Below are 57671 nucleotides of genomic sequence, written 5' to 3'. Positions count from 1 at the left end.
TTCGTCTTCAGGGACGGAACTTTGCAAGTCGGCGACCCGCAGATTACATGACAATTCGCAGAACACTTGAACAAAGGGCTTATGAGCAGTTTGTTGCCAAAGGTGGGAAGCCGGTACAATCATATCCCCATTATCTGACGCTCGGTGCATGCGAGTGGCTGTTGTCCTGGTATTCAGAACCCGATCATGTAATCATTCCGTGGGTTGACCTTCCAGTTGAAGTTGTGAGTTTTACCTGCGGGGACTTGTTTCCAACAATGAGGTTTGACGATGCTAAACCTTATCGTAAGCAGATCTATACCAAGGATGAAATCATGGAAGTTATTCAGTTCTATGGTTGGCCTCAGGACTGGAACCGTAAAGGTGATAAGGGGCCGGAACGATATATTGAGGTACAAGTCTGGGACGAACGTATTATCCAACCGTGCACACGTGACTGAGCCCATTATGAAGAAATTTGATTTTATCATCGATCCCAAGAAGTGATCATGCGGAGATATCAGTGTACGATATCGAGGGTGGGATATTTGAGTAAAACATACAGGATTAACCATGATACATATCGAATACAAATAGAGAAATTAGAAAACTTATACTCCAACACAAAGGGTGTGTCACATGACGAATCTATTCGAACATTGTTCAGGTCAAACATTATCTGCCAACCTGGGATGGCTGAACGAGCCAACAGATTGGTCCATTGAAGACGGCAAAGTAACGATAACCGTTTCGCCAATCAGTGACTTTTTCATTGATCCGGGAGGTGAGCCGGTGAAAGCTTCAGCTCCATTTTTACATACGATAGTCAAGGGAGATTTCAGCATCGTCACTCAAGTACAGGTGGACATGAAAGAACAGTATGACTCCGGCTGCCTGATGGTGAGGGTGGATGATACGAATTGGGCTAAAGTCTGCTTTGAGTATTTTGAAGAACAGCCGTCCATTCTTAGTGTTGTTACTCGTGGTAACTCGGATGATTGTGTATCAGCACCTGTAGACGTTAATAAGCCTTATTTACGTGTAGCCCGGGCAGGCAACAGCTTTGCTTTCCATTATTCTCAAGATGGAGAGAAGTGGAAGCTCGTTCGTTATTTCGGACTCGACTGCCCGGAAGAGATCAAAGTTGGCATTGTTGCCCAATCCCCCATTGGGCAGGGGACGACGGTTACTTTTACCAATGTACAGCTTCAACATGGAGTGACCGGAAGTGTTCGCCGGGTAAAATAATCGGACAAACGAGAGCACAACAGGACAGGTTATGGCGTTGTTTTTCAGTTATATTAGACATCAAGGAGTGATTATTACATGAACTGGATCAACGCATTACAGGTCGCTATTCAATATATGGAAGACCACTTACTCGAAAATATGACGATGGAGCAGATTGCAGCGCAGGCCCATATCTCTCCTTTTCATTTTCAGCGTACCTTTGCCTTATTAACAGATGTTACTGTGGGCGAATACATAAAACGCAGACGGTTGACACTGGCGGCACATGAGCTGCTTCAAAGTGATCACAAAATCATTGATCTGGCGTTTAAATACGGTTACGACACACCAGAATCCTTCTCCAAAGCATTTCGTAGACAACATGGGATCGCACCTAGTGAGGCTCGTAAGAATGGTAACGCTATCCAATCGTATAATCGTCTGGTGATTCAAGTGAGTCTAAAAGGAGCAGAACCGATGAAATATAAAATCGTTGAACATCCCGAATTTACGTTGGTCGGAGTAGAGCAGACTTTCTCATATGCAGATGGAGAACATCTGCAAGGCATCGGGAAGATGTGGCAGGAAGCGTGGACGAGCGGTACAGAGGATCGTTTATTTGAACTGAACAACGGGGATATTCCAGGTTTACTCGGTGTCGTTGTGGATCAGAGTGAAATTCAGGAGAAACAGATGCAATACTGGATTGCTACGACTTACGATGGTGAAGTACCGGAAGGATTATCAAGCTTCACCATGCCTGCTTCCAAATGGAGTGTATTTGAAGTAGAAGGCCCGATGCCTGAAAGTATGCAGCTTCTGTGGAAACGGATTATTTCGGAATGGTTTCCATCCAACCCGTATGAGCACGCATATATGCCGGAGCTGGAAGTATACCCGGGCCCCAATCAACCGCCACAAATCTGGATACCGATTAAATAAATTTTAACCGTTACGAACTCGATCATTGTAGCCCATAAACATTCGGATAACCGAAGCTGTTTATGGGTTATTTGGTTGTGATTAATCAGAGATTCGAAGTTGTACAGAGGATGTTCAAGCGTTGTTCATTTTATTGCAGATAGGTAAACATGATATATTGGAACGAAGGTTAACAGCAATAAGAGGACAACGAGGTATACCGCAGGAGGCAGATATGTTATATGAGAACCCATTCATTCAGACGATCATCCAACACGAGCAATTAATGCATGACCTGCGGAGAGTTCGTAGTCTCCATTTGCCTCAAAGTTACATAGGTGCAGGATATATTCGTAATTATATCTGGGATGTTCTGCATGGATATGATCTTCGTGAACTTCACAGCGATATTGATGTTGTCTATTATGATGCGCAAGACTTGCGTGAGGAGCGAGACATACAGCTCGAACAACAGCTTCGTGAGGAGACGGGCAATTCAAAGTGGTCGGTCAAAAAGCGCTGGCAGGAACAATGGCCGCAACTAACGATAATAACAGCTTGAATAATAAGTGATTTGCGGAATAGCGGGTACAAGAAGGAGTGTCTACGGATTTGATAAAAAAGTTCTTACAAAAAAATGGACTGATCATTGATCTTGTCCTGTTGGCATGTTTTGTGGCATTTCTGGCCTTCTGGGGCCAAAGATTCCCAGTCATGTTTTTCGGAATGATCACGGTGGCTTTTATCGTGCTAAGACGGATCGACTATCAGAAGCATGTTATTCTGAAACGGATTATCCTTACCGGATTTGGCGTGGTTGCCGTCTCTTTTGTCATTATTGAAGCCCTTGTATTCACACAGCTTGGTGCGAATGATCCGGAAGAAGCGGACTATGTTATCATTCTGGGTTCGGGTATCCGTGGAACGGAATTGTCATTGACCCTGAAACAAAGGTTGGATGCCAGTCTGGACTACATTCGCAGCCATCCTCAGACACCGGTCATTGTATCGGGTGGGCAGGGACCTGGAGAATCCATTCCTGAAGCGCTTGCCATGAAAAACTATTTGATTGAACAGGGGATTAACCCCGCCCAAGTCATTATGGAAGATCGCTCCACAAGTACACAGGAGAATTTGGCCTTTTCCAAAAAAATCATTCTTGAATCCGGGTTAGAGCACCCCGAGATCATGATTGTCACCAGTGACTATCATATGTTTCGATCCAAGTATATCGCTGCCAAGAACGGTTATGCGGCAGAATACGGCATATCTGCCCCGTCACCGGGTTATCTGAAACCCGTCAACATGATCCGTGAATATTTTGCTACGATCAAAACATTTATCTAATGCACATGACAGAAAAACGGAAACAGGACGAAGCGGAGATCTATGATCTATGCTTCGTCCTGTTTGCATATAAGGATGGCTATTGCTTCTTAACGATAGGTTATTTTTCTGAAGGAGCAGGTACAGTTACTGAAACCTTATCCCCAGGGAGAGCTACCATTTCAGGAGATTCACCGGTAAAAGGAACAGTGGCTGATGCTACAACTTTAGCCTCAGAAGGTTCAGTAGTAGAAGGAACAGTAGCAGCCGGAACTGTCACAGCTTCGGAAACTTCATCCTCAGGGAGAGCCACGATCTCAGGAGTTTCGGAAGTAGAAGGAGCAGTTACAGCTTCGGAAATTCCGACCTTGTTGGGAGAAGCTACGATTTTAGGAGAGCCATCCGTAGAAGGAACAGGCACAGCTTCAGTAGCATGGGCCTCTACTTTAACCGTATGGTTTGATGCCCATACGGCGGTGGACGTACTTACTCCTGTAATAAGCAGGAGGGCTCCCATACTTATCATCCAATGTTTCTTTTTCAGTTTCTTTACATTAAACATAATCATCAATCTCCTTTTTAATTGTTTGCCTTCACCCGATAGGGACGAACAAAATTGAGCAGGCATTTGCTTGGTTCCCGCCATCACATTTAAAATTGTCTCACCATATCGTCTTCGCTCTTCATGGGACATCTCTTTCACCACATCTTCATCACAGGCCAACTCGCTCCAGGTATGAATGTCCCGGCGAATCATATGAATCAGGGGATTGAACCAGTGCAGGGCACTAACCCCCAAGGTCAAAGCCTTGACCCACAGATCTTTATGTTTTAGATGTAACAACTCATGATGAATTACCATGCTGATGTCCATTTTCACCGTATTTTCGGGTGGCAGATATATCGTGGGTTTAAACAAGCCAACCAGTATAGGGCTTCGTACTAGCGTGCTGTGAGCAAGCGTGATATTGCGTTTGAGACCCAAAGCCTCTTTGATTAATGGTAGCTGTATAGCTGCTTCACTATGACAGAGGACCGGGGTACGTGTACGAGATAAATCATTCAAAAATCTTCTATAACAGTACACCTGCCATGCAGAAAAACTGATGACTCCAATACCCCAGACGCATAACAAGAACCAGGCTGTGGTTACCGAGATGGTTTGTTCCGGGATAAACGTTTCTGCAAGTACACCCGAAGCTGCTGCATTCTCCGTACCTGGTATAGTTGATGTCGTTTGGAATGCAATATCCAAAAGCCATGAAAGTCCAAGAGATACCGGGAAGAGATAAAACAAGATAGCCAGTTTACCGAGTCTGTAGAGCCACTTGGTCGGAAAAACAGATACGGGTATAAGTCGTAGTGCCAAAATACAAACAGAAACGATACTTCCCGCCACGGTCAGGTTGCACAGAATTTCAAAAAAGATATTCATCATCTGCACCTACTTTTCCGAAAGCCATTTTTTCAGTTCTGAAATGTCATCGTCTGAAAGCTTGTCACCGTCATACATGGCCGAAACCAAATTCTTGACTGAACCTTGATAGAGTCCATCAAGAACATGCTGCGTTTCCTGTAGTTTGTAATCTTCGGGCTTTAGAAGAGGCTCATAATCATTGGTCCGTCCGCGTCTCGTAACGGTAAGAGCGCCTTTATCCACCAACCGCGACAGAAAGGTAGACATGGTCTGCGCTTTCCACGCTTTCCCCTTCTCAGCGAATATGTCTAATAGTTCTGTGGAGGTGACCGGTGGGGCGCATGACCATATAACAACCATTAACTCCATTTCAGTTTCGGATAATTTTTGAATCTGGTTCACAGTGAACACTCCTTAACATCGTTATGCGTCCATAACGATTGTATTACTACACTACGTAGTACGTATAAACTACTACAACTTGTAGTGGATAGTCAAGTTATCCTGATAGATGATTGCCAAACCATGTTATAATATAGGTCATTAATAGAAGAACGATGTAGGAGTGAATGATTATTACAGCATATCAATTACCTGCTCTTTATGAGCAGAAGCGAGTTTCAATGCAAGCGATGGAAGAGATTGTACGCCTGTTGGCGCAGGCACCACTATTATATGATGATGGACAGGGCATCCAGGTTCAGGATTACATGGGAGGCTTGGAGGTCGAACTTGAACATGAGGTACGCCGTGCAGTGACCGAGTTGTACGAACTAGCTGTTCAGGCCTGCCGGGTCTTCGCCGATCCATTGGCGTACGAGCAACTTCAGGATGCGCTTGGGTTACAGGCTGAGTTATGGCAGGAGGAAGTGCTTACTCTTGCAAAGTGGATGGACTGGCTGAAGCAGATCAGTGAAGGAAAGAGAACACTGCCGGAGTACAACTTTACAGCCATGCTTGGCAATCTGCCAGATGGATTCATGATCCATGATTTTTATGATGAACTCCGATATCAGCTGGAACAAAACCCTGCAAACGCATGGGCTATCGAAGAGCGGGATCGCATGTACGCAGCCTTGGGTGCGAATTAAATCAAACCAACGGGTCACCGGCGGTGTTAATCTAATATCTGCATTTTGCATGCATAGAAACATTCCAATCTATATCTTGCGAATTCTTTACCCAGTATGGGAAATGAGGGGATACCGTGAAGAAGGTTGTATTAGCTGGTGGAACGGGATTTGTCGGACAGGATTTTGCCCAAAGGTTCAGAAAGCTGGGGTATGAGGTGTTAATTATCTCGCGTCAGCCCGGTCATATTGCCTGGGAGGATCGTGCAGGAATTATAGGGGCACTGGAAGAAGCAGAAATGTTGATTAACCTGGCAGGTAAATCGGTGAACTGCCGTTATACGGATGAGAATCGCAAAGTCATTCTGGAATCCAGAACCCGTACAACGCGCATTCTCGGGGAAGCCGTCCTGGCTTGTAATCATCCTCCCGAACTATGGATTAATTCGAGTACAGCGACCATATACAGACATGCTGAAGATCGTCCCATGACGGAAAAAGAGGGCGAGATTGGCTCTGGATTCTCGGTCGACGTTGCCAAGGCATGGGAACAGGCTTTCTTTGAATTCAGTCTGCCGTCTACGCGTCAGATTGCACTGCGGATCGCGATTGTGCTGGGTGAGGGCGGCGTGATGGTGCCCATGACGAACCTCGTCCGTTTTGGACTGGGAGGATCTCAAGGCGCAGGAACACAGCAGTTCAGCTGGATTCATATCGAGGATCTCTTCCGCATGGTGATCTATCTGCAAGAGCAACCACACTTAAATGGTGTGTTCAATGCGTCCTCTCCGCATCCCGTGACGAATCGGGAGCTAATGGCGCGTCTGAGAGAACAGATGGGTGTTCGGATCGGACTACCTTCTCCTCGATGGATGCTTGAAGTGGGCGCACGTTTTATTCAGACCGAGACGGAACTGGTTCTCAAAAGTCGTTGGGTAATTCCTGAGCGATTGGAGAGGGAAGGATTCACTTTCACATACGGTACGCTAGATGCCGCACTTGCCGAGATTTTGAATAAGAAGAAATGACACTTCATACAAAAGAAAACACAACAGGAAGGGCAGAGGCATCTGCCCTTTTGTTATATATGTTCAACTAAACATTTACACGATAACGGAGAGGACAGAAATAACTTGAAGAAGCGAAGCGTTCGCCTTTATCCCCGGATTTTCCCTTTTTAAGAAGGGAATCAAAAAAATCTGGGGATAACAGCGATCGGAAAGTTGTTCTGTCATCGCAGTGTCTGTGTAAATACAATTAACTTATATATATCAGTCAGATGAACAGAAAGAGGTTGGGGAAATGCAACTTAGAAGAGTAAGGATCGCGGGAACAGGGAAGTACCTGCCTGAACAGGAAGTCACCGATGAGGAACTGGATCGCCGCTTGGACGTGCCTACGGGCTGGGTTAGCAAAGCTACAGGCGTAGGTGTACGTCATTATGCTTCGGGTGAAGAAACCTCCTCTTTCATGGGCGCACGGGCTGCGGAAGCTGCACTGGCGGATGCAGGATTACAATTTAGTGATATCGACTGTCTGGTGTGTACCAGTGGCACGAAGGAACAACCGTTGCCAAGTACGGCGGTATTTATCCAGCAGGCCATGGGGCAGCAAGATTCGGGCGTACCTGCCTTTGATATGGATGCAACCTGCCTAAGTTTCCTGAACGGACTGGATGTGATTTCCTATATGGTAGATGCCGGACGTTACCGGCGAGTACTGCTCGTAGCCACCGAGATTGCCTCAGCCGGACTGAATTGGTCGGATAAAGAAAGTGCGGCCCTGTTCGGAGATGGAGCGGCCGCTGTTATTATTGAGCGTTCGCCTGAAGGGTCATCCTCTCAGATTGTACATGCTTCCCTTCAAACCTACAGCCGAGGTGCTCGCTTCTCGGAGATTGCAGGTGGAGGTACACGGCTGCATGCTTCGAATTATAAGGCGGATCAGCCTGAACCCTACCTTTTTCATATGGATGGACAGGCGATCTTCCGCATGGCTTCCAGACTTTTGCCTGGATTCATTGGTGATATGCTGCAGGCGACCGGGAATCGAATGGAGGATTTCCAATTGGTCATTCCCCATCAGGGAAGTGCCATGGCGATGAGACTGATCCGTAAGAAGCTTGGCATTGCTGAAGATCGGTTTATGGACATCACACGAAATCACGGCAATACGATTGCGGCATCGATCCCAATGGGTCTGCATGAAGCGATTAGACAACAGCGTATTCAGCGTGGTGATCGGGTGTTGATGATTGGCACGGCTGCCGGATTATCATTGGGAGGACTCATTTTTGACTACTAGATCTGGGGAAACCAGACATCGTACAGCTGCTTCTCTCCGTGTGTTGCTTACAGGAGGAAGGGCTCCCGTAACGCTCGATCTGGCACGCATGCTTCATCGGGCAGGCCATCGGGTCTATGTTGCGGAGAGTGCCTTACGGCATCTGACCAGATTATCTCGTGCAGTGGAACAGTGCGCTGTGGTCCCATCGCCGCGTCATAACACACGTGCTTATCTGGCAGAGCTGGAACGGTTGGCACAGGATTGGCAGATCGACCTGTTGATTCCGATGTGTGAAGAAGTCTTTTATGTTGCCCAAGGGGCAGACAGATTGCGTGCATATTGCCGTGTTCTGGTTACAACTCTGGAGCAGCTACATGAGTTGCACCATAAATATGATTTTATCCAGCTTGCAGGGTCACTCGGTCTTTCGGTTCCGGATACACACCTGATCCACAGTCGGCAGGAATGGATGGAAGCTCAGTCTGTTCTGGGAAAAGTAGGAGATTGGGTATGGAAACCGGTGTATTCCCGCTTCGCAGCCAAAGTTCGCATGCCAACACTCATGAACGATGAGGCTAGGGCAGGGACGGATCAGGAAGGAAACGTAAGTGAAAAGAAACGTCGACATTTCCGTAACGACCCTCCGGACGAGGTAGCACTATCATCTATTTCACCTTGGGTTGCACAGGCCTACATTCCTGGTCAGATGTTATGTACATACAGCATAGCGCATGAAGGGCAACTGGTTGCACATGCCACTTACGACAGTCGCTATCGTACAGGAAGCGTGGGAGCCAGTGTTTTTTTTGAACATGTGGAACATGAGGGTGCCCTTGCGTGGGTGAGACAATTTGTTGAGGCAACGGGTTTTAGTGGACAGATTGGGTTTGATTTTATAGAAGGTCCGGATGGGCAAGTATACGCGATTGAGTGTAATCCGAGAGCAACGAGTGGGATTCATCTGTTTCACCCCGGAGATGACTTGGTGCGTGCACTGACTGAACCGGAGACGTTGGTCAAGGAAGGAAAAATGATCACGCCAGCACGGGGCAGCAAAGCCATGCTCATGCTCCCCATGCTGGGAAGCGGGGTACAGCAGATCTTTGGCAAAGGGAAGCTCCGTGCATGGACAGCTGCATGGCGTGGAACCAGGGATGTGGTCTATGTAGGGCAGGATATCCAGCCTGTATTTGAACAATTCGGAGTGGTGCTGGCCGCATGGCGTCTGGCAAGATCGCAGAAGTGCTCGCTGACTGAAGCTTTGACTCATGACATAGAATGGAACGGTGAACAACAATGAATAGAGCATTGGTTACAGGAGCTACGGGATGTCTGGGCAGGCATCTCGCGATACGACTTGCCAAAGAGGGATGGGAAGTCACCGGTATGGGCCGACAGCCTAAGATTGGTGCAGAACTTGAATCGGCAGGAGTCCGATTCCTCGATGGAGATATAAGGGATATAGCGGCAGTAAACGAAGCATGTACGAGACAGAATGTGGTGTTTCACTGCGCAGCTTTATCCTCGCCATGGGGCCGATATCGTGACTTTTATAGCAGTAATGTGGAAGGGACGCAGAATCTTGTAGATGTCTGCCTGCATAATGAGGTACAGCGATTCATACATGTCTCAACTCCGAGTATATATTTTAACTACAACACGCGATATAACGTACATGAGAATGATCCGTTGCCATCCAAACCAGCCAATCATTATGCAGCCACGAAGCTTCTCGCTGAGCAGGTTGTAATGGAGGGGCATGCGAAGGGGCTTCCGTCGATCATGATTCGACCGCGAGCCATTTTTGGTCCGTATGATCAGACGTTATTTCCCAGAATTGTCGCAGCAAATGAAAAATCAGGCGTGCCGATGATCGGTGGTGGACAGGCTTTAATCGATCTGACATGTGTGGATAATGTAGTGGATGCCCTATTATTGTGCCGAGATGCCTCTGACGAAGCGCTCGGAAGAGCTTACAATATCTCCAATGGCGATCCAAGGGCGTTCAGTGAGTTGGTGAGCAGCCTGTTTGGCATGCTGGATATGCCCTTGCGTCGTCGAAACATTCCTTATCGGATGGCATATGGTGTGGCAGCGTTGCTGGAGCGTGTTCATGGCTTTATTCCTGCGTTGGGTGAACCTCCATTAACACGGTATACAGTCGGCTCCTTATCCATCCCACAGACGTTGGATATTACCGATGCACGGGGGCAATTGGGGTACGTCCCTCGGGTGTCCATTGAAGAGGGATTGCAACAATTTGCAGACTGGTGGAGGGCTGAATCATGCTGACGACAACTCCGGTAGAACTATATCTGGGTGCGGCGGGTTACTGCACACATCCAGAGTTTCTGACGCTGCGTGGTGGTCGGTTGAGCCCGGTGCCTTTCCCGGCAGGATTTGCCTGCATCATTCATCCCGTACATGGACCGATCCTGCTGGATACGGGATATAGTTCCCGCTTTTTCGAGGAAACGGCTCATTTGCCTAACGCACTGTATCGTCATATTACACCTGTGGTCTATCGTGAAGAGGATAGTGCCGTTCATTTTCTGGCTGGGCTTGAACTGAAAGCTTCTGATATTCGGTATATCATCCTCTCCCATTTTCACGGCGATCATATCGCGGGTGTACGAGATTTCCCGGAGGCACAATTCATCTATCTGCCAAGGGCCTATGATGCTGTGCGCTCACTTGGTCCGATTGCGGCTGTAAAGGCAGGTTTTCTTGCCGGGCTGTTGCCCGAGGATTTTATGGCCAAATCATTGCCTGTTACGTGTCAGCCTGAGCGGTGGACGAGAATAGGGGGAGGATTCCCTTTTGATGAGGTCTACGATATCTTTGGTGATGGCAGTCTGCTGGGGGTGGATGTATCCGGTCATGCGGAAGGCATGATGGGGCTCCTGCTGCGTACAGAAGAACATGACTATTTTCTCTGCGCGGACGCGGTGTGGTCGAGTCGGGCTTTTCGTGAACAGCGCAGACCTCATGCGCTCGCGGGTATTATTATGTCTGATCGACAGGAATACCACCGTAACTTTGACAGGCTAGTTCAGCTGCATCAGCAGTTTTCACACATTCGGATTGTGCCGAGTCATTGTCGAGATGTACTAGACACTTGGGGTGCAGGAGGCCGAAACGATGAGTAATACCTTTCGTATTGTGGTTTATTATGCACTCGCACGTGGGCTGCGAACATGGAAAACGCGAGAACAACTGGAGCGCTGGCAAGAGCACCGGATTATTCGGCATGTTCATCAGATCCGTGCCCGATCTCCATTTTACGAGAAGTGGTGGGGGAGCTTGAACGCATCCGACTGGAGAAGATTTCCCTTGATTGACAAATCGATTATGATGGAGCACTTCGATACACTGAACACGGTGGGCATTACCAAGGACGAAGCGCTGGCTCTTGCAGGTGAAAGTGAAGAAACGCGTGATTTCAAACCTTCCATTCAAGGTGTGACGGTTGGACTGTCTTCAGGCACGTCAGGGAACCGGGGGATATTTCTGGTGAGTGATCGGGAGCAGGATGCGTGGACGGGTACGGTGCTGGCCAAGTTGCTGCCTGGTGGACTGTGGAAACCTGCGAAGATTGCGTTTTTCCTGCGGACCAACAGTAATCTGTATGAATCGGTGCAACGTGGCAAATTGCAGTTTCAGTACTTTGATCTGCTAGAGCGTGTGGAGACCTTGGTGAATCGGCTGGAAACCTACCAACCTACCGTATGGGTAGCTCCTCCATCCATGCTGCGTCTGTTGGCGGACGCCTATGTGGTAGGCCATTTGACCGCTGTACCGGATAAAATCATCTCTGTTGCCGAGGTGCTGGACCCCCTGGATCGCAAGGTGTTGGAGCAGGTTTTTGGACAGACCGTTCATCAAGTCTATCAGTGTACAGAAGGGTTCCTGGGTGCTACTTGTCGTTATGGCACACTGCATTTGAACGAAGACATTGTGCATATTGAAAAAGAGTTCATTGATCCCGCCACCCGACGGTTCGTGCCCATTATTACGGACTTCTCCAGAACATCACAGCCGATTATCCGATATCGGCTGAATGATATTCTGACCGAGGCGGCGCTGCCATGTGCCTGTGGTTCCCCATTTACCGCCATTGAGCGGATCGAAGGCCGCTGTGATGACACGCTTTATTTTACACACATACATACGGGTGAGACGATACCGGTCTTTCCGGATTTCGTCACTCGTTCAGTCATTGCGGCTTCGGCGGATATTGAACATTATCGTGTGGTGCAGCAAGGAGACGGAACAATGGAAGTATCCCTTCGGCTTGGCGGGAGTGCAGTGATGGAGCAGGTCGAGACGGATGTACGGGGTGAACTGATGAAGCTGGGAGAGCGGCTTGAATGCACCTTACCTGAGATCAGATTTGTTCCGTATACGTTTGAACCGGGAATTACAAAGCTACGCAGAGTTGAGAGACGGCATAACGGAGTGACGGATTAAGCAGGAGTCTTACGGTCTAGGTAGGAAGTAAGCAATTTACCGAGGAAAGAAGGTCACGCCGTGACAGTAGAGGAACACTTAACAGAAGCCGAGCAGGGGCAGATTAACACAGGTTCTGATGTAGTGAAGAAGACAAAGGAGAGAGCGAACGCTCCGGTGGCCTTAATTACAGGTACATCCAGTGGTTTCGGTATGCTTACCGCAATCACCCTTGCCAAGCAGGGGTATCTTGTTGTTGCTACAATGCGTGATCTGAGTCGAAGAGAAGAATTGGTGAAGCTGGCTGAACAGGCGGGGATATCCGAACGTTTGCAATATGTGCAACTGGACGTGACCGATGCTGAATCGGTGCAAAAAGCTGTGGGGACCGTACTTCACAATAATGGCCGAATCGACATGCTGGTGAACAATGCGGGATTTGCGGTGGGCGGGTTCATTGAGGAAGTATCGATGGAGGATTGGCGGCGCCAGATGGAAACGAATTTGTTTGGATTAATCGCTGTGACACGTGCGGTCTTGCCTGTGATGCGTGAACAAGAGCAGGGGTTAATTATTAACTTGTCCAGCGTCAGTGGGTTGTCCGGTTTTCCAGGGTATGCTCCCTATGCTGCCTCCAAATTCGCTGTGGAAGGATTCACGGAAAGTCTGCGTCATGAGATGTCTTCGTTCGGTGTCCGGGTGGTATTGGTTGAGCCTGGCTCTTATCGCACACCGATCTGGAATAAGGGTCTGGGCGAGATCCATCGGAGCGAGGACTCTCCGTATAAGCATAAGCTGGACGCGGTTCTTCGTTATTCCAAACATGCGAGCGAGACTGCACCTGACCCACAGGAAGTGGCAGATCTGATCGGCCGAATTGCGCGGATACGTGCACCAAGGCTTCGATATGCGCTCGGAAAAGGTTCGCATGTGCTCATCATAGGTAAAGCACTGCTACCGTGGAAGTGGCTGGAGCGGATCATCGCCCGTGGATTAAAATAGAGATAAGGTACGAGTCACGATTGCGTAATTTCCTAATGGGAGGGGTTCGCCATATTCGAATTCATCGTCATTATTTTACTTCTTGCGATTGTGGGTCTGCTCTTTCATATCAATAGCAAGCTGCCAGCGCGTGACCGGGTGAAGGAAGCGATGGAACGGGATCGGAATCAGAAACATAATCAGGATGCTCCAAATTAAAACGCGGAGGTTACCAATGAAAATGGCATTCGTTTTGTTTGATGGACTGACTTTCCTTGATTTTGCAGGATTTTATGATGTGATCAATCGGTTGAATTTCTTTGAACCTACCAAAGGAACGACGTGGGAAACCTGTGCAATGACAGATCAGGTCACGGATGAGTCTGGTCTAACGTTGAAGGTGGATCGAGTGAAGCCTGACCTGTCGGAATATGATCTCGTGTTTATCCCCGGAGGCATGGGAACGCGCAAGCTTCGATATGACGAGGCCTTTGTAGGTTGGCTGAAACAGGCTGAGTCTGTGCCTTTGAAGGTTTCAGTGTGCACAGGCTCTCTGCTGCTGGGTGCGGCTGGTTTTTTATCCGGTAAAAAAGCAACAACACATCCCCGTGCATATAATTTGCTTGAGCCGTATGTCACCGAGGTGATTCAGAAGCGGATTGTAAAAGATGGAAATGTAATTACTGCCGGTGGAGTAGCGACGTCCATTGACCTGGGGATTTATGTTGTTGGGTTGCTTGCAGGACAGGAAGCGGCAGCGAATGTAAAACTTCAGATCGATTATCCTTATGAGATGCAGGGAGTGGTCGAAGAATGAATGAAGGCCGAAAGCAAGAGACCTATACCATTCGTAATATTCAGCGGGATGAAGCAGACATCTACTGGCCTTTGCGACTGGAAGCACTGAAAACACATCCTGAAGCCTTCGGGGCTTCGTTTGAATTGTCCATTCAGATCCCCATGAATGAAGTGCAGGAGCGCATACATAATGAGCCCGATGATTATATTCTAGGGGCATACACAGAAGAAGGAACCTTGGTGGGAATGATGGGTTTCAAAAGGGAGTACGGCCTGAAACTCAGGCACAAAGGCATGATCTGGGGCGTCTATGTAGCTCCGCCATATCGGGGAAGTGGGCTGGCTTCGCGCTTGCTTCGCGAGGTGTTGGATCGGGGAAGACATCTGGAGGGTATCAAGCAGATTAATCTGAGTGTAGTTACAACGAATGAATCAGCCAGACGTCTATACGAGCGATATGGATTTGAAGTCTACGGTATTGAGCGTAACGCATTGGAAGTCCATGGCCAAGGATATGATGAGGCGAACATGAATTACTTTTATACAGAGCATTCAACATTGGATGATGATATCAGCACAGGAGGAGTCCGATGACAGATCATGTTGAACTTGAGATCGATGGTGTTTCCTTTGTCTTAAAAGAGTCTCATTCTTTCGATTGGTTACAGCCCTTGGGTACGGTGTTTCGTGTATTCGATCAGCAGGATTCAGGGAATCTCTCCTTCGGCATTGTGCAAAGGGATGGAAAGAGATTGTTTGTAAAGTATGCGGGAGCACATACAATTCATGCGAATCATACGGGAAGTCCCCCGGAAGCCATTGGTAATCTGAAATCATCTGTTTCCGTCTACGAGGATTTGGCTCATGACACGTTGATTCGACTAACACATCATTTTGCAACGGATGAGGGCTATGCCTGTGTCTTCGATTGGGTGGATGGCGAGTGTCTGCACTCCCATTGGTATTTTCCGCCTCCGGCTAAGTATGAAGATCCGCGTTCGCCATACTATCGGTTCAGACAGCTTTCGGTGAAGACACGCATTCGAGCGATGGAACAGATTCTGAATTTTCATATCGAGGTGGAACGAAGAGGTTATGTGGCTGTAGATCTGTATGATGGCAGTCTGATCTATGATTTTGACAGAAACTTTATGAAAATTTGTGATATCGACTTGTATCGGAAGGGCTCTTTTACCAATACCATGGGGCGCATGTGGGGATCTTCCCGCTTTATGTCCCCTGAGGAATTTGAGTTGGGTGCACCCATAGATGCGGTTACCAATGTATTCAACATGGGGGCAATGGCGTTTGGGTTGCTTGGTGGGGAGAAAGATCGTTCCTATGACAGATGGGATGCCGGAGAAGCATTGTATCAGGTTGTGATACGTGCAGTGAGCGATGATCGGTCCCAGCGGTACGCATCGATTGCGGAACTTGGTGAGGCCTGGGAACAAGCTGCCATGCAAGGTCAATGAGTGGAGCGGCGTAATTTTCGCAAATATGCAAAATCCATTCGTATGCGTGTGCGGAATCCCGTATAATGGAAATTATTAAGGGGGGCAGACGATGTGCAGATATGCCATGTCAGGACCATATAAAGACATCTATGCATGTTTCATTTGTTTGGAGCAGAAGGAAGCTGGTAAAGCCAGTGAAGGCAAACGATTATTGCAAAGGTTAACTTCTTAGTTATGGTTCCAAAATCGAACCTGTCGTCTATGGAAATGTTGAAAATACAAGCAAATATTTTATATACGATCAACGAGCAGCAACGTCTTCTTAGTATTAACGAACCGGGTGGTGGGAAAGCTCCAGCCATTTTTATCGGCATGACTTCTGCTGGTTCACTGATCTATTACCATGAGCAGTTACCGCCGGATCTAATGAATGAGTTGGGTAAGGAAGGCGAGCTTCCATTGGATATTCCGAAACTGATTCGAAAGGTGGAAACCTTTGAGCCAGTTAACCGTGTGTGGATGGGACCCGCCTATGCTTTTCCTGAGTTATCTCACGAGTGGAATCAGAAGGTTCAGTTGATTGGTCAGGAGCAGCGTTATTTGCTGGCACAGCATTTCCCTGAAATAACAGATCACTTGCATGAAAAATGGCCTGTTGCCGCTTATGTTATTGGTGATTCTGCTGTGGCAGTGTGCTGCTCCGCAAGGCTCTCCGATCATGGGGCGGAAGCGAGCCTGTATACGGCACCCGGTTACAGAGGACATGGATATGCAGTGGAGACGGTAAAGTGCTGGCAGTATTATGTCAAGGAGCATGGACGCATGCCAATCTACAGTACATCTTGGGATAATCTCGCTTCACAGCAAGTTGCCCGTAAACTCGGATTAATTCAGTTCGGTGTGGATTTTAGTATCACAACTGTGGATTTGAGGAAGGACTGTGGTGTCTGATGATCCGCACTTTCGTACAAAAGGATCTGCAGTATGTCATTGAAGCGCATATTCGAATCTATCGAAACGAGTATAATTATGATTATAGCTTTGCTGAATTTATCACCAACGCGGTGAATTCGTTTGGACTTAAAGGCAATCACGCGAGGGAGATGTTATGGCTTGTTGAGCTAGATCAAGCAGCTTTTGTCAGGTCAGGAGCTTACCGAAGAACAATGGGAACTTGCTCTGTAGTTGGCCGGGGGCTTGAGTATGAAAGCCAAATCTGTTGCGTTAACTCATTGTTGAAAGGAGTGGTACAGTGAATCGCAGAAGACTGATTCTGGGTTTGTTATCCGTATGCACAGCATTGACGGTAGTAGCATGTTCGACTCGGACAGAAGACCAAGCATTATCAGCAACCATTGAAAGCAAGGTGCAGCAGATGGTTAGCGACCCTGTCCTCCTGACCAGCAGCAATCCGAATGATTATATTGCTGGTAACCGGGAGGCTTACGAGGACATCCTGCATACGGGTGAGGCCGGACTGCTTCACTTGCTACAGCAGCTCGAATCCAGTCCGGATAATGGTCTCAAGGAATGGATCATGGCTCAGGCAAGTACTGAACTGCTTGGAGAGCTTAACCCTGTAGAGGCATGGCATAGTGGCAAGGACTGGCTCAGACAGTATAAAATGAACATAGAATAACAAACCTCACCTCCAGTCAGCATGAGCAGCATTGAGAGGTTCTTGGAACCCGAAAGAATACATTATAGAGGTGAAATCCTTGAATAAGAAAATTGCTTTTTTTGATTCAGGCATCGGTGGTTTAACCGTTTTGCATAAGGCATTACAACAGTTTCCGGAAGAAAAATTTCTGTATTACGCCGATACCCTGCATGTCCCGTATGGAACCAAGTCTGCGGATGAGGTTAGAGGACATATTTTTGATTGTGTGGAAGCCATCGTTCAGGAGGATGTCCAAGCAATCGTGATTGCTTGTAATACAGCAACAAGTCTGGCTGTGAAGGATCTGCGCGCCAAGTACGATATCCCGATCATTGGCATGGAGCCTGCGGTGAAACCAGCCGTGGAGATGAATCGCGACAGTGGGAAGAGAGTGCTTGTATTTGCCACGGCCCTCACCTTGAGTCAAACCAAGTATAACGAACTGGTATCGCGTGTTGATGATCACCACAGTGTGGATTCCATTGCGCTGCCGGAACTTGTGGAATGGTGTGAACAGCTGGATTTTGATCCGGGTAAAATCGCTGATTATTTCCGGTTCAAGCTGGCAGATCTCGATCTTCATGGGTATGGCACAGTGGTGCTTGGTTGCACGCATTATCCATTCTATACATCCATTCTGCGCACGGTTCTGCCAGATCATATACAGATCATTGATGGCAGTACAGGCACAGTGAACCATCTGAAGCAGCGGCTTGGACTGGTGGCTCAGCAGGGAGACAGAACAGGGGGACAGGTCACTTTCCTCAGTTCATCAGGCCGACCGGAAGAGCGGGAGAAGATGTACAGTGCACTTCAATATCTTGAGATGAACTCCAAGTAAGTTACACCATAGGAGGTGACAGCTATGCAGTCCATTTATCTTATCCGTCACGCTAAGGCCACAGGGCAGGAACCCCATGCAGAGCTTACAGATGAAGGGATCAGGCAGGCTGAAAAACTTGCAAATATCTTGGCTCATCACTCCATAACGTATATTGTCTCCAGTCCATGGAAAAGGGCCGTTCAGACGGCTATGCCACTGGGCATAGCAACGCTGCAACATATACATACGGATGAACGTCTCCAGGAGAGGGTACTTAGCTCTCTTGATCTGCCTAACTGGATGGATGTACTGAAACGTACATACGATGATGTGGATTGGGTGGAAGAAGGCGGGGAATCTTCGAGAAACGCGGCTGCAAGGGGGCTGGCGCTACTGGAAGAGTTGTGGAGCAGACCGGAACAGCACGGGGCCGTGGTTACACATGGGAACTTGTTATCATTGCTTATTCGTGAGTATGAACCATCCTTTGGTTATGAAGAGTGGACCAAACTGTCTAACCCGGATGTGTATGTGCTGGAGAGACTACAACCAGATGCAGGGTTGTCCACCATTCGAAGAATTTGGACTGATTGAACAGCAAAAAGAGTGCTCCAGCGATATGATATCAGCCAGAACACTCTTTTCGTTTATCCACTGGGCATATTTACAATGCGGCAATCATGATCATAACCCATCCAGCCAAAAATGCGACTCCGCCAAGTGGGGTAATGGCTCCCAATTTACGAACGCCCGTTACACTTAAAGTGTACAGGCTGCCAGAGAACAGGATGATTCCGGCGAACATCAGCCACCCGGCAAGCATGACGAGTGAAGAGGATTCAAGACGGTCTGCCAGCAGTCCGATCAGGATGATGCCAAGTCCGTGGATGAGGTGATATTGAACACCGGTTTCATAGATTTTAATCATGTCAGCGGATAGTTTGCGCTTGAGCGCGTGTGCGCCAAAAGCACCCAAAGCAACAGCCAGGAACATCATAATACTCCCGAGAATAATCAGGGTTTGCAATGTGTTTTTCTCTCCTTTTAAGGGTAATTAGATATAACATCAAAGTGTACTGCACGAGTGTTGTCTACAGTTTACGCAATTGAATCTGCCCAATGGAGTGATCGGCTTCCTTTTTCAGAATCAGTCTGGCACGCCCTTTGGTTGGCAAAATGTTTTCATGCAGGTTTTTGGCATTGATATCCTGCCAGATCTGGTTGGCCGTACGCACGGTTTCTTCTTCATCGATATTGGCGAATCGTTGATGGAAAAAGGAATCCGTGTTCTGGAACGCTGTATTGCGAAGCAACTTGAAACGTTCAACGTACCAGTGTCGTATATGCTCTTCTTCCGCATCAATGTAGATGGAAAAATCGAAGAAATCACTAACCAGCAAAGGTGTTTCCTTTTTGATCTGAAGTACATTGATGCCTTCAATAATGAGAATATCGGGTTGACAGATCTGTTTCTCTTCCCCTTGAATGACATCGTAGGCGAGGTGAGAGTATACGGGGGCTTTCACTTCGGGCTTGCCAGATTTCACATCACCCATGAACTGAATCAGGGATTTGATATCATAGCTTTCCGGGAATCCCTTGCGGTTCATGATGCCCTTCTCTTGCAGCACCGCATTGGGGTATAAGAAACCGTCGGTTGTGACAAGGTCAACCTTAGGGCTATTCTTGCCTCTGGCGAGCAGTGCCTGTAGCAAGCGGGCCGCTGTACTTTTGCCCACGGCAACACTACCCCCGATTCCAATGATGTAGGGGGAGGGGAGGGCTTCTTTTTTCATAAAGGAGGCCGTCAGTTGATTCAGCTCTCGTGAAACTCTTGCATACAGGTCAATAAAGTGGGTAAGAGGCAAATATATATCTTCGACTTCTTGAATCGATACCTCTTCATTCAATCCCTTTAACTTTTCTAATTCGGCTTCCGTCAGTGGAAGAGTGGTCTGATGTTGTTTAAGTTCAGCCCATTCCTTGCGGTTAAACTCGATGTAAGGAGAGTATAAATTCATGAGATCCCGCTTTCTGTATGTAATATAATTGTGGACACAAGCTTTAGTGTACCAAATTTCAGGAAACTGACAACACCTTTACATTGTGCCTTTCATAATGCCTTTCGTCAAAATGGAGCGAAAAACAACTTACTAGGAAAGTTTAACCCAATTTATGTTAAAGTCAACGTATACCATGCGGAAGGGTGACAGCAAATGATCGTATATGAGAGAGAGCATGATTTTGTTTTGACCGCACAGCATGAGCATGGATTAGTAGCCGGAGAGATGGCTTCCCACTGGAAAAATGAATTATTATCCGATGCTGCGCATCGGGATGAATTGATTCTAGCGGCCAAGGAACATGACCGTGGTTGGATTGAACTGGATTCATCTCCGTTCTGGAATGATTACAGTCAATCGCCGTATTCGTTTCGTGACTTTCCATTGCGTCCGCGTTTTGTATTCTACCATAAAGGGATTGAAGAAGTTCGTCAGAAAAACCTCTACGCCGGATTATTGTGTAGCTTGATGTATACGGATCTGTTTCAGAAAAATCTGGGGGCCAATGCTCAGGATGATGATGACATCCGAGATTATCTGGAGCAAGAACACGAACGTCAGCTGGATTGGGAGAAACAGCTTGGTGGTGATGCTGAAGCACTGAAACAGAGGCTGCAAAGTGATGTGGAGATCATGCTTTTCTGTGATCAGCTCAGTCTGTTTCTCTGTATGGAGGAACCTGGAACACCTGCTGCGCGTTATGATTTTTTTGCAGAAGGGCTCAGTTGTACGTTTGATGCCTGTTCCAGACAACCGATTCAGGCAGAGTGGTTATCCAATGAAAAAGTAGGCCTGTCTTTTTTCCCGTTTGATGAGGACTTTACGATCGTTTTACCTTATAAATCGGTGCCAAAGGCAAGTATCCGCAAATTTGGTATGCAACAGGCTTATCGCCGGGCTGAATGGAAGGAACGCCGGGTGTTGATTACGGAATTGAACTGAGAACTGGAAACTCCAGGTTTAAGGAAAGAGCAGCATAGAATATCACAGAACAGGCGGGCTTCTGATGTACAGGTGTACAGGGCGTCCGCCTTTCGTATGCATATATATCATCATAGACTATAGTATGAGACCAGTGAAAATACCAATGAATCAGAGTGGAAATAAAGAAGGAAAACACAGGTTATTCCCAGAAATGTTAGTGTACAGCGGAGAAGCGCACGTTAGCAGGAGGACGAATATGGATACTAGAATAGAGATATTAACGATGTGTATGGTATGGGACAAAATGAATGATCAGGTGCTGTTAATGAATCGGCCGGACCGCAAAGGATTTCCGGGATACATCGCTCCTGGGGGGAAGGTAGACTTTCCGGAGAGTATCGTGGATGGTGCCGTGCGGGAGGTTCTGGAGGAGACGGGGCTAGTAGTCAATGAGATTACGTATAAAGGGCTTGATGAGTTCTGTGATCCCGAACAAGGATTGCGGTACATGGTATTTAACTATTTGGCAACTTCATTTGAGGGTCAGTTATTGCAAGATCCGCCCGAAGGCGAACTGTTATGGGTGCCTATGAAGCGGGTTTTTGAGTTGCCTATGCAGGATTGGTTTGCTGAACGTCTCCCGCGTTTTTTCCAAAAAGGTACTTTTGAGCGGAGTGTGATCTGGGAGAAGTCATCCGGACGTACGCTGCAAGAGACATTTATGGTGTATAGCGATTCCGTACTTGAACAGAGTGGGACCAAATAAGTTAAACCGTCAGAAGGAGGAAAAATCATGGGATACCAGCATGCCCTGCAAGGATACATTGCGGCTACGCTTGATGGGGAATGGAAATTAATCCATGAGCATTTAAGCTTGGGCTAGGATAAAAATAATGCCTCATAATGTATCATCCATATCTATATATTTATATCCAAATATTATGATATAATGAAGTTTACTAGTTTTATAGGAGATGACTAGTCTGTGGGTAATAGTGTGTGATTAATAGATTGAGTAAACTAGTTTGTTGAAATGAAGAATGATATATTTGTGGATTTGCCATACATAGGCTTCTGCAAACAGGACGTAAATGAATATTGTACGATGAAAAGGTGGAGATTGGCATGAAATTGTCGTTCCGGATTTTGGACTGGGAAGAAGAAAGACCCTACGAACTTTTATTGATGGCTGATCCTTCAAAAGCAATTGTGGATGAGTACCTGAGTCGGGGTGTTTGTTTTATTGCCGAGTATGAAGGAGAGATGGTTGGGGAGTTCGTATTGTTGAAGACTCGTCCGGAGACTGTGGAGATTGTTAATATTGCCGTACAGGAAGAACTGCAGGGACAAGGTGTAGGCAAACACATGATTAAGGAAGCGATGGAAGCTGCACGTAGATTGGGCTGCCGAATTCTTGAGATTGGGACAGGCAACTCCAGCTTTCATCAATTGAAGTTATACCAACGTTGCGGATTCCGCATTATCGGGGTTGATCATGACTTCTTTGTGAGGCACTATGAGGAAGAGATTATAGAGGATGGTATCCGCTGTGTGGATATGATCCGTATGGCCATAGATCTGGATGCTGTTACAGAGGATGAAAAGAAATAGGAAGTATTTGCTGGGGTGAAATTTGCTGAATCCAATGAAGCTGCTCGGATAGTTCATGTCTGGGCCAGCTTTTTGCTATGGGTCTCCTGAAGAAAACCCCAATTATTTGTTGAATGTTATGTCAAATGGTTAATGTTTAACTTGACGGTTTGTTTTTGAACATAATGGACCACAATTCAATTAAGGAGGTAAAATGGGAGATCGTATGCCTATTTGCTGTAATTAAGCGTTCGTTGTTCTACTCAAATTGCTCGATTTATTCGATTCATCTAATTTATGCATCAATTGAACTAAAAATAGGAAATGCTCCTGAGCGTAAAAGTTTATAGAATAGAGAGTAGAACACGGACTTCACTTGAAAAAGAGGAGAAGGTGTAACCTTCGAACGGATCAGGACAGTATTCGACATCTGTGCGACGGTATATACAATCATTGTTTTACTTTGATTTTGAAAACGCAGACAAACCTTGACGGGAGCGTCGGACTAACGTTACTACCACCAACAGCACGATTATTGGACTTCATGAAAAATTTCGCTTAAAATGTTGAACGAACGCAAATTACGGCTTAGTCAATGATTTCCGTCAAAAACTTATGACTAAATCAAGACGGAGGGAACGTCGATGACGATCGTGGAAGGCAACAAGAAGCCCTGGGAAAGTTACTATGGCCCCAATATGGGATACGTACAGGAACAATATGAATTATTCACTCAAGACCCTGGTTCGGTTACACCGGCCTATCGGGAACTATTTGAACAATGGGGTGCACCGCCGATGTCTGGCAGGGATGCACGCACAACCTTGAATTCAAGCAACGCCCAATCGGCTTCCGGAAACGTAGACATTCAATTATTACAGAAAGCGGTTACAGCAGGTAAACTCGTATGGAACATCCGTACATATGGTCATCTTGCTGCAGATATAGATCCGCTTGGAATCAGTGAAGATACAGACACATCTTTGCTGGAACCTCAGCATTTTGAATTAAACGAAGAAGATCTGAAAGCTTTGCCTGCTTCCCTGATCTGGGAAGGTGCAGATGGGCAGACAGCAACTGGATGGGATGCAATCCAACGTTTGCGTCAGATATACACTGGACCTATGGCCTATGAATTCAGTCATGTGCACGAAGTTCAAGAACGTGAGTGGCTGAATCGTCGTGCGGAATCCCGGACATCACCGGCTCCACTTACGCCGAAAGAACGTAAGGCTTTGCTGGAACGTTTGGTTGAAGTCGAGCAATTTGAAGATTATCTTCACAAAACATTTGTTGGGCAGAAACGTTTCTCCATCGAAGGCAACGATGTGCTTGTTCCGATGCTGGATGAAGCTGTTCGCATCATGGTAGAAGCCGGATCAAGCCACATTCTGATGGGGATGGCCCACCGTGGACGGTTAAATGTACTGGCTCATGTTTTGGGCAAACCGTACAGCAAAATTTTCTCTGAATTTCATCATGCTCCGAACAAAGATTTGGTTCCATCGGAAGGTTCGACTGGAATCAACTACGGTTGGACGGGGGATGTCAAATATCATATGGGTGCCAACCGTTTTGTAAAAGACGGGGAAACTGTACAGGCACGCCTTACTCTGGCCAATAACCCGAGCCATCTGGAATACGTCAATCCGGTTGTACAAGGGTTTGCACGTGCGGCTCAGGATGACCGGCGTGACCCTGGATATCCGAAGCAGGACGTGACGAAGGCAGCTACCATTTTGATGCATGGTGATGCAGCATTCCCTGGAGAAGGGATCGTTGCAGAAACGCTTAACTTCAAAGCTCTGCCAGGATATCAGAATGGCGGAACCATCCATATTATCGTCAACAATCGTCTGGGTTTCACTACAGATAGCAGTGATTCCCGTTCAACGTACTACGCAAGTGACCTTGCTAAAGGGTACGAAATTCCGATTGTACACGTGAATGCGGACAATCCGGAAGCTTGTATTGCAGCCATTCGTATGGCAGCCGAGTATCGCAATCGATTCAAAAAGGATTTCCTGATCGACTTGATCGGTTACCGTCGTTACGGTCATAATGAAACCGATGATCCCGAAACGACTCAACCTATCGTCTATGACAAGGTGAAAAACCATCCAACGGTAAGCCACTTGTATCAGGATCACTTGAAGCAAGAATCGGTTATCGATGATGCGTCTATTGCGAGCATTCGCGATGGAGTAACGAACAAATTAAAAGAAGCTTATGACCAGATGAAGAAAAATGAAGTACATGAATATTACCAACGAAAAATCAGCGAGCCGGAAGCTGTTACGATTACGCCTACTGCAGTACCATTGGAGAATCTGCGCAGCATTAATGCTGATCTGCTGAAATGGCCTGAGAACTTCAATGTGTATCCGAAGTTACAGCGGATTTTGCAACGCCGGAGCACTTCCCTGAACGAAGGGGAAAAAGTCGATTGGAGCCTTGCGGAGACACTCGCATTTGCAACCATTCTGGCAGATGGCAAGCCAATTCGGATTAGTGGACAGGATGCCGAGCGCGCTACATTCGCACATCGGAATCTGGTGTTGCATGATTCGGAGAATGGTGCAAAGTTCTGCCCATTACATCACTTGCCACAGGCAAGAGCATCCTTTGCAATCTATAACAGTCCGTTGTCTGAAGAATCCGTTGTTGGATTCGAATACGGATATAACGTATATTCACCCGATACACTGGTTATCTGGGAAGCCCAATTCGGTGACTTTGCCAACTGTGCACAAGTTATCTTTGACCAGTTTGTATCCGCGGGTCGTGCCAAGTGGTCTCAAAAATCCAGTTTGGTCATGTTGCTTCCACATGCGAATGAGGGTCAGGGACCTGAGCATACAAGTGCTCGTCTTGAACGCTTCCTGCAGCTTTGTGCAGAAGACAATATGACGGTTGCCAACTTGTCGAGTGCATCTCAGTACTTCCACTTGTTGCGTCGTCAAGCTTCGTTGACTGAAACGGAAGATGCTCGTCCACTTGTGATGATGTCACCGAAAAGTCTCATTCGGAATCCGCGTGTTGCATCACCGGCAGTCGAATTCAGTGAAGGCAAGTTTGAGCTTGTGCTGGAGCAAGCCGGACTGGGTACACAGCCCGATCGCGTGGAACGCATTGTTTTGTGCAGTGGCAAGATTGCCATCGACCTGGAAGATGCTATTGAAAAAGATAAAGCAGATCGGTCATGGCTTCACATCATTCGAGTGGAACAGCTATATCCGTTCCCGGCAGAAGAGATCAAACGTGTACTCGCACGTTTCAGCAATGTAACAGAACTGGTATGGGTACAGGAAGAAAACAAAAACATGGGTGCCTGGACATACATGGAGCCTCGTCTTCGTGAAGTTGCCCCGGAAGGTACAACCGTTAGATACGAAGGTCGCCCGGAACACGCAAGTCCTTCCAGCGGTTATCAGCTTGTGCATAGTATGGAACAGCAACAGATTATTACATCTGCGTTGAAGCAAACGACGAAGAATAATATTCCACTGGGGAGGTAACAGCTGTGAGTGAAATTAAAGTACCTGCAATGGGTGAGTCAATAACTGAGGGAACTGTATCCAGATGGATGGTTAAAGAAGGGGATACCGTTAATCAGGGTGATGTGCTTCTTGAACTGGAAACGGACAAAGTAAATATCGAGATCAGCGCAGAAGAAAGTGGCGTGCTGGAGAAGATCATTCGTCAGGAAGGAGAGACGGTAGAGATCGGTGAAACGATCGGTACACTCTCAGCTGGTTCTGGAGGAGGAAGCGGTGCACCCGCTTCCGGACCAGCAGCTGAAGAGAAAAAGGCCGTTACTCCTGCACCTGAAGCTCCAACACCACCACCAGCACCCGTTGCGGCAGCACCGGAGTCATCCGATAGTGCCAAGACGGCTTCACCGTCTGCCCGTAAGCTTGCACGTGAACGTGGCATCGAACTGGATCAGGTTCAGAGCAAAGATCCGATTGGACGAGTATACCAGGACGATGTGAAGAGCCATAGCAATCAGGCGCCAGCTCCTGCTGCTCCACCTGCGAGTAAAGCCCCAGCGGCACCAAGTGCTCCGGCAGCGGGTAGTTCCACTTATACCAAACCAGTGGAGCGTCAACGCATGTCTCGTCGCCGTGCGACCATTGCCAAACGTCTGGTAGAGGCTCAGCAGACAGCAGCCATGTTGACTACGTTTAATGAAGTAGATATGACTGCCATCATGGATGTACGTAAACGCCGTAAGGACAAGTTCAAAGAGAAACATGAGATCAACTTGGGCTTCATGTCCTTCTTCACCAAAGCGGTTGTGGGTGCTCTGAAAAAATTCCCTACAATTAACGCAGAGATCGATGGCGAAGATGTTGTGCTCAAAAAGTATTATGATATCGGCATTGCCGTATCTGCGAAGGAAGGACTGGTTGTACCTGTTGTGCGTGATGCCGATCGTCTGGGCTTTGCCGAGATCGAGAAGAGCATTGCGGACCTGGCATCCAAGGCTCGTTCCAACACGCTGGCGTTGTCTGACCTGCAAGGCGGAACGTTCACTATTACCAATGGTGGAACATTTGGTTCCTTGTTGTCTACACCAATCCTGAATACACCTCAAGTGGGTATTCTGGGTATGCATAAGATTCAGCTTCGTCCCGTGGCAATTGATGCAGAGCGGATGGAGAACCGTCCGATGATGTACATCGCGTTGTCCTATGATCACCGGATTATCGACGGTAGTGAGGCTGTTCGTTTCCTCGTGACCGTGAAAGAACTGCTTGAAGACCCGGAATCCCTGTTAATTGAAGGTTAATCCATAACGTTTGATTATAGCTATTATTCATATCGCTTAACAAGAGAACCCCTGAACTGGAGCGCAGCGTGAGCTGACATCCGATTCAGGGGTTTCTTTTGGCTTTTGGTATGTTGTCTCCGACTCTATTATATAGAGTCAGCCGTCTCGGTAGGGCTCACCGGACTAGGGTGTGTATTCGAGCCAGGGGTATTCCGCTCTAGCCAGCTCACAACGTGCTGGGCTACTTCTGTTCGGTTGATCTCATGCAGCATTTCATGGCGTCCATCCGGATACAGGCGATACTCAATATTCTCCAGGTGAAGTTTCTTATATTGGGAGACCAGATTAAGAACGCCTTTGCCATGAAGTCCGACAGGGTCCTTCTCACCTGAGAACAGATATACGGGTTTATGTTTGGGTATGCGTTCCATATTGTGTGGAAGATGGACTTCGAGCAGCAATTTGAAAAAGTCGCGGAAAAATCCTGCTGTACAGACCACTCCGCACAGGGGATCATCAATGAACCGTTGAACCTCTTGCGTGTCCCTGGACAACCAGTCAAACGGTGTCGTCGCAGGGCGGAAAGAGCGGTTAAATCCGCCAAATACAATCGCATTGAGCAGCATGCTGGGATGAGTAGCCCCCTGAATGCCACATTGCAAGAAGGCGAGCTTCTCTCCAATACGGAGAAGACCGCGTCTGCCATTGGTCCCGGATAAAATAAAGGCATGGTACTGCTCATGACCAGCGTACATGAGATGTTGTACCAAGAATGAGCCCATGCTATGTCCCATTAGAAACAGGGGCACCCCAGGATTCTCCTTGGCGGCTACTTCGCCCAGATTGATCATATCACTCGCCATCCAGCGGAAGGCATCGATACCAGCATTACCAAGCAACTTGGCATTCTCCACAGTTTTGCCATGACCCCGATGGTCATTGGCATAAACCGCATAGCCATTTTGGGTAAGAATGTCTGCAAATTCTGCGTATCGGGCTGCTGTCTCGCCCATGCCATGTGCAATTTGCACTACACCTTTAACGTTGCATTCCGGATCGGGAAGCCAGCGGTACACATGAATACGGGTACCTTCACTAGCGACCAAGGCAAAGGTAGATTCCTGCATCTCGTGTAATTCCTCCTTCACGGGTCACATATAAGCTTGATTTAGGGCAGATAAGAGCGAAGAACAGTGGTATTCCCGTTCAATGTATAAGAACCCAGATTGGCTGGCAAGAGATAACATTGTCCAGCTTTCAATTCAATGCTGTCTGATTCAGCATGTGCCCACTCCAAAGTTCCTTCTCCTTCACAGACAACGAGAATCGTGAAGCTGTCAGGATTGGTGGAGAGTTCCCACTGTTCAGTCACAATCCCTTTTTCCACCACGAAATAAGGGCATTCCGCAAGCTTGAGCCATTCACCGGGAGTCGCGTTATTTGTTCTCATTGTTGAGGCACCTGCGCCCTCATAGGCGGTGACATTTAATGAGTCTTCAACATGCAACTCACGTGGTTTGCCATCCAACCCTGGACGATTGTAATCGTATATCCGGTACGTCGTATCCGAGTTTTGCTGAATCTCAGCGACAACGACACCTGCACAGAGCGCATGCACTGTTCCGGCAGGGATAAAGAACGTATCACCAGCTTCTACAGGTACCTGACGAAGGGTATCCATCACCGTGCCGTTTTCCAATGCTTCTTTTAATGTTGCCCGATCAACGCCTTCATTCAAGCCATAGATGATGTGTGCGCCCGGTTTTGCGTCGAGCACATACCACATTTCTGTTTTGCCAAGCTCGCCAGGAGGAAGTGCCTCATACTCGTCAGTTGGATGAACCTGAACGGACAGGTCATCGTTGCAGTCAAGCAGCTTAATCAGAAGGGGGAAACGTCCGCCTTTTTCAGAGACGCCTTTGGTTCCAAGCCATTCGGTGCCCAGTTGTTCACGAACTTCATCCAGACCCTTGCCAGCAAGTGCTCCATTTAATACCTTGGTTGTACCGTTCGGATGATCCGCAATCATCCAGCCTTCTCCGATATGTCCTTCAGGGGGCGTAAGGCCGAATTGCTCCAGAGCACGACCGCCCCACACACGTTCTTTGAATTCAGGTTGGAATTGTAATGGATATGGCTTAGACATCAGTAATCTCTCCTCTAGTATATGAAATGGTGGATCGCTTTAATCAGTCATGGGCATGTAGTCGCCATGAGCAAACAAGTGAATACGTTTGCATATGTAGATCTAGAACACAGATCGCAGTAAGAAGAAGCCGTTAATAGCTCGCCTTGCGATTGTGTCTAGTTTATTGTATTTGGTGAACAAAGGAAATTATTTTTTCTCGATTCCGATCAGAAAAGGAGAAGTTTCTCGCTGCAACTGGCGATACATCACAACCTGTGCCTGTTCCACCGGCAGGGCAGAGGACCATTCCAATACGGCTGATGCTTCCTGTGCGCCTCCGTCATGACCGGGGTAGAGCACAACCGTAATGATTCCGCGAGGACGTAATAAAGCCAGTGCAGCCTCGAGTGCAGCGATCGTGCTGTCAGTCTCGGTTATGATGGAGAAATCTGCACTTTCTGAAGGTAGGTACCCCAGATTGAACATGACTGCACCAACCGCACCAAGCCATGACTCAGGCACCGCTTCTGCCATTCGATCATGGCTTAGTTGAAGCATGGAGATGGAGCCAAGCTTGGCTTCGTCGTTTTGTTTTCGAATCCGGGCCTGTGCCAGCGTGAGGGCTTCACTTTGAATATCGAATCCAATGACTTGACCACGCCTGCCTACTTGTTGTGCCAAAAATAGTGTGTCTGCTCCTGTACCAACCGTTGCATCTATGGCCAGATCACCTGGCTGCAGACGGGAGGAAATCCATTGATGAGCACAGCTGAGAACTGAAAGAAAGCCCATCTATGCTCGCCTCCAATACTTACCTTGCCATGAATCCCGCTCTCGCAGCTCACGATCAATGGAGTTCAACACTTCCCATTTGTTCATGGACCACATCGGTCCAATCAGCAGATCACGCGGTGCGTCGCCTGTAAGACGGTGTACGATTATTTCCGGTGGAAGCATCTCCAGTGTATCTACGATCAGCTTGATATACTCGTCCTGATCCAGAAAACGTAAAAGACCAGCTTCGTATTGCTTCACCATTGGTGTTTTGCGCATGAGATGTAACAGGTGAATCTTGATTCCCTGTACATCCATATTGGCAACTGCCCGTCCAGTGTCCAGCATCATCTCATGTGTCTCTTGAGGCAGACCATATATGATATGTGTGCACACACGTATATTCCGTTTGCGCAGTTTCTCAACCGCTTCTTCGTAACACTTCGTGTCGTGCGCGCGATTAATCAATGTTGATGTGGAATCATGGATCGTTTGAAGGCCCATCTCAACCCACAGGTAGGTACGCTCATTGAGTTCAGCCAAATAATCAACAACGTCATCTGGCAAACAATCCGGGCGAGTGGCGATGGACAAACCAACAACACCGGGTTGCTCTAGAATTTCTTCAAAATATTCGCGTAGCTCCTCAACCGGAGCGTACGTGTTCGTATAGGCTTGAAAATAGCCAATATAATGGGCTGTAGGCCACTTGAGGTGCTGTTTATCTCGAATTGTATTGAATTGGGTGACCAGATCTTCACGTCTGCTGCCAGCAAAATCGCCTGATCCACGCGCACTGCAGAAGGTGCAACCACCTTTGGCAATGGAGCCATCACGGTTGGGACAGGTGAATCCAGCATCCAGCATTACTTTGAAAACCTTATTGTTAAATTGATCTCGCATCTCATAATTCCAGGTATGGAATCGTTTATCTCCCCACAACAGAGGGGACTGTAATGCAGGTGCATTCATCTTCAGGGTACTCCTTTGGCTGTCGAATTACAGTAATCATACGTGAACAAAAGAAGAAGCGCTATGCAATTTCCGTCATAGACGATTCATAGCGATTATAGGTGTCTTCATGAACTTTTATCATTGTATCAAAAAACTAAAAAAAAAGGGAATCGAAACGCAAAAATAGGCCGTGAAATCAAGGTTTTCTCCTTGCTATAGTTTACACCTTATGTTATATTTAAATCAGCGTCAGACACCATCAAGTGGGTATTATTCATCATAGCATTTGAATCAACGTTGACGTCATGGACCATACTATACCGTGAGGTGATATGAATGAATTCCCAAGTTAAAAACAAAGAATTGAATCATGTGTCTGTTGAATTGACGGCAGAAGAAGCACTGGCTTTAACAGGTGTTCGTTTTAATGGTAATCCGAAAGTGAAAGCGGCTGCAAGACAAAAAGTTCGCGATGCTTTCGAAAAGACATTTGATTTTTCACACCAAGATAAGGTAGACTATGAACTATTAAAATAGTTGGACCCCAATTCCAAATAAATCGAAGAGGGAATCTTTGAGATTTGCCCAAAGTGGCAGATCCGAAGATTCCCTTTTCATTGCTCTTTACAATTTGCCGGTTCTTCGGCAAAATAAGTCTGAGACAAGTATGGGACAAACGGAGGAATAAAATGCGTTTACGTGGCAGAAAAGGGATAAGAGAAAATCTGGAGCAACAAGTTGATCTTGTTGTACTGGACCCCAAGCAACATAAAGGAAAATGGTCTGAACTGTTTGGCAATGATCACCCGATCTTCGTGGAATTTGGTATGGGTAAAGGTCAATTTATCAGCCAAATGAGTTATAAATATCCGGAATTTAATTTTATCGGTATTGATATGTATGATGAACTGGTGCGTCGTGCCAGTGAGAAAGCTCGTAATGCGTGGAGTCAGGCTGATGTGGAGACACCCCCGAACCTGAAGCTTGCGCTGGCAAATATCGAACAGATCGAAGAAGTTTTTGAACCGGAAGAACTGGAGCGCATTTATTTGAACTTCAGCGATCCTTGGCCAAAAGCAAAGCATGCACGTCGTCGTTTGACGCACCCGCGCTTCCTGAAGAAATACACGGAATTGCTTAATCCCAAAGGTCAGATTCATTTCAAAACCGATTCGGAGACGCTGTTTGATTTCTCACTCAACGCCATTGCCGACTTCGGCCTGCAAATGACCAATATTTCTTTGAATCTGCATCGTGATGGTTTGAATGAAGAACATGTGATGACGGAGTATGAGCAGAAATTCATGGGTAAAGGTATGAACATTCACCGGGTTGAAGTGATTGTAGGTGAAGAGGCCTTGCGTGAGTATCAGCAGATACGTCTGGACAAGTATAAAGTTCGCGAAGCTTCTGATGAGTCTGGCGAAGATCAGGAGCAGGAATAAATCAAAATCTAACTTAAATTCAATAAATTAGAGCGACACATGAGGTGAATGATTCATTCTCATAGGTCGCTCTTTTTTTGCAATAACAATCAGTGTGCAATGCTCCATAAACTCACGTCTGGGTTGATTTCAAAAGTTCTCTGAATGGAACTCTTTGCGGCGGTAATCGTTCGGTGTAACGCCGTTGAATTTCTTGAACATGCGGTAGAAGTAGGAACTGTTGGTGAATCCGGTTCTCTCGGCAATATCGGCAACAGAGTTCTCGGTCTCCACCAGCAGATGCTGGGCCTTGGCTATGCGGGTTTCGTTAATCACGTCCGTGAGCCCTTTCAGGGTGAGCTGTTTGTAGAGCCTGCTTACATAGATGGGCGACATGCCCAACTCATCTGCAATGGAAGTAAGACAGAGATTGGGGTCCGCATAGTCCCGCTCAACAATGCCATTGATTTTACGAATCAACTCTTCATGTTTCAGCGTACGTTTCTCCTCGACTTTGGAACCAAGCTCATCAAACATACGATAGAAGTGTTCATGCACTTCACTGATGTCTTCCGCGTCTTTGACAGGTAGCATCAGACCATCCGAGACTGAATCAAGCATGAGTTGATTATTCTTCTTGAGGGTATTTCGTACATGGTTCAGTGTCATCGTCAGATGGGATAAGGCTAGTTGGAAGACGGTAAATGGATAATCGGCTGTCTCGCTGACAATATCTGCATAGACTTGTTTTGCTTCTCGTGTCTTGCCTGTCATTAGATGATCGACAAGTTGTCTTTCCTTACCTGCTGGGAATGCGTACTCCTTGGCGTGATAAGCCATGATGTCAGAGGTATAGATCAGACAGCCCGGTCCCATGAACAAACGATGCAGTGAGGCTTCGGCTGATCTGGTGTAGGATGCAATACTGTCTTCCAATGAATCTTCTTCCGTGCCGATCGTACAGGAGATGGAGCATTTCAAATGGGTCATTACAGCAGCCTGCATCATGCGCAGAAGCTCATCGATCCGGTTATGGGCAGGTTGCCCAAGTTCATGGTTTTCTGCTTTTTCGTTGAAAATGAGTGTGATCAGATCACCGCCCATGTCCACAGCTTCCGCATTGTAGTGGAGATCGGCTGTCTCGGTGCATATGTTCATCATGGCGTATTTTACAAGCTGGGTCTCATCACGATACGTTTCGCAGAATTCGGTAAAATGGTCAATACGCAGCAATACCAGTCTGGATGCACGCTGAACATCAATGGAGGAACCATAGAACTTCATCCGTTCTTCCAGCATACCTCCAGTTACTGTTTCGCGGCCCTGCAGTGCCCCTCGTAGAAAATCCTGCCGTAACAAATGAAGACTGCCACGTCGCTCTGCTTCCATCACACGTAAACGAACAAGCACCTTATCAATAGGGTGATATAGTTTTCGGGACACAAGGTAAGAGAGCAGTAACCCTGCGAAGAGAAGTCCAACACAAAACAGAACGGTATGTGTGCGCATACTCCGTATATCTGAGGTAATCAGATCATAAGGTGTTATTCTCACATAACGCCAACCCAGATCATCGGGAGCGGTATAGGTGATGAGCGATTTTTCTCCGTCGACCTTCTCGGTAAAGTAAGCGGACTGCTGCATGTCCTGCATGATCGGCTGCATAAATGCTTCGCTGGAGAGATTTTTCATCAATGCACGGTCGCCAAAGTCTGATAAAAGGTCTCCATTCTCATTCACGATAAAGGTCTTGCCTGGTTGATCCACAGCATTCATATTTGGACTGAGCCAATCATCCTTGATATTAACGATAACAGCATAGTTTAGCTTCGCGTTATCATTAATCGTGTCATAACAGAGATAGGTGTAGCTGTTAACCTCTGTTGCTTCGGTAGAGCCGACCTGATATGTACGCGGGATGGGGACAAAAGGTTTATAGTCATGGAAGCGTTGGAGGATGCTTGTAATCCCCTGATCATCGATCTCCGAGATGGACTGCTGCCCATTGCGCACGTTGGAACTTATAAAGAATTCATTACTTTTGGAGTTATATACATAGATGGATTCTATAAAAGGAAGGGACATACGATAGTTATCTAGCTGCTCCATCGCTGATGTGATCTCATAGATATTTGGTTTGGAATAGAGCAGTAATGAAGAGATGGTGTAGTCCTGATAAATCTGATATGACAATGATTTTGCAGTTTCGGTCATTTTGGCCACTTCACGGCTGGTTTGTGTAAGACTGTTCATATCTGTACGGTACACCTGGCGAAGAGCAATCCGATTATAGTTGACATACAAAATAGAAGAAGCCACAAGTAAGGTAGCGACGGTACTGATAATAATGCCGATCAGAATCCGTGTGAAGACCTTCTGACTGTCCTCTGAACGTTTACGCATTCTTCTTCCCCCCCCTCGAACCTCCTGTTTTGGGTGAACAACATAGAACTTCATATACATACGTTAGGCTTCATATATGGATGAGCAGAAGAGCAAGAGTATCTTGAATTATATATTATGTATGCGTTTACATCAATGCTGGACAGGCTGTTTTGCCTGTTTTCTCTACAGAAAGTTCAACTTTCGCTGGATTGTTCACTAGGTGTAGCCTATGCACGATATCAATATTTGTGAACGGATGTGTGTGAATGTCTGTTCATTTCATGGTTCGTTCGTTTTGTTCATAGTTCATTTCGCAGAATCGTTCATTTTCTGACGGGAAGCTTCAGTATCCGTGAGCGAAGAGAGCATCTACAATTAAAAGAGAGTTCCACCACGCAGCACCGCAAGAAATTCGGGAGGGATCGAGCCATGCTCAAAGAATTGAACAAAAACAAAATCATGTTTCTGATGCTGTTGCCCACGCTGATCTTTTTTCTGATTAACTCGTATTTTCCGATGGTCGGCATCTATTATGCATTCACCCGGTATGATTTTGAAGGCGGATTATTTGGCAGTCCATTTGTCGGTCTGGAGAACTTTAAGTTCCTATGGCAATCCGGGATGCTGTTGAAACTCACAACCAATACCGTGGGTTACAATCTCGCTTTCATTATATTAGGAAACGGACTGGCGATCTTCTGTGCGATCATGCTTAGCGAAATCCGTGGCAGGTTATTCAAAAAAATTACGCAATCCGTCATGTTCTTGCCGTATTTCATCTCATTTGTACTATTAAGTGTAATCGCTTACAACATGTTTAACTACGAGTCGGGTTTTGTGAACACGGTGCTCAAACGTTTTGAGGCCGGCCCGGTCGACATTTATAACACACCCTGGATCTGGGTGTTCCTGATCATCATCTTTTATCTGTGGAAAAATCTTGGATACAGCATGGTCATCTATCTGGCCGCCATAACGGGTATCAGTGACGAGTATTATGAAGCTGCCCGAATCGACGGGGCCAATATTTTTCAGCGGATCTGGTACATTACGGTACCGATGCTGAAGCCAACCTTTGTCATCCTGTTGTTGTTCTCACTCGGCAGCATTATGAAGGGGCAGTTTGACCTGTTCTATCAACTGATCGGTAACAACGGGGTGCTGTACAACGCTACAGATATTATTGATACGTATGTGTATCGTTCACTGAAAGTAACGTTTGATATCGGGATGGCAACGGCTGCTGGTTTGTATCAATCGTTGTTTGGATTCATTTTGATCATGACCGTCAACTATATTATCCGCAAAGTAAATGAGGACTATGCCTTGTTCTAGAACGCCCACAGGGCAGGAGGGAGAACGATCATGAACACGCCAATGAATACTCACACTCGTACGAATACGCGTCTCAGAGATTCGGAATTCACTTTCATGTTTCAACTGATTTCCTACAGCTTCATCATCATTTTATCAATCATGTGCTTGCTACCGTTTCTGCTGATTCTATCCGGTTCATTCAGCAGCAACGAGTCCATTGTGAGGGATGGATATCACCTCTTTCCAACGGACTTTTCCCTGGAAGGTTATAAGATGGTTTTTACATTCCCTACAAAGGTACTCAAGGCTTATGGGGTTACGGTCTTTACAACGGTGGTGGGAACTTCGCTAGGGCTGTTCCTCATCACGATGGCCGGATTTGTGCTCCAGCGTAAGGATTTTAAATATCGGAACACGTTCTCGTTTTTTATCTACTTCACAACCCTGTTTGGTGGGGGACTTGTGCCTTGGTACATTATGCTGGCGAACTACTTCAATCTCATGGATACGTACACCGTACTGATTTTCCCGGGATTGATGACGCCATTCCTCATTATCCTGATGAAAAACTTCATTCGTTCGGCAGTGCCCGATGAGTTGATTGAGTCCGCCAAAATTGATGGAGCGAATGACTTCCGCATCTATTTCAGCATTGTGTTGAAACTGGCGATGCCTGGTATCGCAACCGTAGGTCTGTTTCTGGCACTGGGGTACTGGAATGATTGGTTTACCTCATCCCTCTTCATTAACAACCCGGATATGTACCAACTGCAATTTTATCTCTACAATACGATGAACACGATTACATTCATTGACCAGATGGCGATTGGCACAGGGATCACACTCAGTCAGGATGTGCCTACTGAATCAACCAAGATGGCGATGGCTATCGTTGTGACGGGACCGATTCTGTTCCTGTATCCGTTTGTACAACGTTATTTTGTCAAAGGACTCACCATTGGTGCAGTGAAAGGTTAGAACGTGAACACGCTGTGGGTGTCAGGCCATTGACATCATTTCCGGTCTGAAACATGGCGAGTCTGCGCTAACATATAAAGGTTCACCACAAAAAGGGAGGATGCGTATGCGTAACAAAACAATTCGGCACCTGTCTCTGGTACTTGCCCTGATGTTGTTCGCCGGGGTACTTGCCGCATGTAATAACGGTTCGGGGGGATCGACGCAAGGAAGCGAGCAGGGAGGAACATCCGGGAACAAAGGCGAGAAAGTCACGCTTCAATTTTACATGCTTGGGGATGCTCCAAAAGATCTGCCTGTTATTGAATCCGAGATCAATAAGCTGGCTGAGGCTGATCTGAACGTCAATGTGAAATTCAACTACACCTCATGGACCGACTGGGATCAAAAATATAAACTGCTGCTGTCTTCCGGACAGCCGATCGATCTGATCTTCACAGCGGATTGGACATTCTATCAGTCCTATGCGAAGAAGGGCGCGTTCCTGCCGCTGGATGAAATGCTGCCTACAGCAGCGCCAGCACTGAAAGCTCATGTACCTGATGACATGTGGAATGCTGTCAAAATCAATGACAAAATCTATACTGTTCCATCCACTTGGATTGAGTATGTAACCGAGGGAATTGCGTACCGTGAGGACTTGCGCGAGAAGTACAATCTGCCGAAGCCGGAATCTTTGGAGACACTCGAAGCGTATCTGGAGGGCATCAAAGCCAACGAACCCAATATGATTCCGATTGCGGATAGCAATGCCAACCATACCCATGGAATTCGTCAATTGACATCCAAGCTGGTTAATACAGCAGGTCAACTTCCATATGGACTGGATATTATGTATGACACACCATCAACCGTGACGTCCTACTGGGGATCCGCGCAACACCTGGAAGACCTGAAAACATACAAACGTTGGATGGACAAAGGATTTTTCCCGAAAAACGTACTGAATGTAAAAGATACATCCAACTCGTTGCTGCAAAATGGAAAAGCGGCTGTTGTTCTGTCCGGGGAAAACCCTAACAAATTTAATGCAGATGTAATCAAGGTGCAGTCTACTCATCCAGATTGGAAACTGGCTTATTTCCCTTACCCGAATGCAAAAGGGTTTGCACAACCGGTTCACCCGATCCACAATGGTTTTGCGATTCCGCGTAGCAGTAAAAACCCGGAAAAAGCATTGGCATTTTATGAGAAACTGGTGACAGACAAAAGATATAACTGGTTGACTGAATACGGCGTTGAGGGCAAAAACTTCGAGGTAGATAATGGATACTACAAAATGGTCGGAGATGCACAAACAAACGGCTTCCCGCGTGAGGGCATGAACGGCTGGGCTTGGCGTAATCCGGAATTCATGCTCTATGATAAAACCTTTGATGATGTCCTGACCATGTTTGAAGATCTCGACAAAATCAAGAAGCCGGATATTTATACCGGATTTGCTGAAGACTGGACACCGTACCAAGCCGAGAAGGCTGCATTGGAACAAGTGGAAAAACAATATCTGTATCCGCTTAATGTAGGTTTAGTGGCAGACGTAGAAGCTGGATTGAACACATTTATGGAGAAGGCTAAACAAGCTGGATTGGAAAAAATTCAGGCAGAATATACCAAGCAGTGGCAGGAGTACTTGAAGTTAGCAGGCATTCAATAGTTTGTACTTTTCTTCATCAAGAAAAGGTGCCTTCAAATCCGAAGGCACCTTTTCAATGTGGTTGCAGGCTTGTTTGAAGCCGTTGGTTAGAGGCGTGATTGGACGAAGAATACGGGAAGCAGCACCTTATTCGGATAAATTCATAAACGGGCCTCTTCTGCGGATGAAGGACGAACGTCCTCCAGCAGATCGATAATACTTTGAGCGCTCTGCATCGGATGAACCTTGGCGATTTCCGCCAGATGACGTTTGCGTTTACGTACAACATCCGGGTAGTGATGCAACAGCTTGTTCATCCATTTGACCACTACGTCGAGCGAAGTTATGGGTTCTCCCAACCCTCTTGCCGTAAAATAATGGACGTTTTCTTCTTCCTGACCAGGTATAGGGTTGTGGAACAACATGGGAATTCCTTTGGCCAAGCCTTCGCTGCATGTCATTCCCCCAGGTTTGGTAATCAGAAGGTCGGATACTTCCATTAATTTGTCCACTTCGTTGGTGTATCCCATAATGTGAATGTTTTCTTTGCGATACATGGGGTTCTGTTCCATGCTGATCCGTGTTTTATCATTGCGACCCAGACAAAAAATGATCTGAATATCTTCATGCCAGCGTGTCAGCAGCGGATGGACCAGCTTGTCGCTGAGAATTCCCCAACCGCCGCCCATCACTAGTATAGTAGGCATGTTCTTGAGGTTAAATCTGCTTCGGATCTCTTCTCGCCCGGGATGCTCCCAGAAATTTGGATGCACCGGAATGCCCGTGACTCGAATGTGGTCTGTAGGTACGCCTCGTAGCATTAGTTTGGACTTAACCTCATCTGAAGAAACCAGATAAAGGTCTACTTCACGGTTAATCCACGTCCCATGTGCATCATAGTCGGTGATGACTGTGCATAGGGGAACCTGTACACCCAGACGCTTCAGTCTGGATATGACAGCACTTGGAATCGGATGTGTACAGACGATCGCATCGGGACGTAACTGGCGCACAACACTGCGTGTGTGTGTATAGAACAGTTTATGCAACGCCAGTGTTGTCAGCCTGTTCAATGATTTTTTATATTGGTGTCTGTATACGTATCCGAAAAGTTTGGGTTGGTTGGTAACCGTTTTTTTGTATGCTGTTATAATCAGAGGTGCAACCTTTGGATTTAAGAAACTTCCCAGTTCAAGCACTTTTGTCTGCACGTCTGGCGAGAGCTTTCGCAAATTGCTGGACAGTGCATAGGCGGCTTGAGTATGACCCGTACCAAAGCCTTCAGATAATAGTAATACTCTTTTTTTCTCCACGCTTACTTCACCTGTTCCTGCTAGGTTTTTCTGAGTCTAACATATCGGCTTTAAGACCAGAATGCAACTGTTGCAAGTGCGACTAAAGTACCTATTGTGGCACCCGCCAGAACATCGGAAGGATAGTGTAACCCCAGATAAATTCGAGAGAATCCGACAATAAGGGCTACAGGCAACAATATTAGCAATAAGATCGGATCAGTGGTCATAAAGGGAACTGTGACCGAAAAAATGGCAGTTGTGTGCCCTGAAGGAAACGAGTGATCCGTCAGGGGATTACGGAACGTAATTGTATCCGGCAAGGCCAGATAAGGTCGAATGCGGGGATACAATTTTTTCGCGATGGCTACAGGAATGTGGCTGACCGCAAGAGCGATACAAGCCTGAAGTCCTGTTGTGCTCCATGGAGCTGGAGCAAGCAACCAGATTAACAACGATATTGCAATAGAAGAAGTTGCTCCACCCAGATGGGTGAAATAATACAGCCAAAAATTCATAAAACGATTATGAAGTCGGCCGTTGATCCACATAAACACATTTCGATCATAATCTTGAAACTTTAAGAATAAACGGCTCATATTGGCCTCCTGCCAGTCAGGCCGCCCGTAATGGCGGCATTATTTCCGGTGATTTTCTGCATCCGGTTTCGTCCTGATTAGTATATAACCGTTTTTCATGAACTTGAGGTTATTTCAGGTATATGTTTATCATATTTTTAAATGTTGTCCTTTTCAAGAAGAACCCATGTAAAGAACGTGAAATTCATGTTAAAGAGTGGATATATACCCATCTTAACTTTTTGACTTGGGTCAGCCAAAAAAGATACAATGATTCAACATGGCTGAAATGAGGTAAAAAAATGTGAGTTCTGTTTCAAACTTTTTGAGGTCTGTTTACGTTATTTGTTATAGAGCCTCTGACGAAGAATAACATGCTGATGAAAAAAGCAGGGACTTTAGAAATAAAAATCAAGTAAACGGCTGAAAATAAGATATAACAGGCATGAATGCGAGGTTGTGGTATCACGAAGTGTCTATTCAGCGTTTAAAGATCACATTTCTGCTTCAGAAAGTGGAATTGGGGTTTTGACAAATGACTGAAAAGGATACAGAATCGATAAAGCAGCCAACTGATAGCAACCAAGCTTTGAAACATTGCCTGATATATTCACGTAGTACACAAAAGAACAGGGTCATATTCTGCAGATCAAAAAAAAATAAATTGCAGAATCAGGAAGAGAAATGCTTGAGTAAACTGGGTTTTGAAAAAAAGGGGGTAACAGAGAACGATGTTGGACGCTATATTCGTCACGATGCAGGTCATTCTGGCACTGCTAGCCGTGTACCAATTCACGTTTTCGCTGTTCGGTCTGGTTAAGAAAAAGAAAAAGAAACATTATCCGGCGACAAAATCATTCGCTGTACTCGTCGCAGCACACAATGAGGAACAAGTCATTGGTGCCTTGATGGAGAACTTGAAACAACTTGATTATCCGGAAGATCTGTACGATGTGTTTGTCATCTGTGACAACTGTACGGATGGAACGGCTCAAATTGTCAGAGAGCATGGATTAAACGCCTGTGTACGTACCAATGCCGATTTAAGAGGTAAAGGGTACGCCATCGAATGGATGCTTAAGTACCTGTGGAAATTGCCACGTCAGTATGACGCAGTTGTTATGTTTGACGCGGATAACCTGGTTGACCGTAACTTCTTGCTTGAGATGAATGATGACTTGAACAATGGTTCGCGTGTTATCCAAGGATACATTGATACGAAAAATCCGGAGGATTCCTGGATTACTGCAGCTTACGGTGTATCTTACTGGTACATCAACCGTCTGTGGCAGTTGTCTCGTCATAACTTGAATATGGCGAATTTCCTCGGAGGAACCGGAATGTGCTTTGAGACCAACCTGTTGAAGGAAATTGGTTGGGGTGCAACAAGTCTGGTTGAGGATCTGGAGTTTACGATGCGCAGTGTGCAACGTAATGTGTATCCTGTTTTCAACTATGACGCCAAAGTATTTGATGAGAAGCCATTAACATTTAAAGCTTCAGCGAGACAACGTCTGCGCTGGATGCAAGGTCACTTTACAGTTGCGCGTAGATACTTCTTCCCGCTGCTATGGCAGTCCATTAAGGAAAGAAGCCTGGTGAAATTTGACCTTGCTATCTACGGAGCCAATGTCTATGTGGTGTTGCTTACGTTCCTGATGACGGCTGTGATGTGGGTAGACATGGCTATATTCAGTGGTCCGCACATTGCTAATATTTATGGATACTTCCCGTTATGGGTTGGGTTCGTGGCTATTGGTTTGAACATTCTGACGTTCCTGTTGTCCATGGCGCTGGAGAAGGTTACCTTTGCCAAAGTTTATCTATATCTGATCTTGTTCCCGATCTACCTGCTGTCTTGGTACCCGATTACGTTCTACGCTTTCTTTACGCAGAACAACAAACAGTGGAGCCACACTCAACATACACGTGTTGTACGGTTGGATGAGGTACAGAGCAAGCAAGGGTAAGGAACATGCGTGCGATACTTTGTTGACATCTGATATAACAAATGTATAATTTGCGAAAAAAAAGTTGTGAAGAATGTTGACAATGTGTTTCATGGGTGATATAGTATTCAAGTGCCTTAAAACGAATAGCAATGGAATCACAAGCAGAAGTCCGACTTCTCACCTGATCAACAAACATGTTGGCTGGTCAACGATCCCAATAATTTATGAAGTGTATACTCATGAAGAATTGTGTTGATTACAGGGATGTCGGTAGCTTGACCGGCATCCCTTTTATTTTTGTGTAATTGGATATTCAAAATGACCTGGAGGTGGACGATTATTAGTAAAGATCACATGATTAATGATGAGATTCGGGCGAAGGAAGTACGCCTTGTCGGAGCTGAAGGAGAACAAATTGGGATCACGCCCATTCGCGAAGCACTGCAAATGGCGATTGACCTGAATTTGGATCTGGTCAATGTGGCACCACAGGCTAAACCGCCGGTGTGTCGTATTATGGACTATGGCAAATTCCGCTATGAGCAACAAAAGAAAGATAAAGAAGCCCGTAAGAACCAGAAAATTGTTGATATTAAAGAAGTATGGTTCCGTTCCAATATTGAGGAGCACGATTATCAAACGAAGCTTCGTAATGTAGTTAAGTTTTTGAACGAAGGCGACAAAGTGAAATGTTCTGTTCGTTATCGCGGACGTGAAATTGCACATGCCGCGATTGGTCAACGGATTTTGGAGCGCGTTAAGGTAGAAGTTGCAGAACTTTGTACTGTTGAACGTCAACCGAAATTGGAAGGCCGCAGCATGATCATGATTTTGGCTCCTAAAGCCTGATAACATTGGAGGAGGAAACACAAAATGCCTAAAATGAAAACACACAGCAGTTTGAAAGGACGCTTCAAAATTACCGGTTCCGGTAAGGTCCTTCGTTACAAAGCTCACAAAAACCACTTGCTTTCCCACAAATCCAAACGTGCTAAGCGCGTTCTGAACGGTAACCCAGTTATGGCTGCCGGGGATGTTAGACGTTTGAAACAAGGTCTGGCTAACTTGAAAGGCTAATTCTAATTAGTACATTCCGTATGGGGGATCGGCTACGGCCGTACACATACTACGGATACATTTATATTTATTTGGGAGGTTCTTTAATATGGCAAGAGTAAAAGGCGGTTTTGTAGTACGTCGTCGTCATAAAAAGGTTTTGAAACTGGCAAGAGGTTATTTCGGTTCCAAACACCGTATTTTTAAAACAGCTAACGAGCAAGTAATGAAATCCTTGGTATACGCATACCGTGACCGTCGCAACACGAAACGTAACTTCCGCAGACTGTGGATCGTTCGTATCAATGCTGCAGCACGTATGAATGGTTTGTCTTACAACAAACTGATCCATGGTTTGAAACTTGCTGGAGTAGACATGAACCGCAAAATGTTGGCTGATCTGGCCGTTAACGACATCAATGCGTTCAACTCTTTGGCTACTGTAGCTAAAGGCAAAATCAACGCCTAAATTGTATGATACAAGCCGCCGTACCTATATGGCGGCTTTTTTTACGGCTTTTAAGAAATTCGAAGAGGAACCTCTGGATGAGTAGAGCGAATAGGCTGTAGTCTGGAAGGGAACAATGAAACCAGATAACTGGTGAATAACGATCCATGGGAATACATAAAATACGAACGGTGAAATAATACAAATAAAATCAGGTAAATCCCACTCATCACTAAAGTTTGCGATATGTTTTTGTTATATAACATCACATCGTTGTAACGTTAGTGTGTTAAAACGCTAAATTATTAAGCGTTTTCAATAAAAAAAGAACAAAAATATGTGATATTTGGTGATGAAACATCTGGATTTTAACACTGGTTGATTGTATAATCACCTCTAGTAGGCTAGTCCTAGATTTTTCTCTCCATGTCATAATGTTCGGTTTTTCGACAGATGATAGGATGCTATAAGGGTGAGATTGCGCTTTTAATGTCGAAGAAACCATACATTCTGCATAAAAGTCATTCCTGCTATCTGTTAACCGTTCAATTGTAGGCTGGATTGGAATGAGGGATATATCATTAAGGGGGAAAAAGAGAAATGAAAAAGATGCTCAGCTTGTCTTTGGTAATGTTACTGGCGGTATCGGTTATGCTCGCAGGTTGCGGTAGCAAACCGAAAGAAGAAACAAATGCCGGAGGAGATACAGGTGGCACTTCCACTGAAGCGAAATCCGATCTCAAAATCGGTATGGTTACTGACGTAGGTGGAGTTAATGACAAATCCTTTAACCAATCCGCTTGGGAAGCTCTGCAAGCGACTGAAACAGAAACAGGTACTGCTGTTAAATACCTGCAAAGTAAATCCGATGAAGAGTACATTCCTAACCTGAACGAATTTGTTAAAGGCGGATATGACCTGAGCTGGGGGATCGGTTTCCAATTGGCTGATGCAATCAAGACTGTTGCTGAGCAAAACCCGGATGCTAAACTCGCGATCATCGACAGTGTTGTTGATGCTCCTAACGTTAAATCCGTAACATTTGCTGAAGAAGAAGGGTCATACCTGGTTGGTGTTGTAGCTGGTCTGACAACAAAATCCAACAAAATCGGTTTCGTTGGCGGTATGGACAGCCCATTGATCAAAAAGTTTGAAGTAGGTTTCAGAGAAGGCGTTAAAGCTGTTAATCCTGATGCTGAGTTCATTTCCAACTACACAGGTGCTTTTGATAAACCTGACCTTGGTAAAGCAGCAGCTGCTACAATGTACAACCAAGGCGTAGATATTATCTTCCACGCTTCCGGTGCTACAGGTAACGGTGTGTTCAACGAAGCAATCGCTCGTAAGAAACAAGGTCAAGATGTATGGGTTATCGGTGTTGACAAAGACCAATCTATTGAGTTTGGTGATGAGATTACTTTGACTTCCATGATCAAAAAAGTTGACGAAGCAGTTAAGCGCGTTAACCAAGAAGTAATCGACGGTACATTCAAAGGTGGTTCTGAAAACCTGACTTTGAAAGAAAACGGTGTAGGTATTGCTGATACTTCTACTGCCAATGTATCTGCTGATACACTTGCAAAAGTGGATGAGTACAAAGAAAAAATCATCAGCGGCGAAATCAAAGTACCTACTGAGTAATTTGAGACTAGTTGCAAAAGAATAATCATCGGGGCCGGTCTTGACCGGCCTTATGATTGCAAAAACAGGAACATTTGATCAAGTCGTCATAACAATTGTACAAGGTCACTGTGCACCAACGCTCCGGTAGGAGCTTTTTCTTTCGTTTGCGGAACCACACTATATCAGTTATAAGGGTGATTACATGGGTGCAGCAACCCCCGTCGTTGAGTTAAAACAAATTACGAAGCGTTTCCCAGGCATTGTTGCCAACGACGCTATCAGCCTTCAGCTTCGTAAAGGCGAGATCCATGCGCTACTGGGCGAAAACGGCGCTGGTAAGTCAACGTTGATGAACATTGTATTTGGTCTCTATCAGCCGGATGAAGGTTCCATTGAAGTGAATGGCAAGCCTGTCATCATCGACAGCCCTAACCGAGCGATCGATCTTGGCATCGGCATGGTGCATCAGCACTTTAAGCTTGTACAGCCGTTCACGGTAACAGAGAACATTATTTTGGGATCTGAACCAACGAAGGGTCTCAATATTAACTATAAAAAAGCAGCTGCTGAAGTGCAGCGTCTGTCTGAACAGTATGGACTCAAGGTAAATCCTCATGCCAAGATTCATGATATCTCTGTCGGCATGCAGCAACGTGTGGAGATTGTTAAAACGTTGTATCGTGGAGCAGACATTCTGATTTTTGACGAGCCTACAGCTGTACTGACACCTCAAGAGATCAAAGAATTGATGATCATCATGAAGAAGCTTGTAGCTGAAGGAAAGTCCATTATTTTGATCACGCACAAACTGAAAGAGATCATGGAAATCTCCGATACGGTAACGATCATTCGTCGGGGTAAAGTGATTGATTCGGTCAAAACATCGGAAACCAATCCGAATGAACTGGCAGAGAAGATGGTAGGTCGGAATGTCACATTCAAAGTGGACAAAAAGCCGGCTACACCTGGAGCCAACGTGCTCGAAGTCAGCAAATTGACCGCCAAGAATAAAGAAGGTATTTCGGTTCTGAACCAACTTAACCTGAACGTACGTGCAGGAGAGATTGTCGGCATCGCCGGCGTTGATGGTAACGGGCAGAGCGAACTGATTGAAGCCCTTACCGGACTGCGTAAAGTAGAGAGTGGATCGATCCGTTTGCAGGGCAAGGAGCTGTCCAATCATTCTCCGCGCCATATCTCGGAGTCGGGTGTAGCCCATATTCCGGAAGATCGCCATAAACACGGACTTGTACTTGATTTTTCAGTGAGTGAAAATATCGTTCTGGAATCGTACTATAAAGCACCATACACCCGTAAAGGATTCCTTAACTTCGATGCCATCAAAAAGCAGGCTAAGCGGCTTGTTGAGGCATTTGACGTGCGTACACCAAGCATCGAGACCAAAGCTCGTTCTTTGTCCGGAGGAAACCAGCAAAAGGCCATTATCGCCCGTGAGGTAGATAAAAATCCTGAATTGCTTATCGCTGCGCAACCAACGCGTGGTTTGGATGTAGGGGCTATTGAGTTCGTGCAAAAGCAACTGATTGCACAGCGCGATCAAGGTAAGGCGGTTCTGTTGATTTCATTTGAGCTTGATGAGATTATCAATGTATCTGACCGAATTGCTGTCATCTATGAAGGCCAGATCGTTGGCGAGGTGCTGCCGGAAGAAACCAATGACAGGGAGCTCGGCTTGATGATGGCGGGCAGCACCCAAAAGAGAGGTACTACGCATGAGTAACGTATTGAAATGGTTTACCCGAGATTCATTCATTTTGCCTGTAGTGGCTATCATTATGGGTCTAATTCTCGGTGGTGTTGTCATGCTGGTTGGTGGCTACAATCCGATTGAAGCCTATGGCGCGTTGTTCACCAAAGTGTTTGGAGACATGTACAACTTTGGTGAAGCGGTACGGGAAATGACACCACTAATTATGACTGGTCTTGCATTTGCATTTGCATCTCGTGCAGGGTTGTTTAACATCGGGGGAGAAGGTCAATTTCTCGTCGGAATGACGGCTGCAACATTTGTTGGTGTTAAATTTGCTGGTTTGCCGATCTACCTCCATGCGCCACTGGCTTTGATTGCCGGTGCACTGTTTGGTGGTCTATGGGCAGCTATTGCTGGTTATCTGAAAGCTTCACGTGGGGTCAATGAAGTTATCAGCAGTATTATGTTGAACTGGATTGGTCTGTATCTGGCCAACCTTATCGTACGCCAATTCTTGCTCTTGAAGGGCGAGAATCGTTCCGTGAATATCAGCGATTCGGCTTCGATTAGTCTGACATGGCTCTCTGAGATGATGGGCAACTCGCGTGTGCATATGGGTACATTGATTGCTATTGTGATGGCTGTGCTCTTTTATATCTATATGTGGAAAACAAAACAAGGTTATGAAATCCGCGCGGTAGGTTACAACCCTAATGCGGCTGAATATGCAGGTATGCATGTTAACCGGAATATCGTAAAAGCGATGTTTATCAGTGGTATGCTTGCCGGTCTTGGCGGTGCTTTCCAGGTGCTCGGGGTGTTCCAGTACCAGACTGTAATGTCCGGTTCGCCGGGAACAGGTTTTGACGGAATTGCGGTTGCCCTGATTGGTTTGAATCATCCGTTTGGGGTGTTATTGGGGGCAGTGCTGTTCGGTACCCTCACGTACGGATCTGCAGGTATGAGTTTTGCTGCGGATGTTCCGCCTGAGATTATTCGGATTGTGATCGGTTCGATTATCTTCTTCATTGCGGCACAAGGCATCGTGCGCTGGATACTTAAACCGTTCTATTCGAAGCGTAAGAAAGAGAAGGTGTTGTAGATGGACTTGTTGACAATTGGGCAAATTATCAATACGACGCTTGTCTTTGCTACGGCATTGATTTTTGCATCACTCGGCGGAATTTTTTCGGAAAAATCAGGTGTAACGAACCTTGGACTTGAAGGTTTTATGGTCTTTGGTGCCTTTGCAGCTGGAATCGGGGCGCATTATGCTCAAGAAGCGGGCATGGGTGGAACAACATCGGCCTGGATGGGTATTTTGCTCGCGATTTTATTGGGCGTACTGGTATCGCTGATTCACGCCGTTGCGTCTATCACATTTAAGGCAGACCAGATTATCAGTGGTATCGTCATTAACTTTTTGGCAGCAGGAAGTACGTTGTACTTGGTTAAATTGTTGTTTGAAGGTTCTGGTGATTCCCCGTTGGTACAAGGTTTCAGCAAGTTTGATGTGCCATTCTTGAAAGAGATTCCTTTGCTTGGTGAAGCCTTCTTCAAGAACGTATATCCAACGACATATCTGGCAATTCTATTCGTATTCCTGACGTATTACATCATGTTCAAAACGCCATTTGGTCTGCGCCTTCGTTCTGTGGGTGAACATCCAAGTGCGGCTGATACGGTTGGTGTTAAAGTGCGTCGTTATCGCTATGTTGCTGTTATGATCAGTGGTGCGCTTGCGGCCATTGGTGGAGCTGCGATCACATTGACGACTACAGGTACATTCTCACACAATACGGTTTCCGGTCAAGGTTATATTGCCATAGCAGCTATGATCTTTGGTAAGTGGAATCCGATTGGTGCCTTTGGTGCGGCTGTCTTCTTTGGATTCTCTCAAGCGATCCGAAACTATGTACAGTTGTTCGAATGGTCACAAAGTATTCCCCAGGAAATTATTTATATGTTGCCTTACCTGCTTACCATCATCGTTCTTGTTGCAGCGGTTGGACGTTCTTCGGCTCCGTCTGCACTCGGTGAAGCTTATGATCCGGGTAAAAGGTAACAACCTTTTCCATATCAGTTTAGCTATTCAAATTTTTGATAAAGGGTCCGCCTTGTGCGGGCCTTTTTTGTTTTCTGCGTGCCCAGAGGCACGCATGATCTTGTTGGTGAAAGTCCAACCCAAGGAGGGGCCAAGCCACTTTTTCACGTTTACTTTGGTTCTCGTGCGGATACCCATATTTTCAGGTAGGGACAAAGAAACAGGCGAATTCAGTGATGGACGAATACACTGTTTTGAACGATCCGAGGAGGAGGGGAAAGTATGAAACAACAAGTTACGCGTGATGAAGCGATGAAATTAATAGGCAAAAATATTGTTGCAATCAAAAAAGACGGCACTCGGGTTACGGGAAAGCTGTTGAAAGTATCGGGCAATAAACTGGTACTGAAGCGTCTGAATGGCAAAAAAGTACGTACAAAAGCGATTTTACCACTAGTATTGTTTGATCTGCTCGCTATTGCTACACTGCCTTATGCTTATGGACAGGGTGCCGGATTCGGCCCCGGCTTTGGACCTGGACCGAAACCAGGACCTGGATATGGTCCAGGCTACGGACCGGGATATGGACCTGGAGGACCTGGTGGCGGATATGGACCTGGTCCTGGATTCGGTCCTTATGGTCCAGGTCCACGCCCACCAGGATTTTTCTAGGACATTCTATAATGTTTTTTCCAATTCGTAGCAGCGGCTTATCATGATGTATCGAATCGCGCTGTATCCATTTTTTTGATAAAACTGAAGCCCTTTGGTATTGCCCTCATCCACCATCACTTTAGATCTTCGACAACCCCGCGATGACGCAAAGCTCTCTGCTTTGAGCAACAAAGTTTGCCCGTAACGTTTGCGTTGTTCTTTCGGACTAACGGCCATCATATCGACATAGAGCAATTCCCCATGCATGAGAAAATGGATGAATGCCACAGCAGCTTTGTCTGGCTCTGGCGAGACAACAAAGGTCATGCCCCTGTTCATTCGCAGGGGTATTTCTTTGCGGATTTTATTAATTTCCTTTTCGCTCATATGGGATAAAGGAACAAGTTGAGTGTCAATCAGCTTCATGATGGCGCCATCATCCAGCTTGGATGTGCGTTGCCGAATCACCATGTGGAGCCTCCTTTCAGGACCAGTCATGCTGCTCGTATATCCTATGCCCGAAGCAAGATAAAAGGTGACTGAATGAAGCGCTGGGATTAGGGCAACCTTATAGGCTGAAGAGGGAGGAAGGAAGGTTCTCTGAATTTTTATGCAAAACAGGTATTGACTTATCGGTTGGAGGAATCATATAATGTTCCTAACATTTAACGAGAATATTTCATCGGCTATGAAGAGGACGAAGTTTTAAGGGCTCTTTTGCTCAGAGAGTGGCTGGAATTGCTGAAACCACCACCATTATCCCTTATATACGAGCTCACCTCGGAGCTGTTTTCCTGAAAAGCACTGGATGTCACTCCTTTCGCGTATTAGGGAAAATCGTATGTCTGCGTTACAGACAACAGGTATGGGAAACGACTATGTTCGTTTGAGCTATTCGTTTTGTTGTACCTGGTAAGGTCCGTTATTGCGAAATTTCGGACAAAGTTGGGTGGTACCACGGAAGCGATAACCTTTCGTCCCTCGCAAGCATGAACTTGTTTGCAGGGGATGGAAGGTTTTTTTTGTAACTTTAAATGTCAGAATGGTGTAAATTCCGAGAGGAGGATGACTAATGGGAGCTCAAATTCCAGAAGTACGATCGACAGATGAATTACGTGAAAAATGGATGAAGCCGGAGGTCATTAGCGGTTCCGAGATTCTGCTGAGAAGCTTGTTGCTTGAAGGTGTGGATTGCGTATTTGGTTACCCGGGTGGCGCAGTGTTGTACATTTACGATGCAATGTATGGTTTCGAGGATTTCAAACACGTCTTAACCCGTCACGAACAAGGCGCAATTCATGCAGCTGACGGATATGCACGTGCAAGCGGCAAAGTTGGTGTTTGTATCGCTACCTCCGGGCCAGGAGCAACCAATCTGGTTACTGGAATAGCCACGGCATATATGGATTCTGTGCCGCTGGTTGTCATTACGGGAAATGTTAATTCCAGCCTGATCGGCTCGGATGCTTTCCAGGAAGCGGATATTACCGGGATTACAATGCCAATCACCAAACACAGCTATCTGGTGAAAGATGTTAAGGATTTGTCGAGTATCATTCATGAGGCATTCCATATTGCCAACACCGGCCGTAAAGGTCCTGTACTGATAGACATTCCGAAAGATGTCTCAGCCAACAAAACCTTGTTTGAACCGAGTACTGAACCTGTTACATTAAGAGGGTACAATCCACGGACAGTACCAAACAAACTGCAGGTTGACCGTTTGGCTCAGGCCATTCAGGAAGCAGAACGTCCAATGATTCTGGCTGGTGGCGGTGTGGTATACTCGGGAGGACATGAAGAACTGTTCGAGTTTGTTGAGAAGACAGGCATTCCGATTACGACAACCCTTCTGGGGCTTGGTGCATTCCCAAGTGGGCATGAACTATGGACAGGGATGCCAGGAATGCACGGAACATACACATCCAACCTGGCCATCCAACAGTCGGATCTGCTGATTAGTATCGGCGCACGATTCGATGATCGGGTAACAGGCAAGCTGGACGGATTCGCTCCACATGCCAAAATCGTTCATATCGATATTGATCCGGCTGAGATTGGTAAAAACATTGCAACCGATATTCCAATCGTTGGTGATGTGAAGACCGTACTTGAAATAGCCAACAAAGAAGTTGGGCGTGCAGAGCGTGCAGATGCATGGAGAGACCAGATCAAACAGTGGAAACAAGAGAAGCCATACAGCTATACGGATTCAGACGAAGTGCTGAAACCGCAGTGGGTTGTTGAAATGTTGAATGATACAACCAAAGGTGAAGCGATTGTGACTACGGATGTGGGACAACATCAGATGTGGGCGGCACAATATTACAAGTTTAATCAACCACGTTCATGGGTAACATCGGGTGGTCTCGGAACGATGGGCTTTGGATTCCCTTCTGCCATTGGTGCTCAGATGGCCAATCCGGACAGACTCGTTATCTCCATTAACGGTGACGGTGGAATGCAGATGTGTTCCCAAGAACTCGCAATCTGTGCCATTAACAATATACCGGTAAAAATTGTGATCATTAACAATCAGGTACTTGGAATGGTTCGCCAATGGCAGGAACTCATCTATGAGAACCGTTACAGCCACATTGATCTGGCAGGAAGTCCTGATTTTGTAAAACTGGCTGAAGCATATGGCGTGAAAGGATTGCGTGCAACGAATAAAGAAGAAGCAGCGCGTGCTTGGCAGGAAGCTTTGGATACACCAGGACCAGTCGTTGTAGAATTCGTAGTACGCAAGGATGAAAATGTTTACCCAATGGTTCCGCAGGGAGCAACAATTGATCAAATGCTGATGGGGGATGCTGACGAATGATTAGACATACGATTTCAATATTGGTAAACGATCAGCCAGGCGTCCTTCAGCGTGTATCAGGGTTGTTCGGTCGACGCGGATATAACATTGAGAGTATTACAGTAGGTCAGTCGGAAGAACCTGGACTCTCCCGGATGGTTATTGTCACCATTGGTGACGATAAAACGCTGGAGCAGATTGAGAAACAATTGTACAAAATCATCGATGTTATTAAAGTGGTTGATTTCAGCCTGAAACCGATGGTAGCCCGTGAACTCGCTTTGATTAAAGTGAAAGCTGAGCCTTCCGAGCGTCCTGAAATTCTGGGTGTGGTAGAAACATTCCGCGCATCCGTTGTAGATGTTGGTCCGGGCAGCCTGATTGTGCAGGTAGTCGGAGATACGGACAAAATTGATGCGATGATTGAATTGCTCAAGCCATACGGCATTCGCGAATTGTCACGTACAGGCATAACTGCATTGGTACGCGGCAACGTATAAGGTTATAATGAATAAAAAGGGGCGACGGTTAGCTAACATATATAGTTGATCTTATGTGAGAGTGTCAGTCCCTTATAAGCTGTAAGGTAACATTTTAGTGATGTAACGCTTGAAAAGATAGCTACATTCCCGCATTAATGGGCGGGTGTCTGAACGGATCGGATCAGACCAGAGACGCTTTCGACACTACAAACGAGCCGGTCCATTGAGACACCCGCTCATTAATGAAGGGTTCTTTACAATACAAAGGAGGACTTATAAACATGCCAGTAACTACTTATTATGAACAAGATGCAGAGCTTAACGTATTGAAAGGAAAAACGATCGCGGTAATCGGTTATGGTAGCCAGGGCCACGCCCAAGCCCAAAACCTTCGTGATAGCGGATTGAACGTAGTCATCGGACTTCGTGAAGGTAAATCCTTCGACACTGCAAAAAATGACGGATTTGAAGTTCTGTCCCCGGCTGAAGCAACAAGCCGCGCAGATGTAGTTCAAATCTTGCTGCCTGACGAAACTCAAGCTTCTGTATACAAAAACGAAATCGAACCAAACCTGAAAGAAGGCGCTGCATTGCTCTTCTCACACGGTTTCAACGTTCATTTCGGTCAAATCGTTGCTCCAAAAAACAGCGATGTATTGCTGGTAGCTCCTAAGTCCCCTGGTCACATGGTACGTCGTACTTACGTGGAAGGTTTTGGTGTACCGGGCCTGATCGCGATCGAGCAAGATGCAACGGGTAAAGCAAAAGAAATCGGTTTGGCTTATGCTAAAGGTATCGGTTGTACACGCGCAGGGGTTATCGAAACTTCCTTCCGTGAAGAAACAGAAACAGATCTGTTCGGTGAGCAAGCTGTTCTGTGTGGTGGCGTGAGTGCATTGGTAAAAGCTGGATTCGAAACATTGACAGAAGCGGGTTACGCTCCTGAAATGGCATACTTCGAATGTCTGCACGAACTGAAGTTGATCGTTGACATGATGTATGAAGGCGGACTCGCAAGTATGCGTGATTCCATCAGTAACACAGCGGAGTACGGTGACTATGTAACTGGACCTCGCATTGTAACTGAAGATACGAAGAAAGCAATGAAAGAAGTGCTGACGGATATCCAACAAGGTAAATTCGCACGCGACTTCATTCTGGAGAACCAATCTGGCCGTGCATTCTTGACAGCAACTCGTCGTAACGAAGCTGAACACCCAATTGAAGTGGTTGGCGGACAATTGCGTGAGATGATGCACTGGATCAAGAAGTAAGCATTAACTTTTTGAACATGTACTTTAAGGTATTCAAGTAAACTTAGAGCTTTAACTGGGAATAGCGGCCGTGCTTATGCGTGAGCCGCTATTGCTGGTCAGAGAAACAATATATTACAAGTACAGGAGGTGCGAAGCGTGCGTAAAATCTATGTATTTGACACAACGCTGCGTGATGGAGAGCAATCCCCGGGAGTCAATCTGAACACTCGTGAAAAGGTGGAAATTGCCCATCAGCTCGAGCGGCTTGGCATTGACCGGATGGAAGCTGGTTTCCCGGCGGCATCTCCAGGTGATCTGGCAGCTGTCAATGCAGTAGCAAATGCGGTCAAAAATGTGACTGTAATTGGCTTGTCCCGTTCCAGAGAGCAAGACATTGATGCGGTTAAGGAAGCACTTAAAGGTGCACAGGACCCGTGCATTCACGTTTTCCTGGCAACTTCACCTATTCACCGCCAACATAAATTGCGCATGGACAAAGCGCAGGTACTGGATACAGCTCGTTCCGCGATTCGTTATGCAAAGAAAACATTCTCGAAGATTGAATTCTCACTTGAGGATGCAGGTCGTACCGAGTATGATTTCCTCGTGGAAATGGTGAATATGGCTGTTGAAGAAGGTGCAGCGGTCGTGAATATTCCGGATACGGTTGGTTACCTGAGCCCATATGAATACGGAAACATTTTCAAACATCTCAAGGAGAATGTACACGGTATTGAAAAGGTACAGCTGAGTGCCCACTGTCATAATGACTTGGGTATGGCGACGGCCAATACACTTGCAGCCATTCTCAACGGAGCCGATCAGATCGAAGGTACGATCAATGGCATTGGTGAACGTGCCGGAAACACGGCGATCGAAGAAATTGCTATGGCACTGGAGACACGTCAGGAATTTTTTCAGGCGAAAACATCGCTGCAGTTGTCTGAAATTGCACGGACCAGTCGTTTGGTTAGTCGTTTGACAGGTATGGTTGTGCCTGGAAACAAAGCCATTGTTGGGGCAAATGCCTTCGCACATGAATCCGGCATTCACCAGGATGGCATGCTGAAGGAAAAAACAACGTATGAGATTATGACTCCAGAGTCCATCGGTCTGAAGGAAAGTAAGCTTGTACTGGGTAAACATTCTGGTCGTCATGCCTTCCGTGAACGGTTGATTGATCTGGGATATGAGCTGGAAGAAGAAGCATTAAATCGGGCTTTCGCCCAGTTCAAAGATCTGGCTGATAAGAAAAAAGAAGTTACTGACGAAGATCTGCTTGCCGTAATTGAAGAGAAATTGCAGGATGCACCTGAGGTGTATAAACTGGAATCCATCTTCGTAACGTACGGGGATGAATCGGTACCAACGGCCAAAGTCCGCATTGCAACGCTTGACGGGGATACGCTTGAGAAGCAAGCAGAGGGTAACGGATCGGTAGATGCAATCTACAATGCGATTGACCAAGTGAGTGGGGAAGACGTAACGTTGTCTGACTACTCCATCAAATCGGTAACGCATGGTAAAGATGCATTGGGTGAAGTACATGTTGTGCTGACTCAGAATCAGGTTTCGGTACAAGGACGTGGCGTAAGCACAGATATATTGGGTGCAAGTGCACGTGCCTATGTAGACGGCCTGAATCAATTGATTGAGAAGCGCAAGACATATACGAACCGTGTAAACGTTAACCTGTAGGCTCCTATGCAAGAAGCACGCACTTCGACCTGCTTTGTTACGTTTAGTGAGGGACGTAAAGAGTCTGACTCTCCTGTGGAGGGGTCAGACTCTTTTGCTTGTATTTTATATGATTATGGCAGTAAAACACATTACATTTTCTATGGTTAACTATTGCATTGGCTTACACTATCAAGCTATTACCACGCGTATGCATTAGGTGCATGTCCACCTGGACCCGGGAAAATCTCATCCAGACGTTTGAGCACGGCTTCATCCAAAGTCACGTCCAGACATTTGAGTGCGGTCTCAAACTGCTCCAGCGTACGCGGTCCGATAATCGGGGCGGTCACTGCCGGATTGGCTGCAACCCATGCCAAAGCCACCGTATCCTGTGGTTCACCGAGATCACGACACAGTGCGGCAAAGTCTTCAAGCTGAGTTTGTTGCTGCTCGATCCGTCCAGCGATGCCTCCGCTGCGTGTTCCTTCCAGCTTCTGCAGAGCGTTTCGTCCCAGTAATCCACCATCCAGTGGACTCCATGGAATGACGCCGAGGCCCAGCTCTTTGGCAGCGGGCAGTACTTCCAACTCAGGCAAACGACAGTTGAGACTATATTTATGTTGTTCGGAAACCAGGCCGAGGAAATGACGATTCTTGGCTTCGCTTTGAGCGATTGCAATCTGCCATGCAGCAAAGTTACTCGATCCTACATAACCGATTTTACCCTGATGAACGGCATTCTCGAACG

The 57671-nt window shown here is 46.4% G+C and carries 56 protein-coding genes (2 of these 56 cut by a window edge); 43 read left to right on the top strand and 13 right to left on the bottom strand.

Annotation, left to right across the window (positions count from 1 at the left end; translation table 11 throughout):
- The 5 genes from D829_RS0114935 to D829_RS0114915 all read left to right on the top strand — a co-directional run.
- Positions 1-440: the 3' portion of a hypothetical protein gene (locus tag D829_RS0114935; RefSeq protein WP_017689712.1), read on the top strand. The gene continues 103 nt to the left of window position 1, outside the view; 440 of the gene's 543 nt are visible here — the last part of the coding sequence; its start codon lies beyond the left edge, outside the window; it ends in the stop codon at positions 438-440.
- A gap of 178 nt (positions 441-618) precedes the next feature.
- Positions 619-1227, top strand: a complete 609-nt coding sequence (locus tag D829_RS0114930) for a DUF1349 domain-containing protein (protein WP_017689711.1) — start codon at positions 619-621, stop codon at positions 1225-1227.
- A gap of 78 nt (positions 1228-1305) precedes the next feature.
- The gene (locus D829_RS0114925) at positions 1306-2151 is read left to right on the top strand and encodes an AraC family transcriptional regulator (protein WP_017689710.1); all 846 of its coding nucleotides are present in this window, start codon (positions 1306-1308) and stop codon (positions 2149-2151) included.
- Between the two features lie 214 nt (positions 2152-2365).
- Positions 2366-2692 (top strand): nucleotidyltransferase family protein, encoded by a 327-nt coding sequence (locus D829_RS31120; protein WP_017689709.1) that lies wholly within the window; start codon positions 2366-2368, stop codon positions 2690-2692.
- 50 nt (positions 2693-2742) lie between these two features.
- Positions 2743-3477 (top strand): YdcF family protein, encoded by a 735-nt coding sequence (locus D829_RS0114915; RefSeq protein WP_017689708.1) that lies wholly within the window; start codon positions 2743-2745, stop codon positions 3475-3477.
- A gap of 100 nt (positions 3478-3577) precedes the next feature.
- Here the strand turns inward: D829_RS0114915 and D829_RS0114910 are convergent, their stop codons facing one another.
- Both D829_RS0114910 and D829_RS0114905 read right to left on the bottom strand, forming a co-directional pair.
- Positions 3578-4894 carry a M56 family metallopeptidase gene (locus D829_RS0114910; protein ID WP_152417037.1) on the bottom strand — a complete coding sequence of 439 codons (1317 nt, stop codon included), beginning with the start codon at positions 4892-4894 and terminating at the stop codon, positions 3578-3580.
- A 6-nt stretch (positions 4895-4900) separates the two neighbouring features.
- Positions 4901-5275: a BlaI/MecI/CopY family transcriptional regulator gene (locus tag D829_RS0114905; protein WP_017689706.1), complete on the bottom strand. Its 375-nt coding sequence runs from the start codon at positions 5273-5275 to the stop codon at positions 4901-4903.
- Positions 5276-5442: 167 nt separating this feature from the next.
- Here D829_RS0114905 and D829_RS0114900 point away from each other — a divergent pair, with 167 nt between their 5' ends.
- From D829_RS0114900 to D829_RS0114815, 15 genes are all read left to right on the top strand, one after another.
- Positions 5443-5964: a hypothetical protein gene (locus D829_RS0114900; protein WP_017689705.1), complete on the top strand. Its 522-nt coding sequence runs from the start codon at positions 5443-5445 to the stop codon at positions 5962-5964.
- A gap of 116 nt (positions 5965-6080) precedes the next feature.
- On the top strand, positions 6081-6971 hold the full coding sequence (locus D829_RS0114895; protein ID WP_017689704.1) for a TIGR01777 family oxidoreductase: 891 nt from the start codon (positions 6081-6083) through the stop codon (positions 6969-6971).
- Positions 6972-7245: 274 nt separating this feature from the next.
- A complete protein-coding gene (locus D829_RS0114890) occupies positions 7246-8247 on the top strand; it encodes a beta-ketoacyl-ACP synthase III (protein WP_017689703.1) in 1002 nt (333 codons plus the stop codon).
- Positions 8237-9529, top strand: coding sequence for an ATP-grasp domain-containing protein (locus D829_RS0114885; RefSeq protein WP_017689702.1), 1293 nt, complete (start codon positions 8237-8239; stop codon positions 9527-9529). Before D829_RS0114890 ends, D829_RS0114885 begins: the two co-directional genes overlap by 11 nt.
- The gene (locus D829_RS0114880) at positions 9526-10521 is read left to right on the top strand and encodes an NAD-dependent epimerase/dehydratase family protein (protein WP_017689701.1); all 996 of its coding nucleotides are present in this window, start codon (positions 9526-9528) and stop codon (positions 10519-10521) included. Before D829_RS0114885 ends, D829_RS0114880 begins: the two co-directional genes overlap by 4 nt.
- Positions 10515-11378, top strand: coding sequence for an MBL fold metallo-hydrolase (locus D829_RS0114875; protein WP_017689700.1), 864 nt, complete (start codon positions 10515-10517; stop codon positions 11376-11378). Before D829_RS0114880 ends, D829_RS0114875 begins: the two co-directional genes overlap by 7 nt.
- On the top strand, positions 11371-12699 hold the full coding sequence (locus D829_RS0114870; protein WP_017689699.1) for a F390 synthetase-related protein: 1329 nt from the start codon (positions 11371-11373) through the stop codon (positions 12697-12699). The genes D829_RS0114875 and D829_RS0114870 overlap by 8 nt, the downstream gene beginning before the upstream one ends.
- 123 nt (positions 12700-12822) lie before the next feature.
- Positions 12823-13680, top strand: a complete 858-nt coding sequence (locus D829_RS0114865; RefSeq protein ID WP_026081181.1) for an SDR family oxidoreductase — start codon at positions 12823-12825, stop codon at positions 13678-13680.
- 214 nt (positions 13681-13894) lie between these two features.
- On the top strand, positions 13895-14476 hold the full coding sequence (locus tag D829_RS0114855; RefSeq protein WP_017689696.1) for a DJ-1/PfpI family protein: 582 nt from the start codon (positions 13895-13897) through the stop codon (positions 14474-14476).
- On the top strand, positions 14473-15051 hold the full coding sequence (locus D829_RS0114850) for a GNAT family N-acetyltransferase (protein WP_017689695.1): 579 nt from the start codon (positions 14473-14475) through the stop codon (positions 15049-15051). Before D829_RS0114855 ends, D829_RS0114850 begins: the two co-directional genes overlap by 4 nt.
- Positions 15048-15932, top strand: coding sequence for a serine/threonine-protein kinase (locus D829_RS0114845; RefSeq protein ID WP_017689694.1), 885 nt, complete (start codon positions 15048-15050; stop codon positions 15930-15932). The genes D829_RS0114850 and D829_RS0114845 overlap by 4 nt, the downstream gene beginning before the upstream one ends.
- A gap of 216 nt (positions 15933-16148) precedes the next feature.
- Positions 16149-16865: a GNAT family N-acetyltransferase gene (locus D829_RS0114835; protein WP_017689692.1), complete on the top strand. Its 717-nt coding sequence runs from the start codon at positions 16149-16151 to the stop codon at positions 16863-16865.
- Positions 16866-17166: 301 nt separating this feature from the next.
- The gene (locus D829_RS31115) at positions 17167-17553 is read left to right on the top strand and encodes a hypothetical protein (RefSeq protein ID WP_017689690.1); all 387 of its coding nucleotides are present in this window, start codon (positions 17167-17169) and stop codon (positions 17551-17553) included.
- Positions 17554-17632: 79 nt separating this feature from the next.
- Entirely contained in the window at positions 17633-18415 is a 783-nt protein-coding gene (gene murI, locus D829_RS0114820) for a glutamate racemase (RefSeq protein ID WP_017689689.1), read from the top strand.
- Between the two features lie 24 nt (positions 18416-18439).
- A complete protein-coding gene (locus tag D829_RS0114815) occupies positions 18440-18991 on the top strand; it encodes a histidine phosphatase family protein (RefSeq protein ID WP_017689688.1) in 552 nt (183 codons plus the stop codon).
- 70 nt (positions 18992-19061) lie between these two features.
- On the opposite strand, the gene D829_RS0114810 is transcribed toward D829_RS0114815, so the two are convergent.
- Positions 19062-19424 (bottom strand): DUF423 domain-containing protein, encoded by a 363-nt coding sequence (locus D829_RS0114810; protein WP_017689687.1) that lies wholly within the window; start codon positions 19422-19424, stop codon positions 19062-19064.
- A gap of 64 nt (positions 19425-19488) precedes the next feature.
- A complete protein-coding gene (gene coaA, locus D829_RS0114805) occupies positions 19489-20418 on the bottom strand; it encodes a type I pantothenate kinase (protein WP_017689686.1) in 930 nt (309 codons plus the stop codon).
- 195 nt (positions 20419-20613) lie between these two features.
- On the opposite strand from coaA, the gene D829_RS0114800 reads away from it, so the two are divergent.
- The 5 genes from D829_RS0114800 to odhB all read left to right on the top strand — a co-directional run bounded on the left by D829_RS0114800 (position 20614) and on the right by odhB (position 27769).
- A complete protein-coding gene (locus tag D829_RS0114800; RefSeq protein ID WP_017689685.1) occupies positions 20614-21402 on the top strand; it encodes a DUF3891 family protein in 789 nt (262 codons plus the stop codon).
- A 238-nt stretch (positions 21403-21640) separates the two neighbouring features.
- Positions 21641-22150 (top strand): 8-oxo-dGTP diphosphatase, encoded by a 510-nt coding sequence (locus tag D829_RS0114795; protein ID WP_036661099.1) that lies wholly within the window; start codon positions 21641-21643, stop codon positions 22148-22150.
- 359 nt (positions 22151-22509) lie between these two features.
- Complete coding sequence (locus D829_RS0114785; RefSeq protein ID WP_017689682.1) at positions 22510-22995, top strand: GNAT family N-acetyltransferase; 486 nt, start codon at positions 22510-22512, stop codon at positions 22993-22995.
- 623 nt (positions 22996-23618) lie between these two features.
- Complete coding sequence (locus D829_RS0114780; RefSeq protein ID WP_017689681.1) at positions 23619-26492, top strand: 2-oxoglutarate dehydrogenase E1 component; 2874 nt, start codon at positions 23619-23621, stop codon at positions 26490-26492.
- A gap of 5 nt (positions 26493-26497) precedes the next feature.
- Positions 26498-27769, top strand: a complete 1272-nt coding sequence (odhB, locus tag D829_RS0114775) for a 2-oxoglutarate dehydrogenase complex dihydrolipoyllysine-residue succinyltransferase (RefSeq protein WP_017689680.1) — start codon at positions 26498-26500, stop codon at positions 27767-27769.
- Between the two features lie 128 nt (positions 27770-27897).
- On the opposite strand, the gene D829_RS0114770 is transcribed toward odhB, so the two are convergent.
- From D829_RS0114770 to D829_RS0114755, 4 genes are all read right to left on the bottom strand, one after another.
- The gene (locus D829_RS0114770; RefSeq protein WP_017689679.1) at positions 27898-28878 is read right to left on the bottom strand and encodes an alpha/beta hydrolase; all 981 of its coding nucleotides are present in this window, start codon (positions 28876-28878) and stop codon (positions 27898-27900) included.
- A 41-nt stretch (positions 28879-28919) separates the two neighbouring features.
- Entirely contained in the window at positions 28920-29897 is a 978-nt protein-coding gene (locus tag D829_RS0114765; protein WP_017689678.1) for a type I phosphomannose isomerase catalytic subunit, read from the bottom strand.
- Positions 29898-30086: 189 nt separating this feature from the next.
- Positions 30087-30671 carry a class I SAM-dependent methyltransferase gene (locus D829_RS0114760; protein WP_017689677.1) on the bottom strand — a complete coding sequence of 195 codons (585 nt, stop codon included), beginning with the start codon at positions 30669-30671 and terminating at the stop codon, positions 30087-30089.
- Positions 30672-31625 (bottom strand): TIGR01212 family radical SAM protein, encoded by a 954-nt coding sequence (locus tag D829_RS0114755; RefSeq protein ID WP_017689676.1) that lies wholly within the window; start codon positions 31623-31625, stop codon positions 30672-30674.
- 318 nt (positions 31626-31943) lie between these two features.
- Here D829_RS0114755 and D829_RS0114750 point away from each other — a divergent pair, with 318 nt between their 5' ends.
- Both D829_RS0114750 and trmB read left to right on the top strand, forming a co-directional pair.
- The gene (locus D829_RS0114750; protein ID WP_017689675.1) at positions 31944-32144 is read left to right on the top strand and encodes a hypothetical protein; all 201 of its coding nucleotides are present in this window, start codon (positions 31944-31946) and stop codon (positions 32142-32144) included.
- Positions 32145-32296: 152 nt separating this feature from the next.
- The gene (gene trmB, locus D829_RS0114745; protein ID WP_017689674.1) at positions 32297-33052 is read left to right on the top strand and encodes a tRNA (guanosine(46)-N7)-methyltransferase TrmB; all 756 of its coding nucleotides are present in this window, start codon (positions 32297-32299) and stop codon (positions 33050-33052) included.
- Positions 33053-33181: 129 nt separating this feature from the next.
- Here the strand turns inward: trmB and D829_RS0114740 are convergent, their stop codons facing one another.
- Positions 33182-35434: a helix-turn-helix domain-containing protein gene (locus D829_RS0114740; RefSeq protein ID WP_017689673.1), complete on the bottom strand. Its 2253-nt coding sequence runs from the start codon at positions 35432-35434 to the stop codon at positions 33182-33184.
- A 411-nt stretch (positions 35435-35845) separates the two neighbouring features.
- Between D829_RS0114740 and D829_RS0114735 the strand changes: the two genes are divergently transcribed.
- The 3 genes from D829_RS0114735 to D829_RS0114725 all read left to right on the top strand — a co-directional run bounded on the left by D829_RS0114735 (position 35846) and on the right by D829_RS0114725 (position 39365).
- A complete protein-coding gene (locus D829_RS0114735; protein ID WP_017689672.1) occupies positions 35846-36751 on the top strand; it encodes an ABC transporter permease subunit in 906 nt (301 codons plus the stop codon).
- Positions 36752-36781: 30 nt separating this feature from the next.
- Entirely contained in the window at positions 36782-37711 is a 930-nt protein-coding gene (locus tag D829_RS0114730; protein WP_017689671.1) for a carbohydrate ABC transporter permease, read from the top strand.
- A gap of 106 nt (positions 37712-37817) precedes the next feature.
- Positions 37818-39365, top strand: coding sequence for an extracellular solute-binding protein (locus D829_RS0114725; protein WP_017689670.1), 1548 nt, complete (start codon positions 37818-37820; stop codon positions 39363-39365).
- Positions 39366-39505: 140 nt separating this feature from the next.
- On the opposite strand, the gene D829_RS0114720 is transcribed toward D829_RS0114725, so the two are convergent.
- Entirely contained in the window at positions 39506-40657 is a 1152-nt protein-coding gene (locus tag D829_RS0114720) for a UDP-N-acetylglucosamine--LPS N-acetylglucosamine transferase (protein WP_017689669.1), read from the bottom strand.
- Positions 40658-40707: 50 nt separating this feature from the next.
- Positions 40708-41235, bottom strand: coding sequence for a phosphatase PAP2 family protein (locus tag D829_RS0114715; RefSeq protein ID WP_017689668.1), 528 nt, complete (start codon positions 41233-41235; stop codon positions 40708-40710).
- A 710-nt stretch (positions 41236-41945) separates the two neighbouring features.
- Between D829_RS0114715 and D829_RS0114710 the strand changes: the two genes are divergently transcribed.
- The 9 genes from D829_RS0114710 (at position 41946) to D829_RS33225 (ending at position 50720) form a co-directional block, all read left to right on the top strand.
- Positions 41946-43184: a glycosyltransferase family 2 protein gene (locus tag D829_RS0114710; protein WP_017689667.1), complete on the top strand. Its 1239-nt coding sequence runs from the start codon at positions 41946-41948 to the stop codon at positions 43182-43184.
- 336 nt (positions 43185-43520) lie between these two features.
- On the top strand, positions 43521-44015 hold the full coding sequence (gene infC / locus D829_RS0114705; protein ID WP_017689666.1) for a translation initiation factor IF-3: 495 nt from the start codon (positions 43521-43523) through the stop codon (positions 44013-44015).
- A 24-nt stretch (positions 44016-44039) separates the two neighbouring features.
- Positions 44040-44243 carry a 50S ribosomal protein L35 gene (rpmI, locus tag D829_RS0114700; protein WP_017689665.1) on the top strand — a complete coding sequence of 68 codons (204 nt, stop codon included), beginning with the start codon at positions 44040-44042 and terminating at the stop codon, positions 44241-44243.
- 88 nt (positions 44244-44331) lie between these two features.
- A complete protein-coding gene (gene rplT / locus D829_RS0114695) occupies positions 44332-44691 on the top strand; it encodes a 50S ribosomal protein L20 (protein ID WP_017689664.1) in 360 nt (119 codons plus the stop codon).
- 579 nt (positions 44692-45270) lie between these two features.
- Positions 45271-46311, top strand: coding sequence for a BMP family ABC transporter substrate-binding protein (locus D829_RS0114690; protein ID WP_017689663.1), 1041 nt, complete (start codon positions 45271-45273; stop codon positions 46309-46311).
- Between the two features lie 184 nt (positions 46312-46495).
- On the top strand, positions 46496-48034 hold the full coding sequence (locus tag D829_RS0114685) for an ABC transporter ATP-binding protein (protein ID WP_017689662.1): 1539 nt from the start codon (positions 46496-46498) through the stop codon (positions 48032-48034).
- A complete protein-coding gene (locus D829_RS0114680) occupies positions 48027-49106 on the top strand; it encodes an ABC transporter permease (RefSeq protein WP_017689661.1) in 1080 nt (359 codons plus the stop codon). Before D829_RS0114685 ends, D829_RS0114680 begins: the two co-directional genes overlap by 8 nt.
- On the top strand, positions 49107-50069 hold the full coding sequence (locus tag D829_RS0114675) for an ABC transporter permease (RefSeq protein WP_017689660.1): 963 nt from the start codon (positions 49107-49109) through the stop codon (positions 50067-50069).
- 261 nt (positions 50070-50330) lie between these two features.
- A complete protein-coding gene (locus D829_RS33225) occupies positions 50331-50720 on the top strand; it encodes a hypothetical protein (protein ID WP_017689658.1) in 390 nt (129 codons plus the stop codon).
- Between the two features lie 6 nt (positions 50721-50726).
- Here D829_RS33225 and D829_RS0114660 read toward each other — a convergent pair whose 3' ends face one another.
- Positions 50727-51170: a GNAT family N-acetyltransferase gene (locus D829_RS0114660; RefSeq protein ID WP_026081178.1), complete on the bottom strand. Its 444-nt coding sequence runs from the start codon at positions 51168-51170 to the stop codon at positions 50727-50729.
- 604 nt (positions 51171-51774) lie between these two features.
- Between D829_RS0114660 and ilvB the strand changes: the two genes are divergently transcribed.
- The 4 genes from ilvB to D829_RS0114640 all read left to right on the top strand — a co-directional run bounded on the left by ilvB (position 51775) and on the right by D829_RS0114640 (position 56941).
- Complete coding sequence (gene ilvB / locus D829_RS0114655) at positions 51775-53526, top strand: biosynthetic-type acetolactate synthase large subunit (RefSeq protein ID WP_017689656.1); 1752 nt, start codon at positions 51775-51777, stop codon at positions 53524-53526.
- The gene (ilvN, locus tag D829_RS0114650) at positions 53523-54005 is read left to right on the top strand and encodes an acetolactate synthase small subunit (protein WP_017689655.1); all 483 of its coding nucleotides are present in this window, start codon (positions 53523-53525) and stop codon (positions 54003-54005) included. Before ilvB ends, ilvN begins: the two co-directional genes overlap by 4 nt.
- 263 nt (positions 54006-54268) lie before the next feature.
- Entirely contained in the window at positions 54269-55261 is a 993-nt protein-coding gene (ilvC, locus tag D829_RS0114645; RefSeq protein WP_017689654.1) for a ketol-acid reductoisomerase, read from the top strand.
- A gap of 138 nt (positions 55262-55399) precedes the next feature.
- Complete coding sequence (locus D829_RS0114640; protein ID WP_017689653.1) at positions 55400-56941, top strand: 2-isopropylmalate synthase; 1542 nt, start codon at positions 55400-55402, stop codon at positions 56939-56941.
- Between the two features lie 179 nt (positions 56942-57120).
- On the opposite strand, the gene D829_RS0114635 is transcribed toward D829_RS0114640, so the two are convergent.
- On the bottom strand, positions 57121-57671 hold the 3' portion of the coding sequence (locus tag D829_RS0114635; protein WP_017689652.1) for an aldo/keto reductase. Its footprint extends 430 nt past the window's final position; the window shows 551 of its 981 coding nt (coding positions 431-981); the start codon falls outside the window, past its right edge — the gene reads right to left on this strand; its stop codon occupies positions 57121-57123.

The organism is Paenibacillus sp. PAMC 26794 (assembly GCF_000316035.1).
Taxonomy (GTDB): domain Bacteria; phylum Bacillota; class Bacilli; order Paenibacillales; family Paenibacillaceae; genus Paenibacillus.
The sequence above is the reverse complement of the archived record's forward strand: the minus strand, read 5'-3'. Positions and strand labels throughout refer to the sequence as shown.

Bases quoted from the DNA above. Each gene is read 5' to 3' on its own strand.
- D829_RS0114930 (WP_017689711.1), top strand. From the start codon at position 619: ATGACGAATCTATTCGAACATTGTTCAGGTCAAACATTATCTGCCAAC.
- D829_RS0114925 (WP_017689710.1), top strand. From the start codon at position 1,306: ATGAACTGGATCAACGCATTACAGGTCGCTATTCAATATATGGAAGAC.
- D829_RS31120 (WP_017689709.1), top strand. From the start codon at position 2,366: ATGTTATATGAGAACCCATTCATTCAGACGATCATCCAACACGAGCAA.
- D829_RS0114910 (WP_152417037.1), bottom strand. From the start codon at position 4,894: ATGATGAATATCTTTTTTGAAATTCTGTGCAACCTGACCGTGGCGGGA.
- D829_RS0114900 (WP_017689705.1), top strand. From the start codon at position 5,443: ATGATTATTACAGCATATCAATTACCTGCTCTTTATGAGCAGAAGCGA.
- D829_RS0114890 (WP_017689703.1), top strand. From the start codon at position 7,246: ATGCAACTTAGAAGAGTAAGGATCGCGGGAACAGGGAAGTACCTGCCT.
- D829_RS0114880 (WP_017689701.1), top strand. From the start codon at position 9,526: ATGAATAGAGCATTGGTTACAGGAGCTACGGGATGTCTGGGCAGGCAT.
- D829_RS0114875 (WP_017689700.1), top strand. From the start codon at position 10,515: ATGCTGACGACAACTCCGGTAGAACTATATCTGGGTGCGGCGGGTTAC.
- D829_RS0114870 (WP_017689699.1), top strand. From the start codon at position 11,371: ATGAGTAATACCTTTCGTATTGTGGTTTATTATGCACTCGCACGTGGG.
- D829_RS0114855 (WP_017689696.1), top strand. From the start codon at position 13,895: ATGAAAATGGCATTCGTTTTGTTTGATGGACTGACTTTCCTTGATTTT.
- D829_RS0114850 (WP_017689695.1), top strand. From the start codon at position 14,473: ATGAATGAAGGCCGAAAGCAAGAGACCTATACCATTCGTAATATTCAG.
- D829_RS0114845 (WP_017689694.1), top strand. From the start codon at position 15,048: ATGACAGATCATGTTGAACTTGAGATCGATGGTGTTTCCTTTGTCTTA.
- D829_RS0114835 (WP_017689692.1), top strand. From the start codon at position 16,149: ATGGTTCCAAAATCGAACCTGTCGTCTATGGAAATGTTGAAAATACAA.
- D829_RS0114815 (WP_017689688.1), top strand. From the start codon at position 18,440: ATGCAGTCCATTTATCTTATCCGTCACGCTAAGGCCACAGGGCAGGAA.
- coaA (WP_017689686.1), bottom strand. From the start codon at position 20,418: ATGAATTTATACTCTCCTTACATCGAGTTTAACCGCAAGGAATGGGCT.
- D829_RS0114800 (WP_017689685.1), top strand. From the start codon at position 20,614: ATGATCGTATATGAGAGAGAGCATGATTTTGTTTTGACCGCACAGCAT.
- D829_RS0114795 (WP_036661099.1), top strand. From the start codon at position 21,641: ATGGATACTAGAATAGAGATATTAACGATGTGTATGGTATGGGACAAA.
- D829_RS0114785 (WP_017689682.1), top strand. From the start codon at position 22,510: ATGAAATTGTCGTTCCGGATTTTGGACTGGGAAGAAGAAAGACCCTAC.
- D829_RS0114780 (WP_017689681.1), top strand. From the start codon at position 23,619: ATGACGATCGTGGAAGGCAACAAGAAGCCCTGGGAAAGTTACTATGGC.
- D829_RS0114770 (WP_017689679.1), bottom strand. From the start codon at position 28,878: ATGCAGGAATCTACCTTTGCCTTGGTCGCTAGTGAAGGTACCCGTATT.
- D829_RS0114765 (WP_017689678.1), bottom strand. From the start codon at position 29,897: ATGTCTAAGCCATATCCATTACAATTCCAACCTGAATTCAAAGAACGT.
- D829_RS0114760 (WP_017689677.1), bottom strand. From the start codon at position 30,671: ATGGGCTTTCTTTCAGTTCTCAGCTGTGCTCATCAATGGATTTCCTCC.
- D829_RS0114755 (WP_017689676.1), bottom strand. From the start codon at position 31,625: ATGAATGCACCTGCATTACAGTCCCCTCTGTTGTGGGGAGATAAACGA.
- D829_RS0114750 (WP_017689675.1), top strand. From the start codon at position 31,944: ATGAATTCCCAAGTTAAAAACAAAGAATTGAATCATGTGTCTGTTGAA.
- trmB (WP_017689674.1), top strand. From the start codon at position 32,297: ATGCGTTTACGTGGCAGAAAAGGGATAAGAGAAAATCTGGAGCAACAA.
- D829_RS0114740 (WP_017689673.1), bottom strand. From the start codon at position 35,434: ATGCGTAAACGTTCAGAGGACAGTCAGAAGGTCTTCACACGGATTCTG.
- D829_RS0114735 (WP_017689672.1), top strand. From the start codon at position 35,846: ATGCTCAAAGAATTGAACAAAAACAAAATCATGTTTCTGATGCTGTTG.
- D829_RS0114730 (WP_017689671.1), top strand. From the start codon at position 36,782: ATGAACACGCCAATGAATACTCACACTCGTACGAATACGCGTCTCAGA.
- D829_RS0114725 (WP_017689670.1), top strand. From the start codon at position 37,818: ATGCGTAACAAAACAATTCGGCACCTGTCTCTGGTACTTGCCCTGATG.
- D829_RS0114715 (WP_017689668.1), bottom strand. From the start codon at position 41,235: ATGAGCCGTTTATTCTTAAAGTTTCAAGATTATGATCGAAATGTGTTT.
- D829_RS0114710 (WP_017689667.1), top strand. From the start codon at position 41,946: ATGTTGGACGCTATATTCGTCACGATGCAGGTCATTCTGGCACTGCTA.
- infC (WP_017689666.1), top strand. From the start codon at position 43,521: ATGATTAATGATGAGATTCGGGCGAAGGAAGTACGCCTTGTCGGAGCT.
- rpmI (WP_017689665.1), top strand. From the start codon at position 44,040: ATGCCTAAAATGAAAACACACAGCAGTTTGAAAGGACGCTTCAAAATT.
- rplT (WP_017689664.1), top strand. From the start codon at position 44,332: ATGGCAAGAGTAAAAGGCGGTTTTGTAGTACGTCGTCGTCATAAAAAG.
- D829_RS0114690 (WP_017689663.1), top strand. From the start codon at position 45,271: ATGAAAAAGATGCTCAGCTTGTCTTTGGTAATGTTACTGGCGGTATCG.
- D829_RS0114685 (WP_017689662.1), top strand. From the start codon at position 46,496: ATGGGTGCAGCAACCCCCGTCGTTGAGTTAAAACAAATTACGAAGCGT.
- D829_RS0114680 (WP_017689661.1), top strand. From the start codon at position 48,027: ATGAGTAACGTATTGAAATGGTTTACCCGAGATTCATTCATTTTGCCT.
- D829_RS0114675 (WP_017689660.1), top strand. From the start codon at position 49,107: ATGGACTTGTTGACAATTGGGCAAATTATCAATACGACGCTTGTCTTT.
- D829_RS33225 (WP_017689658.1), top strand. From the start codon at position 50,331: ATGAAACAACAAGTTACGCGTGATGAAGCGATGAAATTAATAGGCAAA.
- ilvB (WP_017689656.1), top strand. From the start codon at position 51,775: ATGGGAGCTCAAATTCCAGAAGTACGATCGACAGATGAATTACGTGAA.
- ilvN (WP_017689655.1), top strand. From the start codon at position 53,523: ATGATTAGACATACGATTTCAATATTGGTAAACGATCAGCCAGGCGTC.
- ilvC (WP_017689654.1), top strand. From the start codon at position 54,269: ATGCCAGTAACTACTTATTATGAACAAGATGCAGAGCTTAACGTATTG.